52 protein-coding genes, 1 tRNA gene, 1 pseudogene and 2 riboswitches (1 of these 56 running past the window's edge) are annotated in these 56,987 nt (G+C 67.5%); of the genes and pseudogenes, 32 read left to right on the top strand and 22 right to left on the bottom strand.

Annotated features, from left to right (window positions below; translation table 11 throughout):
- From BLR03_RS16100 to BLR03_RS16090, 4 genes are all read left to right on the top strand, one after another.
- Window positions 1-91 carry the 3' end of a DedA family protein gene (locus BLR03_RS16100; protein WP_254788542.1) on the top strand. 518 nt of this gene lie to the left of the window's left edge, so the window shows 91 of its 609 coding nt (coding positions 519-609); its start codon lies beyond the left edge, outside the window; it ends in the stop codon at window positions 89-91.
- A 143-nt stretch (window positions 92-234) separates the two neighbouring features.
- Window positions 235-387: a hypothetical protein gene (locus BLR03_RS24470; protein WP_175460585.1), complete on the top strand. Its 153-nt coding sequence runs from the start codon at window positions 235-237 to the stop codon at window positions 385-387.
- 121 nt (window positions 388-508) lie between these two features.
- Window positions 509-1,153, top strand: coding sequence for a hypothetical protein (locus BLR03_RS16095; protein WP_091254564.1), 645 nt, complete (start codon window positions 509-511; stop codon window positions 1,151-1,153).
- 532 nt (window positions 1,154-1,685) lie between these two features.
- The gene (locus BLR03_RS16090; protein ID WP_091254561.1) at window positions 1,686-4,313 is read left to right on the top strand and encodes a trehalase-like domain-containing protein; all 2,628 of its coding nucleotides are present in this window, start codon (window positions 1,686-1,688) and stop codon (window positions 4,311-4,313) included.
- 75 nt (window positions 4,314-4,388) lie between these two features.
- Here BLR03_RS16090 and BLR03_RS16085 read toward each other — a convergent pair whose 3' ends face one another.
- From BLR03_RS16085 to BLR03_RS16065, 5 genes are all read right to left on the bottom strand, one after another.
- Complete coding sequence (locus BLR03_RS16085; RefSeq protein WP_254788541.1) at window positions 4,389-5,549, bottom strand: GmrSD restriction endonuclease domain-containing protein; 1,161 nt, start codon at window positions 5,547-5,549, stop codon at window positions 4,389-4,391.
- A 149-nt stretch (window positions 5,550-5,698) separates the two neighbouring features.
- Window positions 5,699-6,829 carry an FAD-dependent oxidoreductase gene (locus BLR03_RS16080; RefSeq protein ID WP_091254558.1) on the bottom strand — a complete coding sequence of 377 codons (1,131 nt, stop codon included), beginning with the start codon at window positions 6,827-6,829 and terminating at the stop codon, window positions 5,699-5,701.
- A 40-nt stretch (window positions 6,830-6,869) separates the two neighbouring features.
- Window positions 6,870-7,796: an AEC family transporter gene (locus BLR03_RS16075; RefSeq protein WP_091254557.1), complete on the bottom strand. Its 927-nt coding sequence runs from the start codon at window positions 7,794-7,796 to the stop codon at window positions 6,870-6,872.
- A 105-nt stretch (window positions 7,797-7,901) separates the two neighbouring features.
- Window positions 7,902-8,330: an aspartate 1-decarboxylase gene (gene panD / locus BLR03_RS16070; protein ID WP_175460584.1), complete on the bottom strand. Its 429-nt coding sequence runs from the start codon at window positions 8,328-8,330 to the stop codon at window positions 7,902-7,904.
- Window positions 8,331-8,391: 61 nt separating this feature from the next.
- Window positions 8,392-9,342: a LysR family transcriptional regulator gene (locus BLR03_RS16065; protein WP_091254554.1), complete on the bottom strand. Its 951-nt coding sequence runs from the start codon at window positions 9,340-9,342 to the stop codon at window positions 8,392-8,394.
- A gap of 173 nt (window positions 9,343-9,515) precedes the next feature.
- On the opposite strand from BLR03_RS16065, the gene BLR03_RS16060 reads away from it, so the two are divergent.
- Together BLR03_RS16060 and BLR03_RS16055 are read left to right on the top strand one after the other, a co-directional pair.
- Window positions 9,516-10,949, top strand: coding sequence for an amino acid permease (locus BLR03_RS16060; protein WP_175460587.1), 1,434 nt, complete (start codon window positions 9,516-9,518; stop codon window positions 10,947-10,949).
- Between the two features lie 194 nt (window positions 10,950-11,143).
- Window positions 11,144-14,698, top strand: a complete 3,555-nt coding sequence (locus BLR03_RS16055) for a proline dehydrogenase family protein (RefSeq protein WP_091254549.1) — start codon at window positions 11,144-11,146, stop codon at window positions 14,696-14,698.
- 104 nt (window positions 14,699-14,802) lie between these two features.
- Here BLR03_RS16055 and BLR03_RS16050 read toward each other — a convergent pair whose 3' ends face one another.
- Both BLR03_RS16050 and BLR03_RS16045 read right to left on the bottom strand, forming a co-directional pair.
- On the bottom strand, window positions 14,803-15,180 hold the full coding sequence (locus tag BLR03_RS16050; RefSeq protein WP_254788540.1) for a hypothetical protein: 378 nt from the start codon (window positions 15,178-15,180) through the stop codon (window positions 14,803-14,805).
- Between the two features lie 286 nt (window positions 15,181-15,466).
- Entirely contained in the window at window positions 15,467-16,321 is an 855-nt protein-coding gene (locus tag BLR03_RS16045; protein ID WP_091254544.1) for a LysR substrate-binding domain-containing protein, read from the bottom strand.
- A gap of 154 nt (window positions 16,322-16,475) precedes the next feature.
- On the opposite strand from BLR03_RS16045, the gene BLR03_RS16040 reads away from it, so the two are divergent.
- Window positions 16,476-17,849 (top strand): MFS transporter, encoded by a 1,374-nt coding sequence (locus BLR03_RS16040; protein ID WP_091254541.1) that lies wholly within the window; start codon window positions 16,476-16,478, stop codon window positions 17,847-17,849.
- Window positions 17,850-17,950: 101 nt separating this feature from the next.
- Here BLR03_RS16040 and BLR03_RS16035 read toward each other — a convergent pair whose 3' ends face one another.
- From BLR03_RS16035 to BLR03_RS16030, 3 genes are all read right to left on the bottom strand, one after another.
- Entirely contained in the window at window positions 17,951-19,111 is a 1,161-nt protein-coding gene (locus tag BLR03_RS16035) for a N(5)-(carboxyethyl)ornithine synthase (protein ID WP_091254538.1), read from the bottom strand.
- Window positions 19,108-19,257 (bottom strand): hypothetical protein, encoded by a 150-nt coding sequence (locus tag BLR03_RS24465; protein ID WP_018774018.1) that lies wholly within the window; start codon window positions 19,255-19,257, stop codon window positions 19,108-19,110. Before BLR03_RS24465 ends, BLR03_RS16035 begins: the two co-directional genes overlap by 4 nt.
- 110 nt (window positions 19,258-19,367) lie before the next feature.
- Window positions 19,368-19,441: transfer RNA gene (locus BLR03_RS16030), tRNA-Gly, on the bottom strand.
- Window positions 19,442-19,718: 277 nt separating this feature from the next.
- On the opposite strand from BLR03_RS16030, the gene BLR03_RS16025 reads away from it, so the two are divergent.
- Together BLR03_RS16025 and dcd are read left to right on the top strand one after the other, a co-directional pair.
- The gene (locus BLR03_RS16025; RefSeq protein WP_091254536.1) at window positions 19,719-20,165 is read left to right on the top strand and encodes an SRPBCC family protein; all 447 of its coding nucleotides are present in this window, start codon (window positions 19,719-19,721) and stop codon (window positions 20,163-20,165) included.
- Between the two features lie 78 nt (window positions 20,166-20,243).
- Window positions 20,244-20,819: a dCTP deaminase gene (gene dcd / locus BLR03_RS16020; RefSeq protein ID WP_091254534.1), complete on the top strand. Its 576-nt coding sequence runs from the start codon at window positions 20,244-20,246 to the stop codon at window positions 20,817-20,819.
- Between the two features lie 25 nt (window positions 20,820-20,844).
- Here dcd and BLR03_RS16015 read toward each other — a convergent pair whose 3' ends face one another.
- Genes BLR03_RS16015 through BLR03_RS16005 form a run of 3 tightly spaced genes read right to left on the bottom strand, consistent with a single transcriptional unit; the run spans window position 20,845 to window position 23,971 of the window.
- A complete protein-coding gene (locus BLR03_RS16015) occupies window positions 20,845-22,041 on the bottom strand; it encodes a cation:proton antiporter (RefSeq protein WP_091254531.1) in 1,197 nt (398 codons plus the stop codon).
- Window positions 22,042-22,046: 5 nt separating this feature from the next.
- Window positions 22,047-22,529 (bottom strand): cation:proton antiporter regulatory subunit, encoded by a 483-nt coding sequence (locus BLR03_RS16010; RefSeq protein WP_091254529.1) that lies wholly within the window; start codon window positions 22,527-22,529, stop codon window positions 22,047-22,049.
- Window positions 22,530-22,567: 38 nt separating this feature from the next.
- On the bottom strand, window positions 22,568-23,971 hold the full coding sequence (locus BLR03_RS16005) for an MFS transporter (protein ID WP_091254527.1): 1,404 nt from the start codon (window positions 23,969-23,971) through the stop codon (window positions 22,568-22,570).
- A 203-nt stretch (window positions 23,972-24,174) separates the two neighbouring features.
- On the opposite strand from BLR03_RS16005, the gene BLR03_RS16000 reads away from it, so the two are divergent.
- The 7 genes from BLR03_RS16000 (at window position 24,175) to BLR03_RS15970 (ending at window position 31,509) form a co-directional block, all read left to right on the top strand.
- Window positions 24,175-27,213 (top strand): Na+/H+ antiporter subunit A, encoded by a 3,039-nt coding sequence (locus BLR03_RS16000; RefSeq protein WP_091254525.1) that lies wholly within the window; start codon window positions 24,175-24,177, stop codon window positions 27,211-27,213.
- Window positions 27,210-27,824, top strand: a complete 615-nt coding sequence (locus BLR03_RS15995; RefSeq protein WP_091254522.1) for a Na(+)/H(+) antiporter subunit C — start codon at window positions 27,210-27,212, stop codon at window positions 27,822-27,824. Before BLR03_RS16000 ends, BLR03_RS15995 begins: the two co-directional genes overlap by 4 nt.
- The gene (locus tag BLR03_RS15990; protein WP_091254520.1) at window positions 27,821-29,446 is read left to right on the top strand and encodes a Na+/H+ antiporter subunit D; all 1,626 of its coding nucleotides are present in this window, start codon (window positions 27,821-27,823) and stop codon (window positions 29,444-29,446) included. Before BLR03_RS15995 ends, BLR03_RS15990 begins: the two co-directional genes overlap by 4 nt.
- Complete coding sequence (locus tag BLR03_RS15985) at window positions 29,443-29,988, top strand: Na+/H+ antiporter subunit E (protein ID WP_091254518.1); 546 nt, start codon at window positions 29,443-29,445, stop codon at window positions 29,986-29,988. Before BLR03_RS15990 ends, BLR03_RS15985 begins: the two co-directional genes overlap by 4 nt.
- A complete protein-coding gene (locus BLR03_RS15980) occupies window positions 29,985-30,263 on the top strand; it encodes an MrpF/PhaF family protein (RefSeq protein WP_091254515.1) in 279 nt (92 codons plus the stop codon). The genes BLR03_RS15985 and BLR03_RS15980 overlap by 4 nt, the downstream gene beginning before the upstream one ends.
- The gene (gene mnhG / locus BLR03_RS15975; protein WP_302846596.1) at window positions 30,253-30,663 is read left to right on the top strand and encodes a monovalent cation/H(+) antiporter subunit G; all 411 of its coding nucleotides are present in this window, start codon (window positions 30,253-30,255) and stop codon (window positions 30,661-30,663) included. Before BLR03_RS15980 ends, mnhG begins: the two co-directional genes overlap by 11 nt.
- Window positions 30,664-30,738: 75 nt before the next feature.
- Window positions 30,739-31,509, top strand: coding sequence for an ion transporter (locus BLR03_RS15970; protein WP_091254513.1), 771 nt, complete (start codon window positions 30,739-30,741; stop codon window positions 31,507-31,509).
- A 23-nt stretch (window positions 31,510-31,532) separates the two neighbouring features.
- Here the strand turns inward: BLR03_RS15970 and BLR03_RS15965 are convergent, their stop codons facing one another.
- Entirely contained in the window at window positions 31,533-31,796 is a 264-nt protein-coding gene (locus BLR03_RS15965) for a DUF4235 domain-containing protein (protein WP_091254511.1), read from the bottom strand.
- Window positions 31,797-32,179: 383 nt separating this feature from the next.
- Between BLR03_RS15965 and BLR03_RS15960 the strand changes: the two genes are divergently transcribed.
- Window positions 32,180-32,659, top strand: a complete 480-nt coding sequence (locus BLR03_RS15960) for a hypothetical protein (RefSeq protein WP_091254508.1) — start codon at window positions 32,180-32,182, stop codon at window positions 32,657-32,659.
- Here BLR03_RS15960 and BLR03_RS15955 read toward each other — a convergent pair.
- Window positions 32,656-33,201 carry a heme-degrading domain-containing protein gene (locus BLR03_RS15955; protein ID WP_091254505.1) on the bottom strand — a complete coding sequence of 182 codons (546 nt, stop codon included), beginning with the start codon at window positions 33,199-33,201 and terminating at the stop codon, window positions 32,656-32,658. The genes BLR03_RS15960 and BLR03_RS15955 overlap by 4 nt on opposite strands.
- A gap of 186 nt (window positions 33,202-33,387) precedes the next feature.
- A riboswitch (TPP riboswitch) is annotated at window positions 33,388-33,531 on the top strand.
- A 66-nt stretch (window positions 33,532-33,597) separates the two neighbouring features.
- Here BLR03_RS15955 and BLR03_RS15950 point away from each other — a divergent pair.
- From BLR03_RS15950 to BLR03_RS15930, 5 genes are all read left to right on the top strand, one after another.
- A complete protein-coding gene (locus BLR03_RS15950; RefSeq protein ID WP_091254502.1) occupies window positions 33,598-34,245 on the top strand; it encodes an ECF transporter S component in 648 nt (215 codons plus the stop codon).
- Between the two features lie 56 nt (window positions 34,246-34,301).
- On the top strand, window positions 34,302-35,903 hold the full coding sequence (locus BLR03_RS15945; protein ID WP_091254500.1) for an ABC transporter ATP-binding protein: 1,602 nt from the start codon (window positions 34,302-34,304) through the stop codon (window positions 35,901-35,903).
- On the top strand, window positions 35,900-36,703 hold the full coding sequence (locus BLR03_RS15940) for an energy-coupling factor transporter transmembrane component T family protein (RefSeq protein ID WP_091254497.1): 804 nt from the start codon (window positions 35,900-35,902) through the stop codon (window positions 36,701-36,703). Before BLR03_RS15945 ends, BLR03_RS15940 begins: the two co-directional genes overlap by 4 nt.
- 148 nt (window positions 36,704-36,851) lie before the next feature.
- Window positions 36,852-38,375: a UDP-N-acetylglucosamine 1-carboxyvinyltransferase gene (locus BLR03_RS15935; protein WP_091254494.1), complete on the top strand. Its 1,524-nt coding sequence runs from the start codon at window positions 36,852-36,854 to the stop codon at window positions 38,373-38,375.
- A 119-nt stretch (window positions 38,376-38,494) separates the two neighbouring features.
- Window positions 38,495-39,682 carry a glutamate--cysteine ligase 2 gene (locus BLR03_RS15930; protein WP_091254492.1) on the top strand — a complete coding sequence of 396 codons (1,188 nt, stop codon included), beginning with the start codon at window positions 38,495-38,497 and terminating at the stop codon, window positions 39,680-39,682.
- Window positions 39,683-39,791: 109 nt separating this feature from the next.
- Here BLR03_RS15930 and BLR03_RS15925 read toward each other — a convergent pair whose 3' ends face one another.
- From BLR03_RS15925 to BLR03_RS15915, 3 genes are read right to left on the bottom strand one after another with little or no spacing between them, the layout of a single operon-like run.
- Entirely contained in the window at window positions 39,792-41,000 is a 1,209-nt protein-coding gene (locus BLR03_RS15925; protein WP_091254489.1) for an O-succinylhomoserine sulfhydrylase, read from the bottom strand.
- Entirely contained in the window at window positions 41,001-41,411 is a 411-nt protein-coding gene (locus BLR03_RS15920; RefSeq protein WP_091254488.1) for a rhodanese-like domain-containing protein, read from the bottom strand.
- Window positions 41,408-41,719 (bottom strand): DUF1737 domain-containing protein, encoded by a 312-nt coding sequence (locus BLR03_RS15915; protein WP_091254609.1) that lies wholly within the window; start codon window positions 41,717-41,719, stop codon window positions 41,408-41,410. Before BLR03_RS15915 ends, BLR03_RS15920 begins: the two co-directional genes overlap by 4 nt.
- A gap of 36 nt (window positions 41,720-41,755) precedes the next feature.
- A riboswitch (SAM riboswitch) is annotated at window positions 41,756-41,870 on the bottom strand.
- 370 nt (window positions 41,871-42,240) lie between these two features.
- Here BLR03_RS15915 and BLR03_RS15910 point away from each other — a divergent pair.
- Both BLR03_RS15910 and BLR03_RS15905 read left to right on the top strand, forming a co-directional pair.
- Entirely contained in the window at window positions 42,241-43,197 is a 957-nt protein-coding gene (locus tag BLR03_RS15910; RefSeq protein WP_091254485.1) for an ATP-grasp domain-containing protein, read from the top strand.
- Entirely contained in the window at window positions 43,184-43,702 is a 519-nt protein-coding gene (locus BLR03_RS15905) for a glycosyltransferase family 2 protein (RefSeq protein WP_091254483.1), read from the top strand. The genes BLR03_RS15910 and BLR03_RS15905 overlap by 14 nt, the downstream gene beginning before the upstream one ends.
- Before the next feature lie 750 nt (window positions 43,703-44,452).
- Here the strand turns inward: BLR03_RS15905 and BLR03_RS15895 are convergent.
- Window positions 44,453-45,421 (bottom strand): aminodeoxychorismate lyase, encoded by a 969-nt coding sequence (locus BLR03_RS15895; protein WP_091254477.1) that lies wholly within the window; start codon window positions 45,419-45,421, stop codon window positions 44,453-44,455.
- Window positions 45,422-45,517: 96 nt separating this feature from the next.
- On the opposite strand from BLR03_RS15895, the gene cls reads away from it, so the two are divergent.
- Window positions 45,518-46,990 (top strand): cardiolipin synthase, encoded by a 1,473-nt coding sequence (gene cls / locus BLR03_RS15890; RefSeq protein WP_091254606.1) that lies wholly within the window; start codon window positions 45,518-45,520, stop codon window positions 46,988-46,990.
- 81 nt (window positions 46,991-47,071) lie between these two features.
- On the opposite strand, the gene pabB is transcribed toward cls, so the two are convergent.
- Together pabB and BLR03_RS15880 are read right to left on the bottom strand one after the other, a co-directional pair.
- A complete protein-coding gene (gene pabB / locus BLR03_RS15885; RefSeq protein WP_091254474.1) occupies window positions 47,072-49,147 on the bottom strand; it encodes an aminodeoxychorismate synthase component I in 2,076 nt (691 codons plus the stop codon).
- The gene (locus BLR03_RS15880) at window positions 49,144-49,716 is read right to left on the bottom strand and encodes a low molecular weight protein-tyrosine-phosphatase (RefSeq protein ID WP_091254472.1); all 573 of its coding nucleotides are present in this window, start codon (window positions 49,714-49,716) and stop codon (window positions 49,144-49,146) included. The genes pabB and BLR03_RS15880 overlap by 4 nt, the downstream gene beginning before the upstream one ends.
- Before the next feature lie 402 nt (window positions 49,717-50,118).
- Between BLR03_RS15880 and BLR03_RS15875 the strand changes: the two are divergent.
- A pseudogene (locus BLR03_RS15875) lies at window positions 50,119-50,273 on the top strand (IS110 family transposase); the annotation flags it as partial.
- Between the two features lie 127 nt (window positions 50,274-50,400).
- Here the strand turns inward: BLR03_RS15875 and BLR03_RS15870 are convergent.
- A complete protein-coding gene (locus BLR03_RS15870; RefSeq protein ID WP_091254469.1) occupies window positions 50,401-51,102 on the bottom strand; it encodes a GntR family transcriptional regulator in 702 nt (233 codons plus the stop codon).
- Window positions 51,103-51,338: 236 nt separating this feature from the next.
- Between BLR03_RS15870 and BLR03_RS15865 the strand changes: the two genes are divergently transcribed.
- The 6 genes from BLR03_RS15865 to BLR03_RS15840 form a co-directional block, all read left to right on the top strand.
- On the top strand, window positions 51,339-52,505 hold the full coding sequence (locus BLR03_RS15865) for a mandelate racemase/muconate lactonizing enzyme family protein (RefSeq protein WP_091254467.1): 1,167 nt from the start codon (window positions 51,339-51,341) through the stop codon (window positions 52,503-52,505).
- 94 nt (window positions 52,506-52,599) lie between these two features.
- Window positions 52,600-53,973: a cation:dicarboxylate symporter family transporter gene (locus tag BLR03_RS15860; RefSeq protein WP_091254465.1), complete on the top strand. Its 1,374-nt coding sequence runs from the start codon at window positions 52,600-52,602 to the stop codon at window positions 53,971-53,973.
- Between the two features lie 115 nt (window positions 53,974-54,088).
- Window positions 54,089-55,036 carry a phosphoglycerate dehydrogenase gene (locus BLR03_RS15855; RefSeq protein ID WP_091254462.1) on the top strand — a complete coding sequence of 316 codons (948 nt, stop codon included), beginning with the start codon at window positions 54,089-54,091 and terminating at the stop codon, window positions 55,034-55,036.
- 35 nt (window positions 55,037-55,071) lie between these two features.
- The gene (locus BLR03_RS15850; RefSeq protein WP_091254458.1) at window positions 55,072-56,151 is read left to right on the top strand and encodes a tartrate dehydrogenase; all 1,080 of its coding nucleotides are present in this window, start codon (window positions 55,072-55,074) and stop codon (window positions 56,149-56,151) included.
- Window positions 56,148-56,459, top strand: a complete 312-nt coding sequence (locus BLR03_RS15845; protein ID WP_254788539.1) for a hypothetical protein — start codon at window positions 56,148-56,150, stop codon at window positions 56,457-56,459. Before BLR03_RS15850 ends, BLR03_RS15845 begins: the two co-directional genes overlap by 4 nt.
- 34 nt (window positions 56,460-56,493) lie before the next feature.
- Window positions 56,494-56,987: HpcH/HpaI aldolase/citrate lyase family protein (locus BLR03_RS15840; RefSeq protein ID WP_254788544.1), on the top strand; the 494-nt coding region annotated here is incomplete at its 3' end.

Raw genomic sequence — 56,987 nt, 5'->3', positions numbered from 1 at the left:
CGGACGTGACATGACTGCGGCCGTAGGGGCGGTCGCAGTCATCTTGTTCTTCATCTGGCGGGTACGCAAGGCACGCCGCGAACGCCCCTAAGCCCGAGCTCCGATCCGGGAATGCCACACCTGCCGAATGGTCGCAGCTATCACTGATGGCACGTCCATCGCTACTGACATTCACCGAGCGGTAGTCCAAAGCAGGGGAGCGGCGCCCCGAGACCGCCGCTTCATTCCGTCGTTTTGGACGCCGCATCCGTGCGCCGCAACGACTGTGGTGCAGCCTCCACGTCCAAGGCTCGGAGCGTACTTGGCGATACGAAGGTCGCTCTCGACACTTTCATGCCGGACGAAAAGTCCTTCGCCGTGCTCGCCGCGCCGGACGCGGCAGCCTAGCCGGCGCGGCGCAGCTGCCCCAGGGAAGAACCGCGGGATAGAACAGACGAGGGGAGTTTCGGCTCCCCTTCGTGTTGTCCGACCGGGCACGCTCTTCCGACCGACCGTACACATGAGGACCATGACCATCTCCCGCCACCGCGTTGCCCTGTTCGCCACTCTCCTTGTCGCCGCCCTGGTGGTCGTCGGCTACCTCTACACCAGTTCACGGAACTCCCACGCCGCAGTGCCGAAGGCATCCGCCTCCGCAGCCCCGACCCCCGGAACCTCGCCGGAAGTGAAATCGGTACACTCGCCCGACAAGGTCGCCATTGACGAGACGCTCACCGCCGGCCAGTGCAAGGCACGCGCCGTGGACGCCGCAGCCGGACTGTACCTGCCCGATCCGTCCTGCACCCCGGGCGCGGTTGATCCGGCCGTGACGCAGGACAACCTGGCCTCCACCATCTGCAAATCCGGCTACACGACCACGGTCCGGGCGGACACTGCCCAGGCCAAGAAGCTCAGCCTCCAGCAGTACGGCCAGACCGCGGCCACCTCCACCGAATACGACCACCTGATCTCCCTCCAGCTTGGCGGCACCAACTCTGTCTCCAACCTGTGGCCGGAACCGAACCGCACCGGTGCCCCGGGCACCACCAACCCGAAGGACGCGATCGAGACCCGGCTGAACAAGGCCGTTTGCTCCCGCAAGCTCACGCTTGCCGCGGCGCAGAAGGCGATTGCCCGGAACTGGGTCACCGCCGAGAAAGACCTCGGGCTCTAGCGCCAGCGCCGGATGGGCGGACTTCAGCCGGCTTTGACGACCGGCAGTTCTGCCCATTCGGTCGCGTACCGCCGGGAGAGGGCATTGAGCGAGCGGGCCTGTGGCCTTACAGAGCTGCGATGTCAGGCCGCGTTGCCGACACGTCCCAACGTCATCCTTGTCGAAGGGAGATGAGAAGGGACACCTTCCAAAACACTCCGGTTGGCGTTTGCGCGGCCGGTCTATTAACTCGTCAAGTGTCGAGAGCACTCGTTGGGTCGTGCTCGAGCGCTGCGGTGATAGCGGCCGGGGACGGCAGGGTCGCCCGCTCATCAGAGTGATCACGGCTATCGAACGCAGGCTCGCCCGCAACAGCCTCGGGCCCGCGACCTCGCTCATGGCCGTAATCAGGCGTGTCCCGGCTCTTGCAGACGTTACACACTTGCAACAGCCGGGACACCCCGGCGAAATCGGCCCGGGACGATACTAGAAGCATGCCCTCCCGGGGGCGATTCTCATGCAGGCATTGGGGACTACTAGAAGGACCGCGCCGATGCCCACTCCACTTAACCAGTCGCTCGCTGACTCCGCACTCCTGACCAAATCGCTGCCGCTGGGCCTGCTCCGGGCCTTTGTGCAGACTGACGCCGCGGACGACGGGCTGACCCCGCAACTGCTGGCCGAGCTCAAGATCCTGGCCCGCACGCCCGGGCTGCTCGTGGCATGCAACTACGGGGGAACCCTCTGCACCGCGGAGGGCATCTCGACCGAGACCCTGCCGCTGGGCAGCGCCGCCATTGCGCTGCGGGCGCTGGCCGCCCTCCCGAATACCCATGCCGCCGTCGTATCCGGCCGGTCGCTGCGGGATCTGGCCGCCGTCTCACGCCTGCCCGCCGAGGTGCATCTGGTGGGCTCGCACGGTGCCGAGTTCGACATGGGCTATGCCCACACCCTCTCGCTGGCCACCGAGTCCGTGCTCCAGCAGGCCCACCAGGCGCTCGCCGAAACGGTCGGGGCCTACCGGGGCATCACCATTGAACGCAAGCCGGTCGCCGTCTCCGTCCACACCCGGTCCGCAGCGCCGGACATCGTTGCGCTGGCCACCCGGCAGGCGTCGGACATCGCCCAGGCGCACGGGCTGCACTTCATCGTGGACGGCTCGGTGCTGGACCTTTCCGTCGTCGAACCGTCCAAGGCCACCGCCTTGGAGCACCTGCGCTCCGTGCTCGGTGTCAGTGCTGCCCTCTACGCAGGCGACGCCTCCAGCGACGAGTTGGCCATGGCGACGCTGCGCGGGCCGGACATGGCGCTGCGCGTGGGGGAGGGGCCAACCGTGGCGGCCCACCGGCTCCGGGACCCGGAGTCGTTCGCCCGCGTCCTGGCGATCCTGTTCGAGCTGCGGAGGGCGTGGCTTTTCGGCGAGGACGCCGTGGGGCTGGAACGGCATTCGATGATCGGCAACGGATCCTCCACCGCGCTGATCACGCCGGACGCGAAGATCTGCTGGATGAGCCACCCGCTGCCGGACTCGGGGTCCCTGTTCGCCCACTTGCTCGGCGGTGACGCGGCCGGCCACTTCTCCGTGGAACCGGTGAAGTCCTCGCAGGTCCTGGGCCAGCGCTATGTGGACAGCACCATGATCGTCGAAACCCGCTGGGCCGACGTCACCGTGACGGACTACCTGGAACCGGCGCCGGCGGGCATCACCAGCCTGGTTCGGGTGCTTTCGGGCACCGGCACGGCCCGGATCGTGTTCGCCCCGCGGCCGGACTACGCGAATGCGCCGTTCAGCATGGAGGCGCGCGGAACTGAGCTGCACGTGGTGGGAACCGCGGATCCGATCATCCTGCGGGCGCCCGGCGTGAGCTTTTCCATCACGTCGGACGGCCGGCACGCCACCGCGACGGGCGACGTCGACCTGCGGGACGGGCCCGTGGTCCTCAACCTGCGCTGCGGCGATACCGAACCGCAGCCTGCGGTGGCCGAAGATGAGACGGAGCGGCGCTCCGCCGTCGCGCATCATTCCCGGCGCTGGGTCCATGAGTTGCAGATGCCGGGCGTGAAGCCGTCGCTTGTCCGCCGGTCCGCGCTGGTGCTGCGTGCCCTGGTTCACGAACCCACCGGCGCGGTGCTGGCTGCGCCCACCACGTCGCTGCCGGAGGGAATCGGCGGAACCCGGAACTGGGACTACCGGTACTGCTGGCTGCGGGACGGGTCCATGACGGTCAACGCCCTCGTGGACCTCGGATCCACGGCCGAGGCCGAGGGTTTCCTGGCCTGGCTGGGCCGGATTCTGGATCACGCCCCGGGCCCGGAATGGCTCCATCCGCTGTACTCGGTGACGGGGGCGCCGCTGTCCACCGAGGCCATCATCGAGAGCCTGCCAGGCTATGCGGGATCACGCCCGGTCCGGATCGGCAATGCGGCCGACCACCAGGTGCAGCTGGACGTGTTTGGCCCGATTGCCGAGCTGATCGACGCCCTCAGCGCCCGCCAGGGCGTGCTCTCCGACGACCACTGGGAGCTGATGGTTCAGATGGCCGCAGCCGTGCTGGCCCGCTGGCATGAGGCGGACCACGGCATCTGGGAGGCCAGGCGGGCTCCGCGGCACCATGTGTACACGAAGGTGATGTGCTGGGTGGCGCTGGACCGGGCGCTGCGCACGGCCGCCCGGCACGGCCGGGAACCGCTGCCGGCGTGGGAGTCCACGGCGGAGACCATCCGTGAGGAAGTGCTGCGCGAAGGCTGGGACGAGTCGGCGTCTTCCTACACGGTGGCGTACGACAGCCCGGACCTGGACGCAGCCGTGCTGCACATCGGGCTCTCCGGCCTGCTGGACGTCAATGACCCCCGTTTCCTGGCCACGGTCACGGCGGTGGAACGGGAACTGCGGGTGGGTCCCACCGTGTTCCGCTACAGGTACGACGACGGCCTGCCGGGTCTGGAGGGCGGCTTCCACATCTGCACGACGTGGCTGATCGAGGCCTATATCGCCGTGGGCCGGATCGAGGAGGCCTGGGACCTCTTCGACCAGCTGGTCAACCTGTTCGGCCCCACGGGGCTGCTGCCGGAGGAGTACGATCCCGGCACGGAAACCCACCTGGGCAACCATCCCCAGGCGTACTCGCACCTGGGCTTCATCCGCTGCGCCCGGCTCCTGGATGAACACCAGAAGAACTGATCAGCAGCCCAGTCCCTGACAGACTGCAGGCGTCCCGGCTGTCCGGCAGCCCGGCTGCCCGCACGCCGTCCGGAGCTACTCGCAGCCGACGCCGTCCCCGTCGCGGTCCAGCTTGCTGCTGTATCCCGGCTGGCCGACGTGGATGGGTGCCGCACCGGCGGCGCGGACCGCGGTGCAGTTCGCGTAGTACACGCCGGCCGCCGGTGCGGGTGCGGGTGCCATCTGGACCTGCGCCGGGACCGGCTGCTGCGCCGGCTGCTGCGCCGGCTGCTGTGCTGGGGCGGCCTGCGCGGGAGCGGTTGCCGGCTGGTTGGTGGGCGCCAGGGCATTCGGGCAGTCGGACAGGACCCGCGCCATGGCATCGTGCTCGGCCTGAGTCACCCACAGGCCGTAGCTGGACTTCACCGAAATTTGGCGGGCGACGTAATCGCACCGATAGGCCTTGTTCGGCGGGAGCCAAGTGGCGGCGTCGCCGTCGCTCTTGCTTTGGTTGGCCGGGCCGTCCACCGCAAGCAGATTCAGGGGATCATTGGCGAAGGAGAGCCGCTGCCCGGGGCTGAGCTGCTGCGCGCCCTTCTGCCAGGCGTCGCTGAGCGCCACGACGTGGTCGATCTGGACCGCGGTGCTGGTGGCGTTGCCGCGCAGGAAGTTGATGACGGCGGCCGTGTAGGGGTCGTTCAGGACGCCTGAGAGGACCACGCAGTCCCTCGTTCCCGGCTTGAGCGCGACGGATTTGAGGTCGCGGCGGAGCACATCATTACGGGTATCGCAGCCGTTGTGGTCGACGTCGGACCACGCCGGGCCGAACTGGTCGCGGGAGTAGCCCGTCTTCGGCGCACGGCCCTTGACGGGCAGCGTCGCCAGCACCGCGAGGGCCTTGCTGGCGAACGCGGGCTGCTGGTGCGGGGCGCCGATGCCGGGGGCATCGACTCCGGGGGTGGTGTCGGGATCCAGTGGTGTGCTGTCCGCGCTGGCCGTCGCCGTGGCGGAGGCAGCCGCGGCGCCAGGGCCGACGACGCCGGTCCCGGCGGCCGGGGTTAGTGTCCCGGGGCCGGCGCACGCCGACGTCGCCACGAGCAGCAGGCCCGCCACGCCACGGGCAATCCAGTCAACCGCGCCGATCTTCCGGTCGCGTGTGGCCTGTGCCCGGCGGTCAGTTGCGGGACCGCTGCTGGCCGGAACGCTGGGTGTTCGGCTGCTGGCTGCTTCGACGCTGCCTGATCGGACGCTGCGCAATTCTTCCCCGCTTCATGCTGTTGCCCCGGGTATCCGCGGGGCCGTTCAAGACCGGTCCCAGCCTACCGGCGCACAGGGCAACGCAGTCACTTCGCGCCCCGCGTTGCTTCGTGCAGGGCCGGACAGAACGTCGATTCCCCCCGCGGGAGTCAGCGCACCCGTGGCCGGGATGCCGAGAAGATGGCCGGCGCGCCGCCGTCGCCGGTGGCGAGGTCGGCCAGGATCCGGCCGACGGCCGTCGTGAACTTGAACCCGTGGCCGGAGAAGCCGGCGCCGATGACCACCGGGCCGATCCTGTCCAGGACAAAGTTCTCATCCACGGTGGTCGTGTAGGTGCAACTGACGTCGGTGAGGGCGTCGGCGTCGACCCCGGGCAGCCAGTCCCGGGCATAGCGCTGCAGGGCCGCCCGCTGTCCGGGCTCCGCCGCGAAGGACCGGTTGTCCGGGTCCGCCACGGGGCCCGCCCCGTGCCACCCGGCCTTGATGCCCTCGCCCGGCGTGTGCATGCCGTAAACCGGCGAACGCCAATACCGGTAGGCATCCCCGTGGCCGGGCATATGGTTGAACCCCGGCCACTGGGCGCCGGGATCCGTGATGGCGAAATGCGCGGGCTGCTCCTGGGTGACCGTCAGCCGGGGCACGGGGGCCACACCGGCGAGCAGCTTGGTGGTCCAGCCGCCGGCGGTGACCACCGCCTGCCGCGCGGAAATCACCTCGGTCACGCCGCCGGACTCGAGCGTGAGCCGGACGCCGTCGTCGAGCACTTTCACCTCCAGGACCTTCACATGATGGCGGATCTCGGCGCCGAGGCCGGCGGCGAGGCGCTGCATCGCCGGCAACGCGGCGTCCGGGTTCAGCTGGCCGCCGTCCGCCATGTGCAGGACACGCTGGTCGAACCGGATGCCCCGCCAGCGCTCTGCGGCATCCTCGACGGCGAGGAACTCCGCGCGGAGCCCGGCGGCGAGCAGGGCGCTCCGGATCTCGGGCAACCGCGGATCGGTGCCGTGGTTCACGACGCCGGTCCGGGCCAGCAGCCGCTCGCCGCTGTCCGCTTCGAGCTCGTTCCACAGCCGCGCGGACTCGGCCAGCATGGCGACGTAGTCCGGATCCGCGTACCCGGGGTTGAAGTTCCGGGTGGTGCCGTGTGAGGCGCCGTTGTGGTGGCCGGGCCCGAACTGCTCCAGCAAGGTCACGTCCCGGCCTCGCCGGGCCAGCGCCCAGGCGGCGGCGGAGCCCATCGCGCCGCCGCCGATGACGACCGTGTCCAGGATTGTATTCAAGGGTCCTCCTCGGGGATTGGTGCCTGGCCGCCAAGGCGGGTCAGGCCAGCAGTAGGGCCACGCCGATCATGGCCGGCACAGCTACTACGGTAGTGATCAGCACCGTGTCTTTGGCTACTGTGACGCCGGTGCGGTAACGGCTGGCCGCGACAAACACGTTTTGCGCCGTGGGCAGGGCTGCCGTGACGACGGCGGCGAACAATGCCTGCTCCTGCATGCCGAGGGCAAAGCGGGCAAACAGGTAGGCCACCAGCGGGTGGACAACGAGCTTGAAGAAGCTCGCCAATACGGTGTCCAGCCGGCGCCCGGTGGCCGGATGCAACGGCCGGGATCCGTTCAGGCTCATGCCGAACGCGATCAGCATGGCCGGGATGGCGGCACCGCCGATCAGGTGGATGGGCTCCATGACCAGTGCAGGCACCTGCCAGCCGGTCCCGGCCACCACGAGGCCCAGCGCGGACCCCACGATCATCGGGTTCCGCAGGATCATGAGCAGGAACGTCAGCGGCGTGGTGCGGTGCGAGCTGGTGGTGGCATCCAGCGCCATAAGGAACATGGGGGTGAAAAAGGCCAGCTGGAAGATGAGCAGGGGCGCCACGTAGCTCGCGTCTCCGAGCACGAAGACGGCGATGGGAATGCCGAGGTTGGCGGAGTTGGCCAGCGATGCGCTCATGGATGAGATGAGGGCTTCCGGGGCCGGGCGTTTGAGCACGAAGCGCACAATGCCAAAGAACAGCACCGCCGTCGTCAGGGCTCCAACGGCCGTCACGAGCAGTGGCGCGGCAAAGACGTCGTGCAGTTTCGCCTTGCTGAGCGTCTCGAAGAGCAGGGCGGGGCTCGCGACAAAGAAGGTCAGGGCGCTGAGGACGGAGCGTGCGTTCTCGCCCAGGATCTTGCGCCGGCCCACGAACATGCCGACCAGGATGATGGACCAGACGACAAAGAAGCCTGCCAGAACCCCTAGCACGCGGCCCTCCGCAACGGGGCAGGAGGGCGGCGGGTAAAGGTCACCGTTCCAGAGTAATCAGCTTTATTCTGCGGACCGCCCTATTACGCCCGACGGCGGCAATTCTTAGTTCAGCGCTGCGTTGTTCAGCGAGTGCGGCGGGCGCAGGAGGCCCGGCGTCATGCCCTCTGCGGGGTCGTTGCCGATCTGGACAATCTTGTTGTCCTGATCCACGTGGACCACCTTGGGGTTGTACGCCTTTGCCTCGTCCGTGGTCATCTGGGCGTAGGTGATGAGGATGACGATGTCGTTCTCGTGCATCAGGTGGGCAGCGGCCCCGTTGATGCCGATCACGCCGGAACCGCGTTCGCCGGCAATCGTGTAGGTCTCGAGCCGGGCGCCGTTGGTGACGTCGACGATCGCCACGAGCTCACCGGGGAGGATGTCGGCGGCCTCCAGCAGATCCAGGTCCACGGTGACGGAACCGACATAGTGAAGGTCCGCGTGCGTGACCGTGGCGCGGTGGATCTTGGATTTGAATATTGTGCGATTCATAACGTCACCAGTCTAACGCGGGGCCGACGCCGGCGCTGTGGCCCACTGCACACCCCTCCGGTCAGGCAGGCCGGTCCGCCGGGGCCGGGTCCAGCGTGCCGGCGGCCGCCGCCGGAACGATGGATGCCGCCGTCGCCGCCAGGATTTCCCTGGCGGCGAGCAGGGCCGGCCGTTTGGCGCTGGAGCGCCGCACCGAGGTGAACACCGTGCGGTGCGGATTCCCGGGCAGGTCCAGGAGCTGCGCGCTGGTGCCGCGGCCGGTCCACACGAGGTCCGGCATCAGGGCCACCGCATTTCCGGATTCGATCAGCCGGATCTGGGCCTGCAGGTCGGCGGTTTCGAAGCGGACATCGGGCTCAAATCCGGCGCTCCGGCACGCCTGCTCGGCCCAGTGCCGGGAGGCCGCCCCGCGGGGTTCCATCACCCAGGGCAGCCCCGCGGTATCGGCCAGCGTCCTGATGGCGGTGCGCCCCGGCGAGGAGGGCGGAACGGCCAGCCGGATGGCGTCCCTGGTCAGCGCCACGCGGTCCAGTTCGGCGTAGTGCGGGGCGGCGTGGCCCGGATACTGTTCGGCGATCACGAGGTCGAAGTCGCGAGCCCACGTCTCGTGGAGGGCCGTCTCCGGTTCCCGCTGGGTCATCTCTACCCGGACCTCCGGGTAGCTGGAGGTCATCCGGGTCAGGGTGCCCGGCATGAGGGCCAGCGCAGCGGACTGGAACACGGCGATCCGCACGGTGCCGGTGACCGTGGTCAGTGACGCTGCCAGGTCCGCCTCGGCCTGCTCCAGGGTCTCCAGAAGCTGGGACGTATGGGCTACGAGGACTTCGGCCTGGGGGGTTAGCTGCACCCGGCGGCCGGTTTTCCGGAGGAGTTCCACCCCGGCCTCCTTCTCAAGGAGGGCCAGTTGCTGGGAAACTGACGATGGGCTGTACTGGAGCGCTTCGGCCACTTCGGCCAGTGTGCCCCGGATCTTCAGTTCGCGCAGCAGTCGCAAACGCCGGACGTCGAGCATCGGTAATCCTTTGGGAACTCTAATGGTTATTAGTTAAGAGAATTCATTTTATCTAATGCAATCGGGCTTGCATACTGTTGTCGCTCGGTTACCCCCATCACAGGGTGGATTGATGGGCATCACACCTAAATTAGGAGGCCCTGGTGGCTACACAAGATTTGGCGCGGTCGATCATGCGGCGCAAGCCCATCGACGACATTGAAGAAGAAAACAAACACAGCGGATTGCACAGGAGCCTGGGGCTCTGGCAGCTGACGGCCATCGGCGTAGGCGGTATTATCGGCGTCGGCATCTTCTCGCTGGCGGGCCTTGTGGCCCACGGCAGTGCGAGCGAGCCCGGCGTCGGCCCGGCGGTGCTCGTCTCGTTCCTGATCGCGGGACTGGCATCCGCTGCCGCGGCACTGTCCTACGCCGAATTCGCCGGCATGATCCCGCGGGCCGGCTCGGCATATACCTACGGCTACGTTGCCCTCGGCGAGGTGATCGGCTGGTTCATCGGGTGGGACCTGCTGCTGGAGTACATCGCGATCGTGGCCGTGGTGGCCATCGGCATCTCGGGCTACTTCGACGCCTTCCTCTCCGGCATCGGCATCCATATGCCCGCCTGGATGACAGCGACGCCGGATGAGGGAACGGGCGGCATTATCAACCTTCCCGCCATCCTCGTCTGCCTGCTGGTGACCTGGATCCTCTCCCGCGGCACGAAGACCTTTGGGCGCTTCGAGCTGATCGCCGTCGCCATCAAAGTCGTCCTGATCCTGTTCATCATCGGCCTGGGCATCTTCTACATCAACACCAAAAACTACGACCCCTTCATGCCCAGCGGCTTCGGCCCCGTAGTGGCCGGCTCCGCCACGGTGTTCTTCGCCGTGTTCGGCTACGACGCCATGAGCACCGCGGCGGAGGAGGCGACGGACGGCAAGAAGCACATGCCGAAGGCGATCATCTACTCGCTCATCATCGCCATGCTGCTCTACGTCGCCGCCACCCTGGTGCTCACCGGAATGCAGCACTACACGGAAATCGACCCCAAGGCCGGCTTCGCCTCCGCCTTCAACAGCGTCGGACTGCCGGTGATCGCAACGATCATCTCCGTGTTCGCGGTCCTGTCCATCCTCACCGTGATGCTGACCTTCCTCCTCGGCGTCACCCGCGTCTGGTTCTCTATGAGCCGCGACGGCCTCCTGCCGGGCTGGTTCGCCAAGACCGACCGGCACGGCACGCCGCAGCGCGTGACCTGGATCGCCGGCACCGCCTCCGCCATCCTGGCCGGCGTCCTCCCGATCAAGGCCGTGGCGGACCTGACCAACATCGGCATTCTGGCCGCGTTCGTCGTCGTCTGCACATCGGTGATCGTGTTCCGCTACAGGAAGCCTGAGGCCCCGCGGACCTTCCGCCTGCCGCTGATGCCCGTCGTTCCCGCGTTCGGCGTGTTCGCCTCGCTGTTCCTGATGTTCCAGCTGCACTGGGAGACCTGGCTGCGGTTCGGCGTCTGGCTCGTGGTCGGCCTGATCATCTACTTCACCTATGGACGCAAGAACTCGCTCATGAACCCGGACAGCCCGCGGCACGAAGAAATCGTGGAGATGCACCGCCCCCTGGCGTAGCCACCCCACATCCCCGTTGCGCTATCACTTATGGCTCCCCAGGTCTTAAGGGCAATAAGTGATAGCGCAACTGGTTTTTAAGGTTCGGTTTTTCTAACCGGTATTGCTCAGAAAACATCGCTTTATCTTATGAAAATCCGGTCGCATACTGATTCATAAGAGGTCCACATCTTGAGAAAGAACGAGTTTCAGCCATGACCAACATCTCCACTGAGTCCGGCGCGACCACCGGCAGCGCCGCGGGCAACGAAGCCGCGCACGCCGCGGTTTCGGAAGGCTCGACGGTCCTTGAAGCCGCAGCCCTGGCCGAGGACACCATCGCGCTGGTGCGCCACTGGCTCACCGAAGCCGCCAAGGTTCCCGTCGACGCCTCGGCCGAGCAGCTCGCCGGAGTCCTGAAAGACCCGAACGGCCTGGACTTCACGGTCGGATTCGTCGACGGCGTCGTCCGTCCGGAAGACCTGCAGGTCGCCGCGCGCAACCTCGCCGCCCTGGCCCCCAAGGTCCCGGCGTTCCTGCCCTGGTACATGCGCAGCGCCGTCCGCCTCGGCGGCACCATGGCCCCGGTCCTGCCCCGGGTGGTCATCCCGGTGGCCCGCCGCGTGCTCCGTGAAATGGTCGGCCACCTCATCGTCGACGCCACTGACGCCAAGCTCGGCCCGGCCATCGCAAAGATCCGCAGGGACGGCATCAAGCTCAACGTCAACCTCCTCGGCGAAGCGGTCCTCGGCGAGCACGAGGCTTCCCGCCGGCTCGAGGGCACCCACGCCCTGCTGTCCCGGCCGGACGTCGACTACGTCTCCATCAAAGTCTCCTCCACGGTGGCCCCGCACTCCGCCTGGGCGTTCGACGAGGCCGTGGAGCACGTCGTGGAGAAGCTGACCCCGCTCTTCACCCGCGCGGCGTCGTTTGCCGCCGGCGGACAGAAGGCCAAGTTCATCAACCTGGACATGGAGGAATACAAGGACCTGGACATGACCATCGCGGTCTTCACCCGGATCCTGGACAAGCCCGAGTTCAAGAACCTCGAGGCCGGCATCGTGCTCCAGGCCTACCTGCCCGACGCCGTCGCCGCCATGATCCGCCTGCAGGACTGGGCCGCAGCCCGCCGCGCCGAGGGCGGCGCCGCGATCAAGGTCCGCGTCGTCAAGGGCGCCAACCTGCCGATGGAGCAGGTGGAAGCCTCCCTGCACGACTGGCCACTCGCCACCTGGAACACCAAGCAGGATTCGGACACCAACTACAAGCGCGTCATCAACTACTCGCTGCACCCGGACCGGATCAGCAACATCCGGATCGGCGTCGCCGGCCATAACCTCTTCGATATCGCCTTCGCCTGGCTGCTGGCCAAGCAGCGCGGCGTGGAATCCGGTATCGAGTTCGAGATGCTGCTCGGCATGGCCCAGGGCCAGGCTGAGGCCGTCAAGAAGGACGTCGGCTCCCTCCTGCTCTACACCCCGGTGGTCCACCCGGCCGAGTTCGACGTCGCGATCGCTTACCTGATCCGCCGCCTTGAAGAGGGCGCCAGCCAGGACAACTTCATGTCCGCCGTCTTCGAACTTGGCGGGAATTCCGCAGAAAGCAGGTCGCTCTTCGAGCGTGAGAAGCAGCGCTTCCTCGCCTCCCTCGCCAAGCTCGACGACGAGGTTCCGCCGCCGAACCGCCGGCAGAACCGCGCCCTCCCCGCCGCGCCGCTGCCGCACGATGCGTTCGAGAACACCCCTGACACCGATCCCTCGCTGCCCGCCAACCGCGACTGGGGCCGCGCCATCCTGGGCCGCGTGGCAAGCTCTACGCTGGGCAACGCCGCCGTCGAGGCCGCCACGATCAACGACGAGGCCACCCTGAACGCGGTCATCGCCACCGCCGTCGAAAAAGGGAAGGCCTGGGGCGCACTCTCCGGCGCCGCGCGCGCCGAAATCCTGCACCGGGCCGGCGACGTCCTCGAGGGCCGCCGCGCCGACCTCCTCGAGGTCATGGCATCCGAGACTGGGAAGACGATCGACCAGGGCGACCCCGAGGTCAGCGAGGCCGTCGACTTCGCGCACTACTACGCCGAATCGGCCCGCAAGCTCGACGACGTCGACGGCGCCACCTTCGTCCCGTCCAAGCTCACCGTCGTGACCCCGCCGTGGAACTTCCCGGTCGCCATCCCGGCCGGCTCCACCCTGGCCGCCCTCGCCGCCGGCTCCGCCGTCGTGATCAAGCCCGCCAAGCAGGCCCGCCGCAGCGGTGCCGTGATGATCGAGGCCCTCTGGGAGGCCGGCGTCCCGCGGGACGTCCTGACCATGGTGCAGCTGGGCGAGCGGGAACTCGGCCAGCAGCTGATCTCCCACCCGGCCGTGGACCGCGTCATCCTGACCGGCGGCTATGAGACCGCCGAGCTGTTCCGGTCCTTCCGCAAGGACCTGCCGCTCCTGGCCGAGACCAGCGGCAAGAACGCCATCATCGTCACCCCGAGCGCGGACCTGGACCTTGCGGCCAAGGACGTGGCGTACTCCGCGTTCGGACACGCAGGCCAGAAGTGCTCCGCCGCCTCGCTCGTGATCCTGGTCGGCTCCGTTGCCACGTCGAAGCGGTTCCACAACCAGCTGATCGACGCCGTCACCTCGCTGAAGGTCGGCTACCCGGAGGACCCGGCGACCCAGATGGGCCCGATCATCGAGGCCGCCAGCGGCAAGCTCCTCAACGCGCTGACCACCCTCGGCGAGGGTGAAACCTGGGCCGTGGAACCGCGGAAGCTGGACGCCACCGGCAAACTCTGGAGCCCCGGCGTGCGCTCGGGCGTCCGGCGCGGATCCTACTTCCACCTCACCGAATTCTTCGGCCCCGTCCTGGGCGTCATGACGGCGGAGACTCTGGAGGAGGCCATCGCGATCCAGAATCAGATCGAGTACGGCCTCACCGCGGGCCTGCACTCGCTCAACAGCGAGGAGCTCGGCCTCTGGCTGGACACCATCCAGGCCGGAAACCTCTACGTCAACCGCGGCATCACCGGAGCGATCGTCCAGCGCCAGCCGTTCGGCGGCTGGAAGAAATCCGCCGTCGGCGCCGGCACCAAGGCCGGCGGCCCCAACTACCTCGTCGGCCTCGGCGAATGGGCCAGCAAGCCCAGCGCCGCCGCCGTCACCCCGGCCGCTGCCCCCGCCCACACGGGAGTACGCCGGATCGAAGACGCGGCCAAGGGCTTCCTGACAACCGACGAGATCGCGCCGCTGCAGCGCGCCCTGGCTTCCGATGCCCGGGCCTGGGCCGAGGAATTCGGCACGGCCAAGGACGTTTCGGGCCTGAGCGCGGAACGCAACGTCTTCCGCTACCGCGCCCTGCCCGTCACGGTCCGCCTCGCCGAAGGCGAACCGCTCGCCGGCCTCGTCCGGACCGTCGCCGCCGGTGTCCTCGCCGGGTCCGCCCTCACGGTCTCCACCGCCGTGGAACTACCCGCCCAGCTGCGCGCCGTCCTGTCAGGACTCGGCATCGCCGTCACCGTGGAGAACGACGCCGACTGGCTGGCTTCCGCCGGCACGCTCGCCGCGGCAGGCCAGCTGTCCGGCGCCCGGATCCGGTTGATCGGCGGAAACGCCAAGGCACTGGCCGAAGCCACCGGAGGCCGCCCGGACCTGGCGGTCTACTTCCACCCGGTCACCGAAGCCGGACGCGTGGAACTGCTGCCGTTCCTGCACGAGCAGGCCATCAGCATCACAGCGCACCGGTTCGGCACCCCGAACCACATCTCGGATGCCCTGATTTAGCCCGATCGCGCTAGGACTCTAGGCCGGGCGTGCTAAAACGCCGTCGCCGCCGTGCAGCACCGTTGGGTGAGGCGCGGCGGCGACGGCGTTAAGCGCCGAGCCGCCTAACCGAAGTACCAGCCTGGCGGCACCCACGAGGCCGGGACCGCGTGGGCGGAGAAGTCATCGCAGCCGGAGCAGAAGTAGGTGACCTCGCCGAGCTTGCTGACCGAGCCGTCCCGGCGGTGCGTGGCCGGGATGAAGGTCTCCAGGTAGATGAATTCGTCAGTACCGCAGCGTTCGCAGTACGGGCTGGCAACAAAATCGGACTCGGCCAAGGTGGCCGGGCGAATTCCCCGCCGGCCCAGGCTGGAGTATTGAGTGGTAGCGGAGTGCTGAATCGTGGCGCCGTGGCGCACCGGGGACGTTGCCGGACGGGCGGCCGTAGTCGCGTGCGCGGCGGCCGGTGCGGACAGACGGGGTCGGTTTATGGCTGGCATCATTGTCGGCCTATCCCGAACGCTCGGCGCCAGCCACACGGCATCAGCGACGGACAGCGTTCGTTTTTTCGAATCGTTGTCGTGGGCCTCTGCTTGACCTCGGACGGTTAATCTTGAGTAGTGTCAGGATAGATGAAGTACCTGCACCGTTCAATGGTCAAGTAAGTACTCTTTGCTACCTGCGTGGTCTGTCAGGTAAGTACCCCGCCCCCAGGTGCCGCGGACTAGGTGCCGTGGACTCGAGGCCATGGCCTCGATGCCATGGACGGGCCGGCGGGCTGCCCGCGCCTCAGGCCGGGCGCTTCAAAGTCCGGCCCACGATCGCCTGGGTGAGTGCATTGATTACCTCGGTATTGGCCAGGGGATTGCGGATGAGGGTGAAATCGACGTCGCCCACGGGCGGCAGATCGAAGCGGCGGGTAATGGTCTTCAGGTCCTCCGGGACCAGCGAGGAGGGCATCACGGCCACCCCGATGCCGGCCCGGACGGCGGCCAGCACGCCGCTGATCTGCCGAGTGGTGCACGTGATCCGCCAAGTCCGGCCGGTGGCCTCAAGGGCGTCGATCGCGAGCTTCCGGCTCAGGCTGGGGGAGGGGTACGCGATCAGCGGCACCGGATCGGCCGGATCCAGCACGGTCTGCTCCAGCCCCACCCAGGCAAAGGCGTCCTGCTGGACCACGGTCCCGTCCTTGGCCCCCGCCACCCACTTCACAAAGACCAGGTCCAGCTGCCCCGCATTGAGGCGCTTGTAGAGCTGGTCGCTCTGGCCCACCGTGAGCTCGAGGTTGATCTGCGGATAGATCTGGCGGAACTCCCGGAGGATGCGGGGCAGCCCGGTGATGGCGAGGTCGTCGGCCGTGCCGAAGCGCAGGCGCCCGCGCATGGCCGATCCTGAGAAGTAACGGGCGGCGGCGTCGTGGGCGGCGAGGATGCTCCGGGCAAACCCGGCCATGGCATCGCCGTTGTCCGTCAGTCGCACATCGCGGGTGTCCCGGGCGATCAGCACCCGCTTGGCGGCGGTCTCCAGCTTGCGGACGTGCTGGCTGACGGTGGGCTGCGCCAGGCCGAGGCGTTCCGCGGCCTTCGTGAAACTCAGGGTCTCGGCCACGGCCAGGAAGGAGCGGAGCTGGGCGGGTTCGAACATGTTGGCCTCCGGATCGGGCGGCGCGAAGCGAGCATTGCGAACGATGTATTGCGTTTTGTAATTCTAGTTATGCGCTGAATAGGCTTCCATAATCTCTTGGGGCCAGCCTAGCGTTAAGTCCATCCCGCTCACCCGCTCTTTTGAGGACTTTGCCGTGGCACCCCCTCCGCCGCTCGAGGCTAACGCAGCCGCCCTGCCGGACACCATCACCCAACCGATCACCGTCGTCAACGAGCGCCTGCCGTGGCGCCACACGTTCATCTCCCTGAAGGTCCGCAACTTCCGCGTCTTCGCGATCGGCCATTTCATTGCCGTGATCGCGCTCTGGATGCAGCGGATCGCCCAGGACTGGCTGGTGCTCCAGCTCTCCGGGTCCGTCACCGCAGTCGGGATCACCGTGGCCTTGCAGTTCCTGCCGTCCCTGTTCCTCGGGCCGTGGGCCGGCATGATGGCGGACCGCTTCGCGAAGCGGAAGATCCTCATGCTGTGCCAGTCAGTCGCCGCCCTGTTGGCGGCGACGCTTGCCGCGCTGGCCCTCAGCCAGCGGATCGAGGTTGGGCACGTTTACGCGATCGCGCTGGTCCTGGGCTTCGTGACGGTGCTGGACCAGCCTGCCCGTCAGGTGTTCGTCAATGAACTCGTCGGTCCCCGCTACCTGCGCAACGCAATCAGCGTGAACTCCACGATCTTCCAGCTCGGCGGACTGATCGGTCCTGCCATCGCCGGGATCCTGCTGACCGCCGTCGGTGCGGGCTGGGCCTTTGCCGCCAACGCCGTGGCCTGCTGCTTCACCGTGTCGATGCTGCTGAGCCTGCGGAAGGACCAGCTGCATGTCGGCAGCCCGGTCGCCAAGCGCCGGGGCATGCTGAGGGAAGGGCTGAACTATGCGCTGAGCAAGCCCACCATCTACTGGCCTTGGCTGATGGCCGGGTTCATCGCGGTGTTCGCGATGAGCCTGCCGGTGCTGCTGGCCGCGTTTGCCGACCACGTGTACGACGCCGGTGCCGGCGGCTATGGCCTGCTCAACACCCTCGTGGCGCTCGGGGCGCTGGCCGGGGCCGTCACCTCGGCCCGGCGGCGCGAACTGCGGCTGCGCTCGGTGGTCCTGGGCGCCGGAATGTACGGCCTCATGTTGTGCTTGGCATCCCTGGCGCCGTCGATGCCCTGGTTCGGTGCGGCGATGGTGCTGGCCGGGTTCTGGTGCCTCATGTTCCTTACCGCCGCGAACCAGCTAGTCCAGGTCAGCGCCAATCTGGCAATCCGCGGGCGCGTCATGAGCCTGTACATCATGGTGCTGATCGGCGGGCAGGCGATCGGCGGCCCGATGATCGGCTGGCTCGCCGAACACGCGACCCCGCACACGGCTGTCCTCATTTCCGGAGGTGTGCCGGTGCTCGCCGCGGCAAGCGTCGCAGTCGTCCTGGCGCGGCGCGGGCAGCTCATGCTCAAGGTGGACCTGAAGGACCGGCGCCGGCTGCTGCGGATCGTCCCGAGCCAGGGCCGGCGGCAGGCAGCCGCCGCGTCCTAGCCTTTCGCGCCGACATCGGACAGCCGCGGCGTGGATCCACGCCGCGGCTGTCTTATTTCGCAGCTAAAACCCGGGAACGGGGCTGAAACCGTGCAGAGCCGCTATCCGGCCAGCGGCACGTGCGGGTAGTCCGTCTCCCGGTGCTGGAACTGCAGCACATCCGGGTTCTGGACGACGCCGTCGCGGATTTCGATCGCACGGCGGATGGTCTCGTTCGCGGTCCAGGCCTCGGGGCCGGTGATCACGGTCTCGAGGAACGGCAGCAGGGCCTCGCTGATCTCCCAGCTGGAGGAATCCCAGAGGTAGGACGGGCTGTGGTCCACCGCGTAGTAGTCGATGTGGTCCCCGACCTTGAACGTCGGCTCGGCGAAGGAGGTGGTTTTCGCCCAGCTGAACCCCATGCCCTCGTCGCAGGACACGTCCACGATCAGGCTGCCGGGCCGGAAAGCGGCCAGGTCCTCGGTGCGCAGGTAGGTCAGCGGCGCGTTGGGGTCCTGCAGGGTGCAGTTGACCACGATGTCGCTCTCGGCGAGGAACGGTGCCAGCGGCACGCGCCCGCGCTCGGTGATGACCTCGCTGAGGTACGGCGCGTTGCTGTCGTGGTCGAACTGCGCGATCCGGACGGAGTGGATGGGCGAGCCCACCGCGGCGACACCGCGGTTGGTCAGCACCTGCACGTCGTGGACGCCGTGGGCGTTCAGGGCAGTTACGGCGCCGCGGGCCGTTGCGCCGAAGCCGATCACGACGGCGCTCAGCCGGCGGCCGTAGTCCCCGGTGGACCCGGTCAGGGCCAGGGAATGCAGCACGGAGCAGTAGCCGGCGAGCTCGTTGTTCTTGTGGAAGACATGCAGGCCGAAGCCGCCGTCGCTGGCCCAGTGGTTCATGGCCTCGAAGGCGATGAGCGTGAGTTTCTTATCGATCGCCAGCTGGGTGATGGCCCGGTCCTGGACGCAGTGCGGCCAGCCCCAGAGGACCTGACCGTCGCGGAGTTCGGCAAGGTCTTCGGGCTGCGGCTTGGGCAGGAGGACGACGTCGGCGTCGGCCAGCAGCTGCCGGCGCGGGGCGATGCGCCCCACGAGGGACGCGAGGTGCTCGTCCGACACGCCGAAACGCTCGCCGTAGCCTTCCTCAAGGATCAGCTGCTCCCGGATTTCCGGCGCGATGCGGTCCAGGTGCAGGGGATGGATGGGAAGGCGCCGCTCGTCGGGTTTTCGTGTGCTGGCGAGGATGCCGAGGGTGAGGCGGTTCGGGGATCCGGTCACTTCTTTTTGGGGCTCGCCGTCTTGGCGGCGGTCACTTTGTCGAGGGAGCTGGCCGGCGCTGAGGCGGCCCTCTTGTCAGCGCGCTTTTCCTTGATGGATTTGCCGGATTTCTTGGATGCTGCTTGACGGGGGGACTTGTCAGCCATGATTGCTCCTGTAGCGGAACCGAAGAGGTTCCTGACTTCTGACGATACAGGTAGGAACCTAATGGGAGGCCGGAGCGGGACGGCGCAGCGCCGGACGCGAAAGAGAGGATTGGAGCGGCTGACGGGAATCGAACCCGCGTATCAAGCTTGGGAAGCTAGCGCTCTACCATTGAGCTACAGCCGCAGTGGGACTGTCCAAAGTGCTGGACTTTTGCCCCGGTGAAACAACGAGATTTACATTACCCCAGTCTGGCGGCGAGGTTGAACACGCCACGTCCGCGCGTTGGCGGATAGGTGGCCGGATCGCTGGCCGTCACGTCCCATAACTGTTCGGACACTCTTGGGCGAAAGCCCGTCACAGGACCCGGTGCGGTGGCCCGTGCTGTCTATCCTGAAATGGTTAGCTGCAGTTCCGGGGAAGCGGGCTACGCCCATCAGCCGTCCGCCGAGCAAGGATTTCCGTGGCATTTGCAGAGTACGACGTCGTTATCCACCGCGATGCCATGAGCGTCTATAACTACCTCATTGACCCTGGCCACCTGCCGCTGTGGCGGGACGGGGTCCGGAGCGTGGAGCTGCTTTCCGGTGCGGCCGGCGCCAAAGGCGCCGTGTACCGGCAGACCATCGCCGGACCGGGCGGACGCCCAGTGGCCGCGGATTTCGAAATCGTCGAGGCGCGGCCGGGCGCGGAAATCCAGTACCAGGTCATCGCCGGCCCGGCCCGGCCGCACGGCGGCTACTACCTCAGCACAGAAGGCCCCGGCACACGCGTCCGCTTCGCGCTGAAGTGCGAGCCCAAAGGACTCCTGGCGCGGCTGACCAACCCGTTGCGCCGTCGGATGAAGGCTGAGGTCGGCCAGCTCGACCGGCTCAAGTCGATCCTGGAACATATGCCCGGCGCGGAATAGACGGGCCGGGGAAGTAACACTCGGCGTCCGTGCCGGTCCGTGAAGCCGGGCTAGGCCCAGTGCGGTATTTTTGAACCTGTGCTGATCTCTGACCGCGACATTCGAACCGAAATCGACTCCCAGCGGATTGTCCTGGAACCGTTCGACCCGGCGATGGTCCAACCGTCCTCGGTGGACGTCAGGATCGACAAGTTCTTCCGGCTGTTCGACAACCACAAGTACGCCCACATTGATCCGGCCGAGGAGCAGCCCGAGCTGACCCGCCTGGTGGAGGTGGAATCCGGTGAGCCGTTCATCCTGCACCCGGGCGAGTTCGTCCTGGGCTCCACCTACGAGACCGTGACGCTGCCGGATGACATTGCGGCCCGACTCGAGGGCAAGTCCTCGCTCGGCCGGCTCGGTCTCCTGACGCACTCGACGGCGGGATTCATCGACCCCGGGTTCTCCGGCCACGTCACGCTGGAGCTGTCCAACATGGCCACGCTGCCCATCAAGCTGTGGCCCGGCATGAAGATCGGCCAGTTGTGCTTCTTCCGGCTTTCCTCGGCCGCGGAGCACCCTTACGGCTCGGGGGAGTACGGCAACCGCTACCAGGGCCAGCGGGGTCCGACGGCCAGCCGCAGCCACCTGAATTTCCACCGCACCGACATTTAAGGCCGTTTCCGGCGCAGTCTCAGGCTCACGCTTGCCCCGATGTCCGGACAGCCGGGCGCCGGACGGGGCGGCGCAGCAGCCGGACGACCGGCTCAACGAAACGGGCGGCCAGCGGCCCCGCGATCGCCATGATCAGAACATAGGCCGTGGCGAGGGCCGCCAAATCCCCGGGCACCACACCCGAGGCAACGGCGAGGCCGGCGATGACAATGGAGAATTCGCCGCGCGCGATCAGGGCGGCCCCCGCGCGGAAGCGGCCGGGAATTCCAATGCCGGCCCGCTTGGCCGCCCAGAATCCGGTAATCATCTTGGTGGCTGCGGTCACCAGGGCCAGCAACAGCGCCCAGCCCAGGACGGGCGGGATGGACCGCGGGTCCGTGTTGAGTCCAAAGACGACAAAGAAGATCGCGGCGAAGAGGTCCCGTAGCGGCTCCAGGATGCGGGTGGCGTTGTGGGCCGTGGCGCCGGAAATCGCGATGCCGAGCATGAATGCGCCTACTGCCGCGGAGACCTGCATGGCGGCCGCGAGCCCCGCCACCAGCAGCGCAGCACCGAGCAGATTGAGCAGGAAGACCTCGGAGTTCTCACTGTGCACGGCTTTGGACACGTGGTGGCCGTGCCGCAGGGCCACCACCAGGACCAGGGTGACGACGGCGAGGGAGATGCCCACGGTCTGCAAGCCCATGAGGAAACTCACTCCGGCCAGTGTGGCGGTCAGGATCGGGAGGTACACGGCCATGGCGAGGTCCTCGAACACCAGGATGGCGAGGACCACCGGGGTTTCCCTGTTGCCGATCCGGCCAAGATCGGTGATGACCTTCGCGGCGATCCCGGACGATGAAATGTACGTCACGCCACCCATCACCATGGCTCCCACGACGCCCCATCCCAGCATCAGGGCGAGCCCTGCGCCGGGCAGGAAATTGAGCAGAAGGTCCAGGACGCCGGCCTGCCAGGACCGCCGCAGCCCGGTGACGAGCTCGGCCGCCGTATATTCCAGGCCCAGCATAAGCAGCAGGAGGATGACGCCGATCTCGCCGGAAAGATGGGCGAACTCGTGCATGCCTTCGAGCTTGACGAGGCCTCCGGCGCCGAAGAACAGACCGCCCACCAGGTAGAGCGGAATAGGGGACATGCCGATCCGCCCGGCCAGTCTGGCCAGCAGGCCGAGACAGAAGACGACAGCCCCCAGCTCGATCAGGGTCAGCGCGAGCGGATCCATCCCGCTTATCCGTTGCGAAGAATGCTGGCCGCCGTGTCCAGGCCTTCTTGTGTTCCCACTGCGACGAGGAGGTCGCCGGGGTGGAGGACGACGTCGGGCCCAGGAGAGGGGAGGACCTCACCCTCGCGCATGATGGCCACGATTGAGACGCCGCTGCGGGTCCGGATGCAGGCCTTTCCCATCGGCTGGTTGTGGAAGGGGGATTCGGCACTGATTGAGAACTGGCGCGTAACGATCCCCGGGACTTCCCTGTGGGCTTCGGAGAGCTGCATGGCGAGGCGCTGGCCACCCAGGAGGTTGCCCAGGGCGGCGGCCTCGTCCGCGGTCAGCGGAATGGAAGCCTGGCAGGTATCAGGATCGTCCCAGGTCGAGACGATGAGTTCCGTTTGGCCTTCACGGTATTCGACCACGCCGATCCGGCGTCCCGAGGCAGTCATGAAGTCCTTGCGCCGGCCGAGGCCGGGGAGGTCCGTCTCATCCACGTTCATATCTTCAGCCTAGTGCGCGAACCGGAAATTCGGACGCCTCAGACCGCGGGGACGACCGCGATTTCGGTCCTGTCCGGGGCCTTGACCGGCAGGAGGACGAGCAGGCCCGCAAGCAGCACCACCATGATGCCCAGGATGCCCCAACGCTGGGCCTCGCCGGTGGCCACGAGGGGGGTGGCGACGGTGATGCACAGGGTAAAAAGGGCCGGGGCAAGGAAACTCACAGCCCGGCCTGTGGTGGCGTAGAGCCCGAAGAGCTCGCCGGATTCCCCGTGCGGGGCGAGCCGGGCGAGGTACGCGCGGGAGGACGACTGGGCCGGTCCCACGAAGAGGCACAGGAAGAGGCCGAAGATCCAGAAGGTGGTGGTGCCGGCCCAGGCCAGGCCGAGGAATTCGTAGCTTCCGTTGCCGAGCACCAGGATGGCGGTGCCCGCGAGCAGCAGGCCGGCCAGGGACGCGATAATCACCGCCTTCGGTCCGATCCTGTCATCCAGGAAGCCACCGAAAACTGCCCCGACGGCCGCCACGACATTTCCGAAGATCGCGAAGAAGATAACGTCCTTGAGTTCGAAGCCAAAGGTTCCGGCCGCGATCACGCCGCCGAAGGTGAACACGGCGGCCAGGCCGTCCCGGAAGATGGCGCTTGCGAGGAGGAAGTAGATGGTGTGCGGGCTGGTCCGGTAGATCGCCTTGATGCGCCGGACCAGCAGGCCGTAGGAGGCGAAGAAGCCCAGCCGCGCGCCCCGCCCGGCGCGCGGCAACTCCGGCACGGCGAAGAGCACGGGCAAGGCGAAAATGAAGAACCACAGGGCCGAAAACACTGCCACAAGCCTGATGTTGAGGCTGTCCGCGGTGGAGGCGCCAAACCAGTCGAAGCTGGGCTGGACAAAGAGCTGGAGCACTATCAGCAGCGCCACAATGCCGCCGAGGTACCCCATGCCCCAGCCGAAGCCGCTGACCTTGCCGATGTTCCGCGGGGTGGAAATCTGCGCGAGCATGGCGTTGTAGTTAACCCCCGCGAATTCGAAGAAGACGTTGCCCAGCGCAATCAGCGTCACGCCGAGAAGCAGGAATTCCGGCCGCGGGAAGACGAAGAAACACAGCCCGGTCAGGACCGCGACGGCGGCCGTGTTGACCCCCAGCCACAGTTTGCGCCGGCCCCCGGTGTCCGAGCGCTGCCCGGTGACGGGGGCCAGCAAGGCGATGGCCACGCCGGCAACGGCCAGCGCGGCGCCCAGGACCGCCGAGGCTTGGTCTTCGCCGCCGAAGGCCTTGGAGGTCAGGTAGACGGTGAAAACGAACGTTGTCATGACGGCATTGAAGGCTGCCGAGCCCCAGTCCCATGACGCCCACGCGAGGATCCGACCCTTGTGCGAGACGGGACTTCCCGCTTCCAGTTCCGACGACGGTCGCATGGCTTCGGGGGCGGCGGCAGTGTTCATAGCCAGAATGGTAGCCGCCGCGGACACCCTCGGACTGTCCCCCGCGGGAGTCCCCGGCGGCTTTTGCTACGAATTACTCAGCGGCCGGCGTCCCTGCCAAAAGAATTTGTACACGCTTGGTAAACTGTCCGCACCGAACCTAACAAATGAACCGCCTGCCCTAACTTGCTGACAATCGAATTTCTGACGTTGCGGAGACACCAGTGATCACAGTCCTTGCCGTGCACTTTGCGGTGGCTGTCGTGGCCCCGCTGCTGTTCCGAAAGTTCGGCAGGAATTCGTTCTATGCGCTGGCCGCGGTTCCCGCGGCCTCCTTTATCTGGTTGCTCCTGCAGCACGACGCCGTTTATTCGGGTGCAGTCTCTTCAGACAGCGCAATCGCCGAGGCGATCCCTTGGGTTCCCGCCCTCCAGCTGGAACTCGCGTTCCGGATGGACGCACTGGCCTGGGTCATGTCCCTGCTGGTCCTTGGGGTCGGAGCGCTGGTGCTGGTCTATTGCGCCCGGTATTTCAAGAACAAGGACGACTACCTCGGCGGGTTCGGGGCCCAACTCCTGGCCTTCGCCGGTGCCATGTTCGGCCTCGTCACCGCCGATGACCTCCTGCTGATGTTCATCTTCTGGGAACTGACCACGGTGCTGTCCTACCTGCTGATCGGCTACGCCCGCACCAGGCTGTCCGCCCGGCGCTCGGCGCTGCAGGCGCTCGTGGTGACCACTGCCGGCGGCCTGGCCATGCTCGTGGGGCTCATCATCCTGGGGTCGACGGCCGGAACATACCGGATCCAGGCCATTCTGGACATGGCCCCCGCGCTCGTCACCGGCCCCGCGGCAGGCGCCGTGAGCGCCGCCGTCGTGCTGATCCTGATCGGTGCGATCACCAAATCCGCCCTGGTTCCGTTCCACTTCTGGCTCCCCGGCGCGATGGCCGCCCCCACGCCCGTGAGCGCCTACCTGCACGCAGCGGCCATGGTGAAGGCCGGGATCTACCTGGTGGCCCGGCTCGCCCCCGGGTTCGCCGGGATCCCGCCGTGGCTGCCGATCGTGCTGGGCCTGGGCCTGGCGACCTTGCTGGTCGGCGGCTACCGGGCACTCCGGCAAACCGACATCAAACTCATCCTCGCCTACGGCACCGTGAGCCAGCTGGGCTTCCTGACCATGGTGGTGGGCCTCGGCACTCCCGACGCGGCGCTCGCCGGACTCGCCCTGCTCCTGGCGCACGGATTGTTCAAGGCCACGCTGTTCCTGGTGGTGGGCATCATCGACCACCAGACGGGGACACGGGACATCCGCAAGCTCTCCGGCGTCTACGGCTCGGCCCGGGCACTGGCGATCGTAGCGGCGATCGGCGCGGCCTCGATGGCGGGCGTACCCCCGCTGGCCGGCTACGTCGCCAAGGAATCGGTGTTCGAGGCCTTCATCCAGTACAGCTCGGAGTCCGGGACCGGGCCCTGGCTGCTGGGAGGCGTGGTCCTCGGCTCCGTCCTGACCTTCGCCTACAGCGCCCGCTTCATGTGGGGCGCCTTCGCCGTCAAGCCCGGTGTGGAGCCCACTGCATTCAAACCGATCAAACCCGCCTTCCTTGCCGCACCGGCAATCCTGAGCCTCCTCACGATCCTGTACGGCCTGTGGCCCGCCCCCGTGGACGGCTGGATCCAGCCCTATGCGGAGCTTTTTGTGGACGGCTCCGGCTCCTCGCCCGGGCACCTGGCGCTGTGGCACGGCATCACCCCCGCCCTGGGACTGACTGCGGCGACGTTCGCCCTGGGCCTGGCCATGTTCTACGGCCGCAACGCCGTGGCCCGGCTGCAGGCCCTGGTGCCGGGCTGGATCGACGCCGACCGCGCGTACCAGCAGACGATCGGCGCGCTGGACGACACCGCCGTCTGGGTCACCGGCCGGACCCAGCGAGGCTCGCTGTTCTTCTACCTCTCCGTCATCCTGACCGTGGCGTTCGTCCTGCCGCTGACGGCGCTGCTCGTGGCCAACAAGCCGCTCCCTCGCGGACTCTATGTCATCGATCCGGGCTCGCCGCTGCAGTTGGTGGCCGGTGCGGGGGTCGTGATCGGCGCGCTCGCCGCGGTCCGCGCCAACAAGCGGTTCCTGGCCGTCCTGATGGTGTCCGTCACCGGCTACGGCATTGCCCTGATGTTCGCGCTGCAGGGCGCCCCTGACCTCGCGCTGACCCAGATGCTGGTCGAAACGATCATTCTAGTGGCGTTCGTGCTGGCCATGCGGAGCCTCCCCGCGGCGCTGCGGGACCGCACCGGCGGGAAATACCGGGTCATCCGCGTGGTGATCGGCCTGGCGTTCGGCGCCACGATGATCTTCGTGGCCATCTATGCCCTCGGCGCCCGCGTGGCCGAGCCGGTCTCCCTGCAGTTCCCGCAGCTCGCCTACGAGGGCGGCGGCGGCCTCAACGTCGTCAACGTGACCCTCGTGGATATCCGCGCCTGGGACACCTTTGGCGAGATCTCCGTCCTGGCCCTGGCCGCCACCGGCGTGGCCAGCCTCATCTTCGTCCGGGGCCGCGGCGACCGCATCCGGACGGCCGCCACAGTCGCGGAAGGGACCGTCGGCCGGTGGACCGGGGCCCGGGGCAGCACCCGGGACGATGCCGCCCTGGCCATGAACCGTCGGTTCGCTGCCGCCACCCGGGACGCCTGGCTGGTGGCCGGCCGGACTCTGGCCCCCGAACGCCGCTCGATCATCTTCGAGGTGGTCACCCGCCTGATCTTCCACTCCATGATCGTGTTCTCCATCTACCTGCTGCTCGCCGGCCACAACCTGCCCGGCGGCGGCTTCGCCGGCGGCCTCACGGCCGGACTCGCCCTGACCATCCGCTACCTCGCCGGCGGACGCTTCGAACTGCGCGAAGCCACGCCGGTCGGCGCCGGTACCCTGCTGGGAATCGGCCTGGCCACCGCCGCGGCCGCCGGAATGACGCCACTGCTGCTGGGCGGACAGGTGTTCCAGAGCGCCATCGTGGAACTGTGGCTGCCGGTGTTCGGCGACATCAAGTTCGTCACCTCGACCATCTTCGACATCGGCGTGTACGTCGTCGTGGTCGGCCTGGCCCTGGACGTGCTGCGCAGTCTGGGGGCCGAAATCGACGAGCACTTCGAGGAACAGCCCGAGTCATCCGACGAAGGGCCGTCCGACGATGCTCCGTCCGATGACGATGAGGGCGGTCTCACGGCCGAAACAGCCGACGCGGAAACGACAGCCAGGGGGAAAGCATGAACGTCAATCTGACCCTGCTGACGGTCATGGGGTCCCTGTATGCCTGCGGCATCTATCTCATCCTTGAACGCAGCCTCACCCGGGTCCTGCTGGGCCTCATGCTGTTGGCCAACGCCACCAACCTCCTGATCCTCGCCACCGGCGGGTACGCCGGACTGGCGCCGATCTTCGACAAGAACACCCCCGCCGGGGACTACAGCGACCCCCTCCCGCAGGCCCTGATCCTGACCTCGATCGTGATCTCCTTCGCCGTCACGGCGTTCATGCTGGGCATCATCTACCGGACCTGGGTCCTGGCCCGCCAGGATGAAATCCAGGACGACTCCGAGGACCGCCGCGTCGCGGAAACCCCGAGCTTCGACGCCGAGGACGATTCCGTGATTCCGGTCGAGACCTCGGAGTTTCCGCTGGCGATGATCGGCTCCGACGGCGCCGGGCTGGTGAACACCCCTGTCGGTGGAGGACCGGGTCCCGGATCCGGTTCCAGCCAGGGAAGCGGTGCTGCCGCGGTCATGTCCGGCGACCGCCCGGTGCGGGCCGAACAGGCCGCCTCCGAAGAACAGCCCGGCTCCCTGAACGTCGACCCCAGACCGGAAGGAGGCGGACAGTGAACATCGCCAGCTTTGCCCCGCTCGCCGTCGTACTCCCCATCCTGGGCGCCGCCCTGACGTTCCTGCTGATCCGCCACCCCCGGGCCCAGCGGGCCGTCAGCATCGCCATCCTGACCCTGACCCTGCTGCTGGAATGCGGGCTGCTGGCCTCCGTTTGGGAGGGCGGGACGGCCGCGGTGAATATCGGCGGGTGGATGCCGCCCTGGGGGATCGTGCTGGTGGTGGACCAGTTCTCCTCGCTCATGCTCGTGGTGTCCTCGGCCGTGAGCCTTGCCGTGCTGATCTACGCAACCGGACAGGGCATGGCCGACGGCGACCGCGACGCGCCGGTCTCGATCTTCCACCCGACCTACCTGATCCTCGTCGCCGGGGTGTCCAACGCCTTCCTCTCCGGAGACCTCTTCAACCTCTACGTCGGCTTTGAGATCCTGCTGACCGCCAGTTACGTACTCATCACCCTCGGCGGCACGGGCCCGCGCATCCGGGCCGGCGTGACCTACGTGGTGGTCTCCGTGGTGTCCTCGGTGCTGTTCCTGATCGCGATCGCCATGATCTACGGCGCCACCGGAACCATCAACATGGCGGACCTCGCCATCAAGCTCGGCGACCTGGACCAGGGCACCCGGACGCTGCTGCACGTCATGCTCCTGGTGGCCTTCGGCATCAAAGCCGCCGTCTTCCCGCTGTCCTTCTGGCTCCCCGACTCCTATCCCACCGCGCCGGCCCCCGTCACCGCAGTGTTTGCCGGGCTGCTGACCAAGGTGGGTGTCTACGCCATGGTCCGCACGGAGACGCTGCTCTTCCCGGGGGATGCACTCAACGCCCCGCTCATGGTCGCGGCGCTGCTGACCATGGTGGTGGGAATCCTCGGCGCCCTGGCCCAAAGCGACATCAAGCGACTCCTGTCCTTCACCCTGGTCAGCCACATCGGCTACATGGTGTTCGGCCTGGCCATGTCCACGGTGGCCGGCCTCGGCGCCGCGGTCTTCTACGTGGCCCACCACATCACCATCCAGACCAGCCTGTTCCTGGTGACCGGCTTGATTGAACGCCGGGGCGGCAGTTCTTCCATGGACCGCGTCGCCGGGCTGGCCAAGCTCTCCCCGGTCCTGGGCGTGCTGTTCTTCATTCCGGCCATGAACCTGGCCGGCATCCCGCCGTTCTCGGGCTTCCTGGGCAAACTGGGACTCCTGCAGGCGGGCATCGAACTCGGGACGCCGCTGGCCTACGCCCTGGTGATCGGGGGAGTGCTGACCAGCCTGCTGACCCTGCTGGCGATCGCAAGGGTCTGGAACCGGGCGTTCTGGCGCAAGCCCGAGGACGCGGAACACCCCGATCCGGTGCTCCTGGCCGCACCGGAGGATTCCGCGACCGGAGACCGGGCCGGCAGGACCAACGTGACCCTCCTGCCACGCACCATGGTGGGCTCCACCCTGGGCCTGGTGCTCTTTGGCGTGGCTCTGACCGTCTTTGCCGGGCCGTTGTTCAAGGTCGCGGACCAGTCCGCCCACGAGATGCTGGACCGGTCCGCCTACATCCACGCCGTGCTTGGCGAGGACGCCCCGGTCCCGCCCGTGCCGTCGGCGGTCCGGCCCGGCCAGCAGCAGGGCGGCGGGAAATGACCCGGAAAAGGATCTCCCTGCGGCAGGAACTGCCGCTGCTGGTGTGGCTCGTGTTTGTCTGGGGTGCCCTGTGGCAGAACTTCAGCCCCGGCAACCTCCTCTTCGGCGCCCTCATCGCTGTGGTTGTGGCGCGGGTTTTCTACCTGCCCCCGGTGGAACTCGGCGGCCGCTTCAACGTGCTCCGCGCCGTCCCCTTCGCCATCGTCTTCCTCGGGAAAGTCGTCGCGGCCAGCTTCCAGGTCCTCTACCTCGCCGTGGTCCGCGGCCCGGACGTGGTCAGCGCAATCGTCGCCGTGCCGCTGCGGAGCCATTCGGACGTCCTGGTGACGGCCACCGGGCACGTGATCTCGCTGATTCCCGGATCCCTCGTGGTGGAGGTGGACAGGTCCACGTCCACCCTTTACATCCACGGCATCAACGTCCGCAACGCCCAGGACGCGGCCAAGCTGCGCAAGGAAGTCCGCGACACCGAGGCCGGGCTGATCCGGATCATGGGGACCAAAGCGGAACTGTCCGCCCTTGCCCAGGAGGCCGCCGCATGATGCAGATCGTCCTGACGGTGACAGCCGTCGTACTTTCCCTGGCGGCTGCGGGGGCGATCATCCGGATCGCGCGGGGCCCGTCGCTGCTGGACCGGGTGCTGGCAGCCGACGTGCTCCTGGCCATCTTCGGTGCGGCCCTGTGCATCGACATGGCCGTCAACCGGCACCTGAACAACCTGATGCTGCTGGTGGCGATTTCCCTCATCGGGTTCGTCGGCTCGGTCACCGTGGCCCGGTTCGTGGCCGACAGGAAGGAGAACGTCCGTGAATCCTGAAACAGTGATCGACGCCGTCTCTGCCGTCTTCATGGTGGTCGGCGCCCTGATGTCCCTCGGCGCGGCCGTCGGCCTGCTGCGGTTCCCGGACCTCATGAGCAGGATGCACGCCGCCACCAAACCGCAGGTCCTGGGCCTGTTCCTGCTCCTGGCGGCCCTTGGCCTGCAGATGCGCACCTGGTGGGTGTGGCCCGTCCTGGTGGTGGCCTGGCTCTTCCAGCTGCTCACCGTCCCCGTATCAGCCCACATGGTGGGGCGGGCCGGCTACCGCACCAAGCACCTGCACCCGGAACTGCTGAGCGCCGACGAACTCGAGGCCGTCGTTCAGAAGGCGGCCCAGCAGGCGGCCCGGCAGGCGGCGGACCAGCACGGAACGGACGACGGCGAGGCCCGCCGTTGAGCGTGGGGCGACCCACGCTGGGCCCCGGAGAAAGAAGTGTCGGCTACGCAGCCGCTTACGTGCCAGAATCCTCACATGACCAAGGAACGCAGTGAACTGAAGAGCATCGGATATGAGATCTTCATCGGTATCCTTTCGATCCTGTCGATCATCAATCTCGTGCTCTTGTATGTTGTGCAGGATAAGTCGCTCGACACCGTGCTCACGGTGATGAACGCCGTTTTCAGCGTGATCTTCCTTGCCGACTTCATGTACCGGGTCGTCACCGCGCCATCGCCGGGCGCCTATGTCTTCAAGCACTTCGGCTGGGCCGATCTCTTGGCCAGCATGCCTTTCGAACAATTCAAGATCCTGCGCATCTTCCGGCTGATCCGGGTGTACCGCCTGCTCCGCGATGTCGGCATCGGCACGATCGGCCGCGCGCTGAGCAAGGATCGGGCCGGCAGCTCCTTGTACATACTGCTGCTCATGGGCGTTTTCGTGCTGGAATTCGGAAGCCTCTCGATACTCCGCGTCGAGCAGGGCGCCCCGGGGGCCAACATCACGACTACCTCGGGCGCCATCTGGTACACGATCGTCACGATCTCGACAGTTGGATACGGCGACCAGTATCCGGTCACCGATGCGGGCCGTACCATCGGGGCAGGCATCATCGTCATCGGCGTCGGCATCTTCGGCACATTCACCGGTTACCTGGCCAACTTCTTCCTGTCTCCCAAGAAGAAGGAGCCGGAGCCCGTTGAGTCGGCCGACACCAGCGCAACGGTCGAAGGACTCCGCCTGCGCCTCGAAGAGTCCGAAGCCAAGCTCACCGAGATCAGAAAGCTGCTCGTCGATCCGAGCTAGTGAACGTCATTGAAACGCCCTGGTTAGACGATGTCCTGGGTCTTGGCGAAGCGGGTGATCGCGCGCTGGGTGCCGCGGTTGGCGAGCACCTGGATGACGGCGCTGACCGAGGCAGAGATCAGGGCGAAGGTCAGGGCCGTGCGCAGCGTAGTGGGGACGTCGTCGTCGTGGCCCTTGGGCGGCTTGTTGCCGGTGGCCTTCTCCCAGACGGTGTCAACGACCTTGGTGCCGACATAACCGGCCAGCAGGCTGACGCCGGCGCCGAGCAGTTTGATGACGAGGCTCATTCTTCGTAACTCCTTGGGAGAGGAAACAGGGCTGCCCCTAGCCTAGCGTTCCTTGCCCGGGCATCCAGACAGGGCCAACGCCCCTGTTTGACGGCGCCCGCCGGACGTACTTTCGAGCATGAAACAGCCCCAGACCCAACCGCTCGGCCATGCCCGGGGCGCCGCGGCGGACAGCCAGAGCTGGCGGCAGCTCTACTTTTGGGCCGCGATCTCCGCCGTCGCGTTCGTGGCAGTGGTTCTGGACGCCGTTGCCCCACCACCGATCCACGGGGGCGCCGAAACCCTCGAGTTCATCGCCCGGCACAAGGCCGTCTACGTCGTCGAACAACTCCTGTGGACCGTGCCCCTTCATTCTTCCGGTTCTGGTATTCGGGACCCTCTTCGTGGCACTCTCCCCGCTCAACAAGAGCCTGGCCCTCATGGCCACGGTGATCGGCGCCCTGCCGTGGGCGCTGTTCCTGGCCGTTCCGGTCACGAGCCGCGGATCGATGATCCTGGTCAATCTCAGTGACAGCTACGCGAACGCGATCAGCACCGCCGGGGCCGATGCCCGGCTCCGCTATGCCGCCGCGGCGGAGGCGGTGATCGCCGAGAACAACACGCCCGCCGCCGTCGGCGCCCTGTCCGCGCTCGGCATCCTGCTGATCTCGCTGACCATGCTCAAGGGCGTGCTGCCCCGCGCGGTGGCCTGGCTCGGGGTGGCCGCGGGCGCGGTTGGCGTGGTGGCGGAGGCACTCCGTTTCGCCGTTCCGGAGCTCTACCTGGTGTACGGCATCCTGATGTGGGCCTGGTTCACGGCAGTGGGGATTGCGCTGATCCGGCTGTCCCGGAGGACGCCGCGCGCGGGCGGCGCCGCCGCCTAAGCTCCCGGGGTGAGGACCGTCCGTAAAGCCTCGACCACGAGGTCGTGGTCCGCCTTCTGCGGCAGCCCGGAGACAGTCACGACGGCCACGGCCCCGGTGCCGCGCACGTAGATGGGGAACGCTCCGCCGTGGGCGGCGAACTCCATCTGATCGAACCAGGCGTTCTCCTCGATCCTTCCGCCGGCAGCGCGGGCCCGGAGGCCCACCAGCAGGGACGGGACCTCATAGCGCTGTGCCGTGCGCTTCTTGGCGTTGATCCAGCGTTCGTTGTCCGGGGTGGCGCCGTCCAGCGCCGCGTGGAAGAGCACCTGCTCCCCCTTGGTGATGTCGACGGCGATGGGTAGCGAGCGTTGCCTGCCCAGCTCAACCAGGAGCAGCCCGAGGTCCAGGGCATTGTCCTTGCTGAACGACGAGAACTGGAGCGCATCCATTTCGGCCAGCACACGGCCGATGAGCGCCGCCAGGGAACCGTGCGGTTGCGGCTCGCTCGAGTCCGGGTCGTACTCGGCGGAGGGATCGGGTGTGGCCGGTGTGTGCGTCAAAATGGTCCAGCTTTCCGGTGGGCGACAAGGCCGCCCGCTCGCGGGTCCGGGGGCCGACAGGTCGACTCTACCAAGCGGTTCTTCCCGGCTGCGGGGAGCGCCTGGGCCAGGCCCCGGATTGTGACAGCACACCACTGAAAACCCGGGCCGTTCGGGTGTAAACTGAGCCAGCCCACAAGGGCGAAAAAATTACGACAGGGGAGCGCCGCCGTCGGGTATCGCCGGAATAGTCCGGGGAAACCAGTGGTGGGCGCTGAGAGTGCGGACAGCCGCAGACCCTCGAACCTGATCCGGTTAGTACCGGCGCAAGGGAGTCGAGTTCTCAGGGTGCGCGGAGGGCGGCGGAAGCCGAGGCCGGCCGTAGCACCCTCCCCTCCTGTTCCTCAGGAGGACGACATGACAGATATTTCAGCACAGCATGGTTCCAGCAGCCGTTCATCGGCCCGGCGCACCTACAACTGGCGTGTGGTGGACATCGTGGTGGCCGCCCTGATCGCCGTCGCCGGGGGCGTCATCTTCTGGGCCTGGGATCAGGGCGCGAACCTGATTTCCACCCCCGTCAACGCCATCTACCCGCCGCTCAGCGGACTCTACGCCGGCGGATGGATGATCCCGGCAGTGCTCGGCATGCTCATCATCCGCAAGCCCGGTGCAGCCCTCTTCTGCGAGACGGTGGCGGCCACGGGCGAGCTCATCATGGGCTCGCAGTACGGCACCACGGTCCTGATCTCCGGGGTCCTGCAGGGCCTCGGCGCGGAACTGGTGTTCGCGGCCTTCCTCTACAAGAAGTTCAACCTCCCGGTGTCCCTGCTGGCCGGAGCCGGCGCGGGCCTCTTCTGCGGCCTGAACGACTCCTTCCTGCCGTGGGGCTGGAACATTGCCTACGAAGCCGGCGACAAGCTCGCCTACATCGTCTTCACCACCATCTCCGGCGCCGTGATCGCCGGCGGACTGTCCTGGCTCGCCACCCGCGGACTGGCCAAGACCGGCGTGCTGGGCTCCTTTGCCTCCCGCAAAGCCGCCACGGAGCCTGTCTTCTCCTGAACCACGTTCCTGAACCCCACTCCGGAACGGCCCTCTTGGAATTGCACAGGCGACTCATGACATCTTCACCAGGCGTCCGCCCGGCCGCCGTCACGGCCCGCGGCTGGGGCTGGCGGCACGCCGGAAGGCCCCGGCCCGCGGTCAGCGGACTTGACCTGGACATCCAGCCGGGGGAGCGCGTGCTCCTGCTGGGCCCGTCCGGCGCCGGCAAATCAACTCTGCTACATGCGCTGGCGGGTGTGCTCGGAGACGGCGCGGCGGGAGAGGCCGGCGACGCCGAAGAATCCGACGAGACCGGCAGCCTGCTGATCGACGGCGCTGCGCCCCGGGCGCAGCGCGGCCGCGCCGGGCTCGTGCAGCAGGACCCGGAAACCCAGGTGGTGCTCTCGCGCCTCGGCGACGACGTCGCCTTCGGCGCCGAAAACCTCTCCGTCCCGGCCGGGGAGATCTGGCCGCGGGTGCGCGAGGCGCTCGACGACGTCGGGCTGGGCAGGCTGCCGCTGAACCACCCGACATCGGCGCTGTCCGGCGGCCAAAAGCAGCGCCTGGCGCTCGCCGGGATCCTCGCGATGCGGCCGGGGTTGCTGCTGCTCGACGAGCCAACCGCCAACCTGGATCCCGCCGGCGTTCTGGAAGTCCGCGATGCCGTTGGCCGCTGCCTGGACAAGACCGGCGCCACCCTGGTGGTGGTGGAGCACCGGGTGGCGGTCTGGAAGGACCTCGTGGACCGGATCGTGGTGCTGCAGCCCGGGTCCGCCACGGACTCCGCGGTCCTGATTGACGGGCCGCCGGACCAGGTCCTGGCCGAGGCGCGGGACATGCTCATCGGTGCGGGCGTCTGGGTGCCCGGCTACGTGCCCGCAACACGCACCCGGACCGCCCCGGCCTCCGGGCACCTCCTGCTCTCGTCGAACGCCCTCGCGGTGTCCCGCGAGCGGCCGCGGCGGGCCGGACTGCGCGAGGGTTTCCGCACGATTGCGCCGCGCCCCGTGCAATCCGGGATCACGGCCCGGGTCCGCGCCGGAGAGGCCCTGACCATCACCGGGCAGAACGGTTCGGGGAAGTCGACCCTGGCACTGACGCTCGCCGGCCTCCTGCGCCCCGTGGCGGGAACGGTCTCTGCCACGACGGAACTCAGTGGTTGCGCCAATGGTCGCGTAGGCGATGGCGCCGGGACCGACCCATACCGGTGGAAAGCCCAGCAACTGATCGCCAGGATCGGGACCGTGTTCCAGGAACCCGAGCACCAGTTCGTCACCGGCAGGGTCCACGACGAACTCATGTTCGGGCCCCGCCACCTCGGCTACGGCGAGGACCGTGTGGACGAGCTCCTGGAGCGGCTGCGGCTGACGGAGCTCGTGGACGCCAACCCCTACACGCTCTCGGGCGGCGAGAAACGGCGCCTCTCGGTGGCCACCGTGCTGGCGGCGCACCCGCAGGTACTGGTCCTGGACGAGCCCACGTTCGGCCAGGACGCAAACACATGGGCCGAGCTTGCCTCGTTCCTCTCTGAACTTCTCGACGCCGGCACCGCCGTCGTCTCCGTGACGCACGACGCCGAATTCAGCGCCGTCCTTGGCGGCACCGAACTGCGCCTCCACGGCCGGGACACCGCCGCCGGCCCGGACCGGGAGCTGCCGGAGGCGGCCGCATCATGAGGGATGAACTGAGCGTACGCGGCAACCATGCGCTGCTGACCCGCGCCAACCCCCTCGCGAAGTTCACGGCGGTCACCATGGTCACCCTGGTGCTGGCGCTGTCCATCGACTGGGTCTCGGCGTCGGTGGCGCTGGCCTTCGAACTGATGCTCTTGCCGCTGGCCGGGCTGACCGTTGCCCTGCTGTGGCAGCGCGGCTGGCCGCTGATCCTCGCGGCGGCGCTCGGCGGCTGGAGCACCGCCATCCTGGCGCACGACGCCGGAGCCGTCCTGTTCGACGCCGGGATCTGGTCCATCAGCGCCGGCTCCCTGCAGCTCGGGATCAGCTTCATGCTCCGCGGGCTCGCGATCGCCCTGCCCGCGGTGCTGCTGATGAGCTGCACCGACCCCACGGACCTTGCCGACGCACTGGCCCAGAACGCGAAACTGCCGCACCGGTTCGTCCTGGGCACCTTGGCCGCCATGCGGCTCGTGGGGATCATGGCCGAGCAATGGCAGACCATCGGGATGGCCCGGCGCGCCCGCGGCGTGGGCTCAAGCGGCAACCCCTACCAGCGCTTCCGCGCCACCATGGGCCAAAGCTTCGGCTTGCTGGTGCAGGCGATCCGGAGCGCCTCCCGGCTCGCGGTGACCATGGAGGCCCGCGGGTTCGGCGGCGCGGCGCGGACCTGGGCCAGGCCGTCCACGTTCAGCGGACTCGACGTCTGGGTGCTTTTGGGCGGGCTGGGCATTGCGGCAGCCGCCGTTGCGGCGGCCCTCGGCACGGGCACCTGGAACCTCGTCTTCCTCACCCGCCAGTAGCCGGGGCAGCGTCCGGCGCGTCGCCAGCCTCCGCCGTCGGGCGCGTCCGACGCGCCGGTTATCGCATGATGCGGGTAGGCGTGTGAGATTGGCGCCATTCCGGCGGCAATTGCCGGATGTGGTAGATCATGCGTGATATTTTCGGGACATGACTCAACAGACTGCTGAACACGTCGGCCTCCTGCTCCGCGAGGCCCGCGGGGACAAGGGCTGGACCCAGGGACAACTCGCCGCCGAGCTCGGCACCAGCCAGAGCGCCATCGCCCGGATGGAGCAGGGTAAGCAGAACCTGAGCCTGAAGATGATCCAGCGCCTGGAGACGATCGTCGGGCACAGCATCGTCAAAGTGGGCCGGCCCCAGATGACCCACCTCCGGGTCGAAGGCGGTCGCACGCTCTCCGGCGCGGTGGACGTCAACAGCAGCAAGAATGCCGGCGTCGCCCTTTTGTGCGCCAGCCTCATCAACCGCGGCACCACCACCCTGCGCCGGCTGGCCCGGATCGAGGAAGTCAACCGGATCGTCGAGGTGCTGACCAGCATCGGCGTCGAATGCACCTGGCTCAACGCGAACGACCTCCAGATCCGCCGCCCCGCTGTCCTGGACCTCGCATCCATGGATGTGGAGGCGGCCCGCCGCACCCGTAGCGTCATCATGCTCCTGGGCCCGCTGCTGGACGAGGCCGACACCTACCGGCTGCCCTACGCCGGCGGCTGCGACCTCGGCACTCGCACCGTGCAGCCGCACATGCAGGCCCTAAGCCAGTTCGGGCTCAGCGTGGACGCGAAGTCCGGGTTCTACGCGGTCCAGGCGCCGCCGTCGGACAGCCACGACCGCTCCTTCGTGCTCAGCGAACGCGGTGACACCGTCACCGAGAACGCCATCATGGCCGCCGCGCACCGCCGCGGCACCACCATCATCCGCAACGCCAGCCCCAACTACATGGTGCAGGACCTCTGCTTCTACCTGCAGATGCTCGGGGTGGAGATCGACGGCGTCGGCACCACCACGTTGAAGATCACCGGCCGCCCGTCGATCGACGTCGACATCGAATACTTCCCCTCCGAGGACCCGATCGAGGCGATGAGCCTCATCACCGCCGGCATCGTGACGAACTCGGAAGTCACTATCCGCCGCGTCCCGATCGAGTTCATGGAAATTGAGCTGGCGACCCTGGAACAGATGGGCCAGCGGCTCGAGGTGTCCGGGGAGTACTTTGCCCGCAACGGCCGCACCCGCCTGGTGGACGTCACCACCAAGCCTTCGGAACTGCGGGCGCCGGAGGACAAGATCCACCCCATGCCCTTCCCTGGCCTGAACATCGACAATCTGCCCTTCTTCGCCGTGATTGCGGCCAACGCCCACGGCCAGACTATGATCCACGACTGGGTCTACGAGAACCGGGCCATCTACCTGACCGAGCTGAACAAGCTGGGCGCCCAGGTGCAGCTGCTCGATCCGCACCGGATCTACGTCAACGGGCCCACCAAGTGGCGTGCCGCCGAGGTGGGCTGCCCGCCGGCCCTGCGCCCCGCGGCCTGCCTGCTGTTGGCCATGCTCGCGGCCCGCGGCGTCTCGGAACTGCGGAACATCTACGTCATTGAGCGCGGCTACGAGGATCTGGCCGAACGGCTCAACACCATCGGCGCGAAGATCGAGTATTTCCAAGACTGATCCCAGGCTGACCCCAAGCAACGCGGGGTCAGATCGCGCCCGTCCGCAGGGGGTATGGGCGCGAAGCGACTCCGGGTTGGTGTAGGGCGTGTCGGCGGATCCTGACGCACAATAGATTTATGCGCACCTTCGGCGTGGAGGAAGAACTGCTGATAGTCGACCCGGAATCGGGCCGGCTGCTTGCCCTCGCCGACCTCATGCTGCCCAGCCTGCTCCCGCCGAAGCAGGACGCCGCCCAGGTTCTCCCGGGGCAGCAACCGGTCCACGATGGCGGCGCCGACTTCAGCTACGAGCTCAAGCTCGAACAGATTGAGACCCAGACCCGGCCGTGCCTGGACTATAGGGAACTTCTTCGGCAGCTCAGGCAGGGCCGTGCCTTGGCGGACCAGGCCGCCCGCGTGCACGGCGGCCGAGTCGCGGCCTTGGCCACCTCGCCCCAAGGCGCCGCCACGCACCTCACACCGAATCAGCGGTACATGACCATGCAGGAACGCTTCGGGCTCACGGTCCGCAACCAGCTGACCTGCGGCCTCCACGTCCACACCTTTGTGGAATCGCCGGAGGAGGGCGTGGCCGTGATGGACCGGATCCGCGACAAGCTTGCCGTCCTGATCGCCCTCAGCGCGAATTCCCCGTACTGGAACGGCGCAGAGACAGGGTTCGAAAGCTACCGCACCCAGGCCTGGAACCGCTGGCCGGGCTCGGGCCCCACCATGATCTTCGGCAGCCTGCCCGTCTACCGGCGGCTGGTGACCCGGCTGGTGGAAAGCAATGTCCTGATGGATGAAGGGATGATCTATTTCGATGCCCGGCTGGCCCGGCTGCATCCCACCGTGGAGGTCAGGGTCGCCGATGTCTGCCTGCGGGCCGACGATGCGGCGCTGATCGCCGTGCTGGTGCGCGCTCTCGTGGAATCGGCGTCGCGGGAATGGAACGACGGCGTCGAACCCGCCCCGGTGCCCACGTTACTGCTGCGCATGGCCGCCTGGCAGGCCAGCAACTGCGGACTGCGCGGGCAGCTCCTGGACTTTGGAACTTTCACCCCTGCCCCGGCCGCGGACGTCGTCCGGGCACTCGTGGACTTCGTGGCCCCGGTCCTTGAGGAACAGGGCGAGCTGGACCTGGTGCGCGCGGGCGTCGAGCGGATCCTGGCGGAGGGGACGGGTTCGCAGCTGCAGCGGGAGCCGTTCCGGGCCGGCGGGCTGGCTGCCGTCGTCGAACGGGCCGTCGAAGTGACCATGCAAGGGGACGCCGCCGGAGAGCCGGCCGAGCCGGAGCCATCGCTGGGCCGGGTGCGCCGGGGCTGAGCTGAACCCGCCGAGCGCGAAACCAGTACAAAGGCAGCGGTTCGCGGCAGTGCTGTGCGGGCAACACTGCCGCGAACCGCGAACCGCAAACTCGCGGAGGGAGGCGGTCCTAGACCTGCTTGAGCGCCTGGCCGAGGTCGCGGATCAGGTCCTCGACGTCCTCCAGGCCCACCGAAAGCCGCACCACGCCGTCGCTGAGCCCGATTGCCGCGCGGCCTTCCGGGCCCATGGCGCGGTGTGTCGTGGTGGCCGGGTGTGTGATGAGGGACTTCGAGTCGCCGAGGTTGTTGGAGATGTCGATGATCCGCAGCGCATCCAGGAGCGCGAAGGCGGCCTCCTTGGCGGTGCGGCCCGGGGACGGCGAGAGTTCCAGCGTGAGCACGGTGCCGCCGGCCTTCATCTGCTTCGCCGCGAGATCGTACTGCGGGTGGGAGGGCAGCAGCGGGTACTTGACCCAGCTGACCGCGGGCTGCTGCTCAAGCCAGCCGGCCAGCCGCAGGGCGGAGGCGGAGGAATGGTTGACGCGCAGCGCCATCGTCTCCAGGCCCTTCGTCAGGACCCAGGCGTTGAACGCGGAGAGCGACGGTCCGGTGTGCCGCATGAGCTGCTTGACGGGCCCGTCGATGAATTCCTTGGTGCCCAGGATCGCCCCGCCAAGCACCCGCCCCTGGCCATCGATGTGCTTGGTGCCGGAGTAGACGATCACGTCCGCCCCGAGGTCTCCGCAGCGCTGCAGCAGCGGGGTGGCGAAGACGTTGTCGACCACCACCGTGGCGCCGGCCGCGTGTGCCAGCGAGCTCACGGCGGCGATATCCACGATCTCCTGCATCGGGTTCGACGGCGATTCGAAGAAGACCGCCGTCGTCGGCTCGGACAGCGCCGACTTCCACTGCTCGAGGTCCGGGCCGTCCACGAACACAGTCTCGACGCCCCAGCGCGGCAGGATCTCGTTGAGGATCACAAAGCACGAGCCAAAAAGCGAGCGGGCGGCGACCACCCGGTCGCCGGCCCCCAGCAGCGCGCCCAGGGCGGTGAAGACGGCGGACATGCCGGACGCCGTCGCAAAACATGCCTCGGTGCCCTCGAGCAGCCGCAGCCGCTCCTGGAAGGTTGCGACGGACGGGTTGCCGTAGCGGGAGTAGACGAAGCGCTCGTCCTCCCCGGTGAAGGCGCGCTCGGCAGCGGCCGCGGACTCGTAGACGAATCCTGAGTTGAGGAAGATCGGCTCGGCGGTTTCCTGGAAGCCTGTACGGTCAAGGCCTCCGCGGACGGCCTGGGTGTCGGCCGCCCATCCGGCGGCGTCGGGATTGAAAGTCACTTAAATCTTTCCGAGGTTGGTGGGCAGGCCGCGGTTCTTCCAGCCGTTGACGGTGCGTTCGCCAAAGCGGTCGGTCTCGCCTTCGAAGCCCTCAAGGACGTTGTACGAGGTGTAGCCGGCCTGCGTCGCGGCTGTGGCGGCGGCAATCGACCGGGCGCCGGAGCGGCACAGGAACACGAGCTCGACGGCGGTGTCCTCCGGGGCCTGGCGCTGGAGCTGTTCCACGAAGTGCGGGTTGGGCACCCCGCCTGCGAGGGTCCACTGGATGAAGAGAGGATCGTTGTCCGTGGCCTTCGTATCCGGGATGCCGATGTGGGCCCATTCGCCCTCGGTCCGGACGTCCACCAGGATGGCGCCGGCCTCCAGCTTGGCCCACGCCTCGTGCGGGCTGAGGTCTCCGGCGTAGCTCATGCGTGGCCCTCGAAGGCGTCTTCGGCACCAAATTCGTCACTGTCGAGTTCATCGACGGCGTTGGCCACCGCGGCGTCCGCGCTCGCAATTGCGGCCGGCAGGACCAGCGCCTGCGCCACGATCACGGTGCTGCCGTTGAAGGTGGCGGCGGGGCTTCCGTGCAGGACATAGCCCTCGGCCAGGGCGGCCGACACGCGCTCACAGAAGTCGCGGTCGTCGGCGCCGGTGAACAGGCGGTAGGCCAGCTTGTCCTCGCCGGTGGAAGCCGCGGCCGGGGCTGTGCCGGGGGCGGCTGTTGTACCGGGTATGGCGGGTATGGATGTGTCGGGCACGACGGATCTCCTCTTTCACGCTTGCAGCTCGAATGGTCGATATGCCGAGTATTCACCTGAGGCACCCCGCCGCGAAAGGGAGGGTTGCCGACCGGCCAGTCAGGGCTTGGCACCGGTTCTCATTACTCCCCAAAAACGTAACACTTACGACGCCGGCCCGCACCGCCGCCGTCGTCATGTTCCGTAACCGGACCGCGCCCCCGTGGGGTGACACACGCGGCGGACCGAGAGCTCAGAGTTGCGGGGTGAGAGCCGGGTACGGCGCCCAGGTGAGTAGTAGCGGGCTCCAGTTTCGGGTACTGCCCACTCGTGTCCGCCGGGAGTTTGCGCAGTCTACTGAGGGGATCGGACTGACGCGTCGGCCCGTCCCACGTTTTCTGTGGATCAAGTTGTCTCTGCGTGCAGTTTTCTGTCCCTCAATTTTTTGTGTGAATCGGTGGCCGGAACCGCCGGAGCCGCAGCCGCGGCCCGGCGGGTGACGGCGGAATGGAGCAAACGTGGGCCCGCGCGTACTGGTTACTGGCATTGCAGGCGCCGCCGGCCGGACCGTCGCGGCCCAACTCGCCGCCCGCGGCATCCCGTGCCTCGGCTCCGACGCCCGCGACGTCACCCGGCAGGGCGAGGACGCCACCGCCGCAGCGGCAGTCAGGCTCCTGCCGGCGACGGACCCGGACATGGTCCTGGACCTGCGCCGTCTGGTGGACCGGGAAGCCGTCAACGTCATCATTCCGACCCTCACCGTGGAACTCCCGGTGCTGGCTGCGGCCCGCGCCGGATTCGGCCGGGACGTGCGGATCATCGTCGGCGAGCCTGCCGCGGTGGCCCTCGCCAACGACCACCTGTTCACCGCATGGGCGTTGCAGGCAGCCGTCATTCCGGTCCCGCGTTTCGGGGTTCCGGGCGACCTCGCCGCCGCGCCGGCGTCCCTGGCCGACCTCAACGGTCCCGTCGTCGTCAAGCCGCGAACTTTCAAGGGCACCCACGCCATCCACCTGCTGGCCGGGACCGGCTCCGTCAGCTGGAAGAACCTGCCGGCCGGGCAGCTGGTCCAGGAGTTCATCCCGGGCGCCGACTATGTGGCCCTGGTGTTCGGCACGCCGCCCCGCAACGCGATGGCGCCGGTGGCGGTGGTCCTCGAGAAGACAAAGACCCCGTACGGTCGGGCCGGCAGCGACGAAGTCAGCCGCAGGGTGCCGGCGGCCGAGGCCAACGATGTGCGGAAGCTGGGCCTGGCCGCCGTCCGCACGCTCGGGCTGACCGGCCCGGTCCAGGTCCAGATCCGCCGCCGCGCGGACGGAACCCCCGTGGTGCTGGGCGTCTGCCCGACACTGGGGGCGAACAGCACGTGGGCGCCCGAACTGCTCGACGCCGTCCTGGCAACGTTCATGCTCCCGGCATTCAACCCTGCGTCCTTCCGGCGGTGCCCGGCGATTCCCGCCGATGCCCTGGGGTGAGGCGCCGGTGCCGGTCAGCCCGGCACAGGAACTCGTCCTGGTGTTCATCGGATTGCCCGTCCTGGCGGCGGCGGTGACAGCGGCTGTCGTCCTGGCGCTGGCCCTCTCTTTTGAGGTGCGGTCCGCGCGGCGTCGGCGCCGCCACGCGCCCACTCTCTGGCAGCAGTGGCCCACCGTGTCCATCATTGTGGCGGCGCACAATGGGGGCGGGCTTCTGGCGGACTGCATCCGGTCAGTCCAAGGGAGCCGGTATGAGCGGTACGAGCTGATCCTGGTGGATGCCGGCTCCACGGACAACACCCCGGAGGTCATGGCGGGGTTCGCGGCCGAGGATGGACGGATTGTGTTCGCGGGAAGGTCACCCGCCGCGGCGGCGGGATACGGGGCCGCACTGAACCTGGGCGTGGGCCGCGCCGGGGGGGGTGCTCATGTTCCTTCCCGCGGACGCCGTCCTCGCCCGGCGGACTGTGGACCGGATGCTGCAGGCCTTCGACGCCGGGAGTGACGGTCCCGACGGCGTCGGCGCCGTGTGGTGCGGCGAACGGACCCTCACCGCCGGTCCTGCCGCGGGGATTGTCGACCTGATAGGCCGCGGCTGCGGCGGGATGGCCCGGCGGGCGCAAGCGGCCTCCGGCTTCCTGCCCGTCATCGCGGCAGGCATGGTCGCGGTGCGGCGTGACGTCCTGGCGGAGGTCGGCGGCTTAAGGGCTGACACCGGTGCGGCGCAACTTGAGTTGGGCTGGCGGGTGCGAAGCGCAGGCTACCGGGTGGGGTTCGCCCCGCGGGCCGTCATCACGGGCCAACACCCGGTGCGGGTCGGTGAGTTGTGGAGGCGGCGGGTGGCGCGCGAACGGTCGCTGCTTCAGTGCCTGAGGATCCATAAGTCAGCCGTTGGTGACCTCCGGCGGCGCCCGATGGGCGACTGCCTGGCAGCCACCACGGTTGCCGCCATCATCCTGCCGGCGGTCCGGACCGCCGGTGTGCTCGCGCTGGCCTGCCTCGCGCCGGCGAACCTCCTGTCCGGAGCCCTTCCTGGAGCCGAACCGCTTCCGGACATCTGGGCACACCCGGAGGCCTGGGCACTCGGCGGCGCAGTCGTCCTGGCGGTGTTCTGCGCTGGGGCGCTCGCGCTTGCCGTCGACGGCCCGATCAGCAACCTGCGCCACTTGTGGGCACTCCCGGCGCTGCCGCTCTACGCAGTGTTCTCGGGGTTCGCCGTGCTGGCTGCCCTCGGTGCGGAGTTCCGTGCCGCCGGCTATTCGATCGTGGCGAAGAGGGCGTTGAGCTCGGCCGTGAGCTGCCGGCGCAGTTCCGGGGTGCCGATTTCCTGGCCGTCGATGTGGTTCACTGGCGCCAGGAGCCGGATGCTGGAGATCAACCAGACGGCGTCGGCGTCCAGCAGGTCTTTCGGCTCCAACGGGCCGTAGCCCAGCTCCCAGCCGGCAGCCTTGGCGGCCGTGAACAGGGCGCCCTGCGAGGTGCCCGGGAGGATGCCGCTGTCCAGCTGCGGGGTGATGAGCCGCCGGATCGTGCGAACGCCGCCGGCGCCGTCGTCCGTCGTTTCCAGGTGCGCCAGCAGAACAGTCGACGTCGGTCCCTCCAGGACCCGGCCGTCCGCGGACGTGAAGATGACATCGTCCGCACCGTGCTCATGGGCGTAGCGCAGCGCTGCCATGTTCACGGCGTAGGAGAGGGTCTTGGCGCCGAGCAGCAGCCAGGGCGCGCGCTCGCCGACTTCGCTGTCGTAGCCGCGGTCCAGCAGGATGACGTCGATTCCGGTCTCGCGCTGCCGGCGGCCCGCCGCCCCGGGGGCGGACGCCTGGACCCAGCAGGTGGGGGAGGCGGCGCCTTCCGGCCCGCGGGTGACCAGCAGCTTCACCACTACTTCGTCATCGTCCGTGCCGCCGGCTGCGGTCACGGCAGGATCCTGGCGCCGGTACTCGCCGATGGCGGTTTCCACCGCGCGCCGCCAGGCGGCCCCGGCGGGGATATCCAGCTCCAGCAGGCGGGCGGAGCCGGCCAGCCGGGTCAGGTGCGCCTGGATCTTGCGGGGCCGCCCGCCCACGGCCAGCAGTGATTCGAAAACGCCGTCGCCGCGGGTGGCGCCCAGATCCGTGGCCATCAGTTGCGGCTTCGATGCGTCGGCAACGCGGCCGCCCTCGAACGCCGGATCAAGGAAGACCAGCACGGTCGCGGGCGCGGGCACAGAGGCAGGAGAGGTCATGGCTACAGCTTAGTCGCGCCGGTCCCGGGATAGGATTTGCTCGTTGCCCGTTCCGGAACTGTTCCGCGGGCCTGAAGCTTGAGGGGTTCGCCTGTGCTGTGGCCATTTCCGCTGGCGGAGACATTACCGTCCTGGGCGGTTCTGATCCTGACCCTGGTCGACTTCGCCATCCGGGTGCTGGCCCTGGGCATCATCCCCGGGAACCGGCGGCCCACCACCGCGATGGCCTGGCTCCTGGGCATCTTCATTGTGCCCACCCTGGGTCTGCTCCTGTTCCTGCTGTTCGGCAACTTCCGGCTCTCCCGCCGCCGCCGTGCCCAGCAGGAGGCCGTCAACACCCGGGTCCGGGCGGGGACATCGGCGCTGCAGGCCGTCGAAAGCCGCTACAGCGGACCCGAATGGGTGGCCTCTGCCTCCGAACTGAACAAGACGCTGGGATCGCTGCCCATGGTGGACGGCAACAGCGTGGAACTGCTGCCCGGCTACCCCGATTCCATCAAGGCGATGACCGAGGCTGTCCGCGGCGCCAAATCCTTCGTCAACGCTGAGTTCTACATCATGAGTTCGGACCACGTCACGGACGATCTGCTGACTGCCATGGAGGAAGCGGCGGAGCGCGGCGTCGAGGTCCGCGTCCTGTTCGACCACCTTGGCACACTCCGTATCAAGGGTTACCGCAGGCTGAAGGACCGGCTCAAGGCCAGCAAGATCCGCTGGCGGCCCATGCTGCCGCTCAGCCCGGTGCACGGCCAGTGGCGCCGGCCGGATCTTCGCAACCACCGCAAGATCATGGTGATCGACGGCGAGATCGCCTTCACCGGATCCCAGAACCTGATCGAGCCGTCCTACAACAATCCCAAGCACCGCAAGGTTGGCCGCGAATGGGTGGAGCTCATGGCCTGCCTGCGCGGGCCGATTGTCACCACCCTAAACGTGGTCTTCGCGACGGACTGGCTCAGCGAAACCGACGAATCCCTTGAAGCGCAGCTGGCGCACCAGCCGGAGTCCCACCCCGGAAACATCACGGCACAGGTGGTCCCCAGCGGCCCCGGGTTCATCACCGAGAACAACCTGCGGCTCTTCAACACCCTCATCTACTCGGCGCAGCACAAGATCTCGCTTTGCAGCCCCTACTTCGTCCCGGACGACTCGCTGCTCTACGCGGTGACGACGGCGGCGCAGCGCGGCGTGGAAGTGGAGCTCTTCGTCTCGGAAAAGGGCGACCAGTTCCTGGTCCACCACGCGCAGCAGTCGTACTACGAGGCCCTGCTCGAGGCAGGCGTGCGGATCTACCTCTACAAGGCGCCGTTCGTGCTGCACGCGAAGCATTTCACGATCGACAACGAGGTTGCCGTGCTGGGTTCCAGCAACATGGACATGCGCTCCTTCTCGCTGAACCTCGAGGTGTCCGTGATGCTCCTTGGCGAGGACATCGTCCAGCGGATCCGTGAGGTTGAAGACACCTACCGCAGCATCTCGCACGAACTCGTGCTGGAGGACTGGGTGAAACGGCCCATGAAGGTCAAATACGTGGACAACGTGTCGAGGCTGACGGCAACGCTGCAGTAGCCCCGGCGTTGCTGGAACTGCTGTGTGGTGCCGCCAGGGTGCGGGGACGTCAGATCTGGCGGAATTCAGCCCTCGCGGAACTCAGCCTTGGGGAAAGTCGGTGCCAAGCGCCGAGAGGACCCCGAACGCTTTGGTCCGGATTTCCTCGTATTCCTCCTGCGGGGACGAATCGGCGGTGACGGCACCGCCGACGCCCAGACTCAGTTCCGCCGTTCCGTCGCCGAGGGCCCGGACCACCAGGGTCCGGATCGCCACGGCGAGGTCGGCGGCCCCGTTCAGGGAGAAATAGCCGATCGCCCCGGAGTACACGCCGCGCGGGGCGGCCTCCAGCCGGTCCAGGATGGCCATGGTGCTGACTTTCGGGGCACCGGTCATCGAACCGGCAGGGAAGCAGGCGGCGACAGCCTCGGCCCGCGGCATTCCGGGCTGGAGCTGAGCGTCGATGGTGCTCACCATCTGGTGCACCGTGGCGTAGCTTTCGATCGCGCACAGCCGGCTGACGGCCACCGAACCCGGGACGGCGAAATGGCTCAAGTCATTGCGCAGCAGGTCCACGATCATGATGTTTTCCGCGCGGTCCTTCGCCGACGTCTCCAGTTCCTGCCGCAGGGCCGCGTCGGCACCCGGGTCCGCATCCCGGCCGCGCGTCCCCTTGATCGGCTCGGCCCGCATCCTGCCGTCCGCGGCAATCTGCAGGAAACGCTCCGGAGATGTGCTCGCCACCGCGAGGCCGTCGAACCGCAGATAGCTGGCGAAGGGAGCCGGGTTGCGGCGCCGCAGCTCCAGATAGGTCTGCCACGGATCCAGGCCGTCCGGGCCTGCGTCGTGCGGGACCGCGGATGTGGCCGCGGTGAGCGCGGTGGTCAGGCAGACCTCGTAGGTATTGCCTTCCGCGATTTCCCGCTGGGCGTCGGCGACCTTGGCCTTGTAGCCGGCTTCCCCGTCTCGGGCGGTGAACTGCGGCGACGCGAGCTGAGGCGCGGTCGAACGAAGTGCCGCGGACACTCTAGAACCGGGTGCCGCTGCGGCGGCCACGGCCCCGCGGGCGGTCGTCAGCCAGTCGTCGGCGTCGGGCGTGTCCAGAGCCAGCAGCCAGGCCGTTCCCTCGGCATGGTCCAGGACGACGGCGCGGCCGGCGAAGATCAGGCAGGCGTCCGGGGTGGGGGACGCGACGTCGGTGCCGCCGGTTTCGCGCTTGAGTTCGTAGCCCAGGTACCCGAGCCAGCCCAGGGTGAACCCGCATGGATAGTTTTCGGGGGCCCGGAGCGCCCGGCGACCCCAGACTCCGTCGAGCCAGCGGAAAAACGGGCCGTCGGTGGTCGCCGTGGCCTGGCCCGCGCTGACGCGGGTCAGGCCGGAACTGTGCCGGACCGCCTGGCCGAAGCGGCCGCCGTCGTCGGCCAGGATGCTGAAGCGGCTCCGTTCCGCAGCCTCCGGGGCGAGGCCCGCCGGATCCAGCGAGGAGTCGAGCCACACGGCGTTGGCTGAGCCGCCGAAGAGCGCATCGAACAGTTGCGCGGCGTCAGGCTCGGCGTCGATCCGTTCAGCCCGCAACTGCATGGCGCGCCGAACGGCGAGTTCGGGCAGCAGCGCGGGCGCGACGGCCGGAAGGTATTGAAGGGCCTGCAGGACGTCGTCGGGGGCAGCGCCGTCCGCACGGTTGAGCACGTGTACATCGGCGCGGGCCGGGACGTCGTCGTCCGCCAGCCATTGATCTTCCTGGGCTGCCCACTGGTCCCAGAACGGTTCGTAGGTCTCGCCGTCCCGGGCCAGCGCCCGGGCCCGGCGGTCGGGGTCGGAGGAATCGGCCCAGATCACCGCGTCCAGCAGCGGGCGCGCCGCTGCGGCGCCGGCTCCGACGCCCTCCACCAGGACAATTTCGGCCGGGCGCGTGGTGCGGACTTCGCCGTCGTAGTGCCGCTCCCAGTCCCAGCTGACCCACTCCGCGGCCTCCCCGCGCCGCAAGGGCGACAGCACCGTGGTGACGTAACGTTCGATTCCGGCCGCCAGCCCGTTCCAGCCGGGGTAGATGTCCTCAAGGTGGAAGAGCGAGACTTTGTGGTGTTCCCGGAGGCGCGCCGCCAGCTCGATGGCTAGGGTGGTCTTGCCGGAGCCGGACCGCCCGTCGATTGCGATGATGACGGGTGCGGGGCTCATGAAATAGAGCGTACCCGCTGCTGTGCATTGGGTTGATCGCCGCCGTGATGTTGCCCGCCCCGGCGCTGAAGTTCGGTGCGAACGTGCTCCACGATCCCCGGAACGGAGGCCCGGATGAGGTTCCAGGTGGTGTCGAAGTCGGTGTGGCCGCCGTACCACGGGTCCTCGATGCCCTGCTCCAGCGGGTCCTTGTCCGCCACCGCGGGGTCGAAGCTGCGCAGCATGCGGATTTTGGCCAGGGACTCGCGGTCCGGTGCCGCCTGCCGGAGCCACCCGTAGTGGTCGACGTCGAGGGCCAGGATCAGCTCGCGGCTGACGAACCATTCGGGGCGCCATTCGCGCGCCACGTGGCGGTCTGAGGCAATGTTCTGGGAGGTAAGTTTGCGCGCGGCCCGGGGATCGATGGGCCGGCCGGCCTCATACGCGGTGGTTCCTGCCGAATCAACCGCCGCCCGGGTGAGGCGCTCGGCACGGAATGCCTCCGCCAGCATAAGTTCGGCCATCGGGGACCGGCAGATGTTTCCGGTGCATACCGCGATGATCCGGTACTGGCTCGGCGTTGAGGTCATAGCTAAGCATGAACGATCCCGGCCCTCTTGGCTAGCGGAGACCCCCGTCGTGTTACAGAAATTGTCAATTACTTGTCGGTTTCTGTCATGCTCGCGTCCGTCGGGTGCTGTCCTTATGGTGTTGCCGGGTAGCTTTCCGTGGCCGTTGTAGGGTCTGGCTGCTCAGGGGAGGCGGGTATGGCTTTGGTTGCTGTGGCCGGACGACCTGCAGCCCTTGCGGGCCGGGGACGAGACCAGCACGGGGGTGCGTATCCTCACCGCCCGCAGGGGCAACTAATCCGCTGACGGAGTCCGGGCGATCAACCGCCTGCAGGCCCAGCTGCTCGAATACCTCCAGGCCCTGGAACGTGCCTGCTGCGGGTCTTCCACCTGTCCGGACTATCGGCCTTGAAAAGCTGCGCAGCGTCCAGGACCTACTACGACCGAAAACGCACCGAAGACAAAACCCACATCCAGGCGATGCTTCCCTCGCCCGGCTCAACGTTCTGTGGGCTATGCTGCGCGACGGCACTGCGTACACCCCTACCGCGGCACAGGCCGCCCCTTTTGCAGCCTAAAGGACGGACCGTCCCGGGCTTTGAACGGCCGTCGGTGCTGCACTGAACAGCTGGCTTGGTTCACAAACGGCCGTCCATGGCGGCAGCAGCTGCCGGTTTCCTGACGACCGGCGGAAGCCAGCGGATACTAGGCGGTCTTCTCCGGGGTTACTGACTGGACATTCTCGCGTTCCTCCAGGGCGCCGGTTACTGACGCTGTGAGGCTGTTGGCGATGTGGATCCGCGCGAGTTCGGCCGCGCCGGGACCATCACCGGAGTCTACAAGTTCAAGAATCTGGTGGTGCTGGTTCAGGTCGATGGTCCGGGGCTCATCACCGGAAGGAAGTTCCAGGCCAAGGCGACGGTAGCGGTCGGACTTGTCCCACAGGTCATCCAGGAGCTTGATCATGGTGGCGTTGTGGGAGGCGGTGTAGACGGCCCGGTGGAAATCGCGGTGTGCCGTGATGGCGTCCTCGCCCCAGACCCGGGTGACCGGCAGCAGTTTCTCCGCTGCCGTTCGCATGGCGTCGATGTCAGCCTCGGTCCTGCGGTATGCCGCCAGCTCGGTCGCCGACGGCTCCAGAGAGAGGCGGACCTCCAGCAGCTCGCGGGCCTCCGAAGCACTCACATCAGCCACGCGGGAGTCCCGGTGAGTGTCCATGATGATCAGGCCCTCGCTTGAGAGCCGGCGGATCGCTTCCCGCAGGGGGGTGATGCTCATTTGCATGTTGTCCGCCAGTTCGTACTGGGAGACGCGCGAGCCAGGGGCAAGGCCGCCGGAGAGGATTAGCTGGCGGAGCTCGCTGTACGCCAGGCTGCCCTTGCTGGAAAAGACGTTTGTGGTGTTCATCTGCCGCTCCGAATCCCTCATCGGGGTGTGGCCCCCTCATGCACAGTATAGGCCGCTGGGAACATCTTATAAGAAATTCCCTCGCAGGACTTGTGCTGCCCGTCACCCCGGGCTAACCTTGAGCCCAAGGTCTTATAAGATATTTGCTCCGAGGCCTTGTGTTCCTGGTCACTATCGGCCCAGCCTTAGATCAAGTCTTATAAGAAATAAGATACCCATTCAGGAGAGATTCAAAGATGAAAATCGTTTCCGCCCACGTAGGCACCATTCCCATCAGCTCCTCGATCCGGAACGCCTTCATTGACTTCACCAAGATGGACTGCACGATCATCGCCCTGGTCAGCGATGTGTTCGTCGACGGGAAGCCTCTGGTTGGCTATGGCTTTAACTCCAACGGCCGCTACAACGCCACGGGCATCCTGAAGGATCGCATTCTTCCGCGCATCATGGATGCTCCGTCCGAAGACCTTCTCGATGAGGATGGCCAGCTCTCCCCGGAGAAGGCGTGGGACCTGATGATGTCCAACGAGAAGCCGGGCGGCCACGGCGAACGCTCTGTCGCCGTCGGTGTCGCCGACATGGCCCTGCACGACCTCGCCGCGAAGATCGCCGGGGTCCCGCTTTACCGGTGGATCTCGGACCACTACGGCGACGGAAACCCGGACAAGGACGTCTTCGTCTATGCCGCCGGCGGCTATTACGCACCCGGCAAGAGCCTCGAGGACCTGCAGAACGAAATGCGCGGTTTCCTAGCCAAGGGCTACAACGTGGTCAAGATGAAGATCGGCGGCGCCGACCTCGCTGAAGACCTCCGCCGCATCGAAGCCGTGATCGAGGTCCTCGACGGCGACGCCTCCCGCCTGATGGTGGACGTCAACGGCAAGTTCGACCTGGAGACCGCGCTGGCGTACGGCGAGGCCATCGACCAGTACGGACTGTTCTGGTACGAGGAAGTCGGCGACCCGCTGGACTACGCCCTGAACGCCACCCTCTCCGAGCACTACAAGAACCCGATCGCAACAGGAGAGAACCTGTTCTCCCTCCAGGACGCCCGGAACCTGGTCCGCTACGGTGGGATGCGCCCGGACCGCGACTTCATCCAGGTCGACCCGGCCTTGAGCTACGGGCTGACCGAATACCGCCGGATCCAGGACATGCTGGCCCAGCACGGCTGGTCCTCGCGCCGCTGCATCCCCCACGGCGGACACCAGTTCTCCCTGCACATCGCCGCGGCCCTCAAGCTGGGCGGCAACGAGTCCTACCCGGGCGAGTTCCAGCCCACCGGCGGCTTCACCGACGACGCCGTCATCGTCAACAGCCGCGTGGCTCCGGGCGACCTGCCGGGCATCGGCCTGGAAGGCAAGGCCGAGTTCTACAAGGTCCTCCGCGAACTGCACAACTGACCCATCTGGTAGTGCCCCGGTCCCGGGCAGACATCACTGCCCGGGACCGCACCTCTCCAACCTTCTCCGTCCGACGTGCAAAGGAGCACTCACGATGTCGTCCCACACCATGCAGAACCCGCAACAATCCGCCACCCCGCCCAAACAGCGGTCCCGGTTCGGCCGGCTCCTTCGGGAGCTCTGGTTCCAGGTGCTCCTCGGCGGAGTCCTCGGAATCGGCGTCGGCTTCTTCCTGCCCCAGCTCGGCCAGCAACTGAGCCCCTTGAGCGACTGGTTCATCGCCCTCGTGAAGATGATCATCATCCCGGTCGTCTTCTGCGTCGTGACCCTGGGCGTCGCCTCCATGGACAGCCTGCGCAAGGCAGGGCGCATCGGCCTCAAGGCCCTCGGCTACTTCATCGTCCTCTCGCTCATCTCGATGCTCATCGGCCTGGTCGTGGCCAACGTCTTCCACCCAGGCGAAGGAATGAACATCGACGTCTCCAAGCTGAACGCCGACAAGGTCCCGGGCGCCGGCAAGAGCTTCGACGGCATCGAGTTCGTCACCAACCTGATCCCCACCTCGTTCTTCGGCGCCGTGACCGGCAGCACCATCCCCGCCGCCCTTCTGGTCTCCATCGTCTTCGGCGCGGCCCTGAACGTCTCCGGCGAATCGGGCGCCATGCTCACCGGCGGCATCCGGGCCCTGTCCACGGTCGTGTTCAGGATCGTCGGGTGGCTCATGCGCCTGGCCCCGATCGGCACCTTCGGTGCCCTAGCCGCCGTCGTGGCCAAATACGGGGCCACCAGCCTCCAGCAGCTCGGCTACCTGGTGCTGCTGTTCACCGGAACCTGCATCGTCTACGTCATCGTCGTCCTGGGCACCATCGCCCGGACCTGCGGACTGAACATCTTCACGGTGATGCGCTACTTCAAAGCCGAGCTCCTAATCGCCCTCGCCACCTGCTCGAGCGAGGCCGTGCTCCCGCAGGTGATGAAGAAGCTCGAAAACATGGGCGTCGGCAAGCCCACCGTCGGCATCGTGATCCCCTCCGCGTTCTCCTTCAACCTCGACGGATCCGCGATCTACCTGACCATGGCCTCCGTGTTCCTGGCCCAGGCCGTCGGGATCCACCTCTCCTGGGAGCAGCAGCTGGCCATGGTCGGTCTCATGATGATCTCCAGCAAGGGAACCGCCGGCGTCACCGGCGGAGCCTTCATCGTGCTGGCCGGTTCCCTCGGTGCCGTCAGCGCCATCCCCACCGCAGCACTTGCCCTCATCGTCGGCGTCGACCGGCTCCTGAACGAAGGCCGCGTCTTTATCAACGTCATCGGCAACGTCCTCGCGGCCGTCGTCGTCGGCAAATGGGAAAAGGACTTCGACCCGGTACAAGCCCGCAAGGCCCTGCACGCCGCAGGCCAAAAGAACACCGGAGTCGAGTCAACAGCACCGGCCGCTGTGGAAACCGAAAGGATCAGCGTCCACTAACACCGCACCGGGCAGGGCCGCCGCGCACACCGCGGCGGCCCTGCCCGCCAAAAACCGTCAACCGGCGGAGACGTTGCGCTCCTGCCTGCTGCATCATCGAAGAGGAACCCGCACCATGGCCGCCCGCATCCTGATCACTTCCGACTACCTCCACCCGGGAGACGCCGTCGACCAGCTCCTGCGGGAACGCGGTCTGGAACCGGTCTACTCACCATCTCAGGGTTCACGGACCCTTGATGAACGCCGCTCGATGTTCGACGGAATTTCCGGCGCGATCCTTGCCAGCGAACCGGTGACCGCCGATATGCTCACCGCCGCTTCCTCCCTGCAAGTTATCGCACGCAGCGGAGTGGGGTACGACTCCATCGACATCCAGGCCGCGACCGCACAAGGAATCAGGGTCTGCAACGTCCCCGGAACAAACCACCACTCGGTCGCCGAACTGACCATTGGGCTGATCATCATGGCCGCACGCCGCCTCCCCGAGGTCACCACCGCCGTCCGCCAGGGCCACTGGCCCCGGGAAGCCGGCCATGAACTGCGCGGTTCCACCCTGGGCATCATCGGCTACGGCCCCAGCGGACGCGCCACCGCAAGCCTGGGTGTCGCCCTCGGCATGACCGTCAAGGTCAGCACCACCCACCCAGACCGCGACAGCACTGCGGTTCAGTTCACCGATCTCGACACCGTCATCCGGGACGCTGACTACCTTTCCCTGCACACCCGCGCAGGCCAGAGCACCGGCCCGCTCATCGACGGGCCCCGGCTGCAAGCGATGAAACCCACCGCCGTCCTCATCAACACCGCCCGAGGCTCACTCGTGGATGAAGAGGCCCTGGCCAAGGCACTGTCCGACGGCACCATCGCCGGCGCCGCGCTGGACGTGCTCGAGAGCGAACCCCTGCCCCGCGACAGCCCCCTACGGGGCCTGGACAACGTGCTCATCACCTCCCACCTCGCCGGCCAGACATCCGAAGCCCGGACACGGGCCGGCCTGGCAGCCGCGCACGCCGTCATCGACGTCCTCGAAAACCGCGAACCGGCACACCCGGTCGACCGCTAACCCCGAACACCTGACCAAGACGAAGAAGGATCCTGATGTCGAAACCCCACCGCATCGCAGTCATACCCGGCGACGGAATCGGAACCGAAGTCGTGCCCGAAGGGCTGCGCGTGTTGGACGCCGCAGCCTCAGCCTTCGACCTCAACCTCACCTACGAACACTTCGACTACGCCTCCGCGGACTACTACACCCAGCACGGGAAAATGCTGCCCGACGGATGGTTCGAAGAACTGAACCAGTTCGATTCCATCTTCTTCGGCGCCGTCGGGTGGCCCGAGGTCGTCCCCGACCACGTCTCGCTGTGGGGCAGCCTCCTGCAGTTCCGCCGCCACTTCGACCAGTACGTCAGCCTCCGCCCGGTCAAGCTCCTGCCAGGGGTGCCCAGCCCCCTGACCGGCCGGGTCCCGGGCGATGTCGACTTCTACGTCGTGCGCGAAAACACCGAAGGCGAATACTCCAGCATCGGCGGAAAGATCTTCGAAGGCACCGACCGTGAAACGGTCATCCAAGAAACCGTCATGACCCGCACCGGTGTGGACCGGATCCTCCAATACGCCTTCGACCTGGCCCAAAGCCGGCCCAAGAAGCACCTGACCTCCGCCACGAAGAGCAACGGCATCTCCATCACCATGCCCTACTGGGACGAACGGGTGCAGGCCATGGCCGCCGGCTACCCCGGGATCACCGTGGACAAATACCATATCGACATCCTGGCCGCGAACTTTGTCATGCACCCCGACTGGTTCGACGTCGTCGTCGCCAGCAACCTCTTCGGCGATATCCTCTCCGATCTCGGCCCGGCCTGCACCGGAACCATCGGCATCGCCCCCAGCGGCAACATCAACCCCGAGCGCAAGTTCCCCAGCCTCTTCGAACCCGTCCACGGCTCCGCCCCGGACATCGCCGGCAAAGGCATCGCCAACCCCATCGGGCAAGTCTGGTGCGCGGCCATGATGCTTGAACACCTGGGCGAACCGGAAGCCGCGGCCGCCATCACCACCGCCATGGAAACCGTGCTCGCCGGCGGGACACACAACCTCACACCCGACATGAACGGCAATGCCACCACAGAAGAACTGGGCAAAGCCGTGGCGTCGGCCCTGACCGCACCATGACCCCATCGAACGGCCCCAGCAACCGGCACGAAGCCGACCACGGAGGGCCGATCATGCTCCGCCACTACATCCATTGGCGCCGGCTTATTGGAGCGACCGTCCAGATCCGCCAGCACGGCCAACTCATCCGCACCGGAACCATCGATGATGCCATGGCAGACTCCACAGCGCTCTGGATCGCAGGCGACGCCGCCCAACCACGCACCATGTACGAAGCCGCACGCGGGATCGAGGTGTGGGCGGACCCGGAAGAAGCCGAAGACGGGCTCTGCTATCGGATGACATCCACAGCACCATCACATAACTGACTTAGCACGGAGACCCATGACGCAGCCCACCTACATGCCCCAAAGCACCGAAGACACCACCCCGGGGCTCATTGAAGCTCGGGCCTTCATCCCGGAGCGCAACATCCCGGCCGACATTGCCCGCTCCTGGCTGCTGGTCAACGCGATGAAGCCCGAACTCTTCGACCAGTCCGCCGTCTCCCGGGCCGATGCGATCATCCTCGACATCGAAGACGCGGTGGACCCGTCCCAGAAGGACGCCGCCCGCGACAACGTGGTGAACTGGCTGACCGCCGGCGGCAGCGCGTGGGTCCGGATCAACGACGCCACCAGCCGGTTCTGGGCCGACGACCTCGCCGGGCTGCGCGGCACCCCCGGCCTGCTGGGCGTCATGCTGGCCAAGACCGAATCGGCGGACCAGGTCACGGAGAGCTTCCACCGGATGGACGGCAAGACCCCGGTCATCCCGCTCGTCGAGTCCGCCGTCGGCATCGAGGAAGCCAACAACATCGCGAAGGCCCAGGGTGCTTTCCGCCTGGCCTTCGGCTC

The sequence above is a fragment of the Arthrobacter sp. ok909 genome (genome assembly GCF_900104405.1).
GTDB classification, from domain to species: domain Bacteria; phylum Actinomycetota; class Actinomycetes; order Actinomycetales; family Micrococcaceae; genus Arthrobacter; species Arthrobacter humicola.
The sequence above is the reverse complement of the archived record's forward strand: the minus strand, read 5'-3'. Positions and strand labels throughout refer to the sequence as shown.

Bases quoted from the DNA above. Each gene is read 5' to 3' on its own strand.
- BLR03_RS16095 (WP_091254564.1), top strand. From the start codon at position 509: ATGACCATCTCCCGCCACCGCGTTGCCCTGTTCGCCACTCTCCTTGTC.
- BLR03_RS16090 (WP_091254561.1), top strand. From the start codon at position 1,686: ATGCCCACTCCACTTAACCAGTCGCTCGCTGACTCCGCACTCCTGACC.
- panD (WP_175460584.1), bottom strand. From the start codon at position 8,330: ATGAATCGCACAATATTCAAATCCAAGATCCACCGCGCCACGGTCACG.
- BLR03_RS16065 (WP_091254554.1), bottom strand. From the start codon at position 9,342: ATGCTCGACGTCCGGCGTTTGCGACTGCTGCGCGAACTGAAGATCCGG.
- BLR03_RS16060 (WP_175460587.1), top strand. From the start codon at position 9,516: ATGCGGCGCAAGCCCATCGACGACATTGAAGAAGAAAACAAACACAGC.
- BLR03_RS16055 (WP_091254549.1), top strand. From the start codon at position 11,144: ATGACCAACATCTCCACTGAGTCCGGCGCGACCACCGGCAGCGCCGCG.
- BLR03_RS16050 (WP_254788540.1), bottom strand. From the start codon at position 15,180: ATGATGCCAGCCATAAACCGACCCCGTCTGTCCGCACCGGCCGCCGCG.
- BLR03_RS16045 (WP_091254544.1), bottom strand. From the start codon at position 16,321: ATGTTCGAACCCGCCCAGCTCCGCTCCTTCCTGGCCGTGGCCGAGACC.
- BLR03_RS24465 (WP_018774018.1), bottom strand. From the start codon at position 19,257: ATGGCTGACAAGTCCCCCCGTCAAGCAGCATCCAAGAAATCCGGCAAA.
- BLR03_RS16015 (WP_091254531.1), bottom strand. From the start codon at position 22,041: ATGGATCCGCTCGCGCTGACCCTGATCGAGCTGGGGGCTGTCGTCTTC.
- BLR03_RS16010 (WP_091254529.1), bottom strand. From the start codon at position 22,529: ATGAACGTGGATGAGACGGACCTCCCCGGCCTCGGCCGGCGCAAGGAC.
- BLR03_RS16005 (WP_091254527.1), bottom strand. From the start codon at position 23,971: ATGAACACTGCCGCCGCCCCCGAAGCCATGCGACCGTCGTCGGAACTG.
- BLR03_RS15995 (WP_091254522.1), top strand. From the start codon at position 27,210: ATGAACGTCAATCTGACCCTGCTGACGGTCATGGGGTCCCTGTATGCC.
- BLR03_RS15985 (WP_091254518.1), top strand. From the start codon at position 29,443: ATGACCCGGAAAAGGATCTCCCTGCGGCAGGAACTGCCGCTGCTGGTG.
- BLR03_RS15980 (WP_091254515.1), top strand. From the start codon at position 29,985: ATGATGCAGATCGTCCTGACGGTGACAGCCGTCGTACTTTCCCTGGCG.
- BLR03_RS15970 (WP_091254513.1), top strand. From the start codon at position 30,739: ATGACCAAGGAACGCAGTGAACTGAAGAGCATCGGATATGAGATCTTC.
- BLR03_RS15965 (WP_091254511.1), bottom strand. From the start codon at position 31,796: ATGAGCCTCGTCATCAAACTGCTCGGCGCCGGCGTCAGCCTGCTGGCC.
- BLR03_RS15950 (WP_091254502.1), top strand. From the start codon at position 33,598: ATGACAGATATTTCAGCACAGCATGGTTCCAGCAGCCGTTCATCGGCC.
- BLR03_RS15945 (WP_091254500.1), top strand. From the start codon at position 34,302: ATGACATCTTCACCAGGCGTCCGCCCGGCCGCCGTCACGGCCCGCGGC.
- BLR03_RS15940 (WP_091254497.1), top strand. From the start codon at position 35,900: ATGAGGGATGAACTGAGCGTACGCGGCAACCATGCGCTGCTGACCCGC.
- BLR03_RS15935 (WP_091254494.1), top strand. From the start codon at position 36,852: ATGACTCAACAGACTGCTGAACACGTCGGCCTCCTGCTCCGCGAGGCC.
- BLR03_RS15930 (WP_091254492.1), top strand. From the start codon at position 38,495: ATGCGCACCTTCGGCGTGGAGGAAGAACTGCTGATAGTCGACCCGGAA.
- BLR03_RS15920 (WP_091254488.1), bottom strand. From the start codon at position 41,411: ATGAGCTACGCCGGAGACCTCAGCCCGCACGAGGCGTGGGCCAAGCTG.
- BLR03_RS15905 (WP_091254483.1), top strand. From the start codon at position 43,184: ATGCCCTGGGGTGAGGCGCCGGTGCCGGTCAGCCCGGCACAGGAACTC.
- BLR03_RS15895 (WP_091254477.1), bottom strand. From the start codon at position 45,421: ATGACCTCTCCTGCCTCTGTGCCCGCGCCCGCGACCGTGCTGGTCTTC.
- pabB (WP_091254474.1), bottom strand. From the start codon at position 49,147: ATGAGCCCCGCACCCGTCATCATCGCAATCGACGGGCGGTCCGGCTCC.
- BLR03_RS15880 (WP_091254472.1), bottom strand. From the start codon at position 49,716: ATGACCTCAACGCCGAGCCAGTACCGGATCATCGCGGTATGCACCGGA.
- BLR03_RS15870 (WP_091254469.1), bottom strand. From the start codon at position 51,102: ATGAACACCACAAACGTCTTTTCCAGCAAGGGCAGCCTGGCGTACAGC.
- BLR03_RS15865 (WP_091254467.1), top strand. From the start codon at position 51,339: ATGAAAATCGTTTCCGCCCACGTAGGCACCATTCCCATCAGCTCCTCG.
- BLR03_RS15860 (WP_091254465.1), top strand. From the start codon at position 52,600: ATGTCGTCCCACACCATGCAGAACCCGCAACAATCCGCCACCCCGCCC.
- BLR03_RS15855 (WP_091254462.1), top strand. From the start codon at position 54,089: ATGGCCGCCCGCATCCTGATCACTTCCGACTACCTCCACCCGGGAGAC.
- BLR03_RS15850 (WP_091254458.1), top strand. From the start codon at position 55,072: ATGTCGAAACCCCACCGCATCGCAGTCATACCCGGCGACGGAATCGGA.
- BLR03_RS15845 (WP_254788539.1), top strand. From the start codon at position 56,148: ATGACCCCATCGAACGGCCCCAGCAACCGGCACGAAGCCGACCACGGA.